The sequence below is a fragment of the Novosphingobium sp. GW821-FHT09E05 genome (genome assembly GCF_059416165.1).
Genome location: NZ_JBWKOQ010000004.1, coordinates 1 through 57,671 on the forward strand (window position 1 = coordinate 1; position 57,671 = coordinate 57,671).

General features: G+C 65.2%; 47 protein-coding genes and 4 pseudogenes (1 of these 51 running past the window's edge). 32 read left to right on the forward strand and 19 right to left on the reverse strand.

Annotated features, from left to right (window positions below; genetic code table 11):
• The 6 genes and pseudogenes from AC07M9_RS16165 to AC07M9_RS16190 all read left to right on the forward strand — a co-directional run.
• Window positions 1-249 (forward strand): annotated as a pseudogene (locus tag AC07M9_RS16165) (amidohydrolase); the annotation flags it as partial.
• A 103-nt stretch (window positions 250-352) separates the two neighbouring features.
• Window positions 353-1,228: a glyoxalase gene (locus AC07M9_RS16170; protein WP_494885066.1), complete on the forward strand. Its 876-nt coding sequence runs from the start codon at window positions 353-355 to the stop codon at window positions 1,226-1,228.
• A 21-nt stretch (window positions 1,229-1,249) separates the two neighbouring features.
• Window positions 1,250-1,672, forward strand: coding sequence for a DoxX family protein (locus AC07M9_RS16175; RefSeq protein WP_494885463.1), 423 nt, complete (start codon window positions 1,250-1,252; stop codon window positions 1,670-1,672).
• On the forward strand, window positions 1,665-3,026 hold the full coding sequence (locus AC07M9_RS16180) for an alginate export family protein (protein WP_494885068.1): 1,362 nt from the start codon (window positions 1,665-1,667) through the stop codon (window positions 3,024-3,026). Before AC07M9_RS16175 ends, AC07M9_RS16180 begins: the two co-directional genes overlap by 8 nt.
• Window positions 3,027-3,130: 104 nt before the next feature.
• Window positions 3,131-3,826 carry a YoaK family protein gene (locus AC07M9_RS16185; protein WP_494885069.1) on the forward strand — a complete coding sequence of 232 codons (696 nt, stop codon included), beginning with the start codon at window positions 3,131-3,133 and terminating at the stop codon, window positions 3,824-3,826.
• A gap of 74 nt (window positions 3,827-3,900) precedes the next feature.
• A complete protein-coding gene (locus AC07M9_RS16190) occupies window positions 3,901-6,843 on the forward strand; it encodes a sensor histidine kinase (RefSeq protein ID WP_494885070.1) in 2,943 nt (980 codons plus the stop codon).
• A 38-nt stretch (window positions 6,844-6,881) separates the two neighbouring features.
• On the opposite strand, the gene AC07M9_RS16195 is transcribed toward AC07M9_RS16190, so the two are convergent.
• The gene (locus AC07M9_RS16195) at window positions 6,882-7,514 is read right to left on the reverse strand and encodes a response regulator (RefSeq protein ID WP_494885071.1); all 633 of its coding nucleotides are present in this window, start codon (window positions 7,512-7,514) and stop codon (window positions 6,882-6,884) included.
• Window positions 7,515-7,625: 111 nt separating this feature from the next.
• Between AC07M9_RS16195 and AC07M9_RS16200 the strand changes: the two genes are divergently transcribed.
• The 10 genes and pseudogenes from AC07M9_RS16200 to AC07M9_RS16245 all read left to right on the forward strand — a co-directional run bounded on the left by AC07M9_RS16200 (window position 7,626) and on the right by AC07M9_RS16245 (window position 18,976).
• A complete protein-coding gene (locus AC07M9_RS16200; RefSeq protein WP_494885072.1) occupies window positions 7,626-8,102 on the forward strand; it encodes a response regulator transcription factor in 477 nt (158 codons plus the stop codon).
• Between the two features lie 23 nt (window positions 8,103-8,125).
• Window positions 8,126-8,281: a LuxR C-terminal-related transcriptional regulator gene (locus AC07M9_RS16205; RefSeq protein ID WP_494885073.1), complete on the forward strand. Its 156-nt coding sequence runs from the start codon at window positions 8,126-8,128 to the stop codon at window positions 8,279-8,281.
• Window positions 8,282-8,287: 6 nt separating this feature from the next.
• Window positions 8,288-8,479 (forward strand): LysR family transcriptional regulator, encoded by a 192-nt coding sequence (locus tag AC07M9_RS16210; protein WP_494885465.1) that lies wholly within the window; start codon window positions 8,288-8,290, stop codon window positions 8,477-8,479.
• A 198-nt stretch (window positions 8,480-8,677) separates the two neighbouring features.
• Window positions 8,678-9,757 carry a sensor histidine kinase gene (locus tag AC07M9_RS16215; RefSeq protein ID WP_494885074.1) on the forward strand — a complete coding sequence of 360 codons (1,080 nt, stop codon included), beginning with the start codon at window positions 8,678-8,680 and terminating at the stop codon, window positions 9,755-9,757.
• A 230-nt stretch (window positions 9,758-9,987) separates the two neighbouring features.
• Window positions 9,988-11,484, forward strand: coding sequence for an ATPase domain-containing protein (locus AC07M9_RS16220; RefSeq protein ID WP_494885075.1), 1,497 nt, complete (start codon window positions 9,988-9,990; stop codon window positions 11,482-11,484).
• Window positions 11,481-13,490, forward strand: a complete 2,010-nt coding sequence (locus AC07M9_RS16225) for a hybrid sensor histidine kinase/response regulator (RefSeq protein ID WP_494885076.1) — start codon at window positions 11,481-11,483, stop codon at window positions 13,488-13,490. Before AC07M9_RS16220 ends, AC07M9_RS16225 begins: the two co-directional genes overlap by 4 nt.
• A 335-nt stretch (window positions 13,491-13,825) precedes the next feature.
• Window positions 13,826-15,043 (forward strand): (R)-mandelonitrile lyase, encoded by a 1,218-nt coding sequence (locus AC07M9_RS16230; RefSeq protein ID WP_494885078.1) that lies wholly within the window; start codon window positions 13,826-13,828, stop codon window positions 15,041-15,043.
• 77 nt (window positions 15,044-15,120) lie between these two features.
• Window positions 15,121-15,762: pseudogene (gene paoA / locus AC07M9_RS16235) on the forward strand (aldehyde dehydrogenase iron-sulfur subunit PaoA).
• Entirely contained in the window at window positions 15,759-16,724 is a 966-nt protein-coding gene (locus AC07M9_RS16240) for an FAD binding domain-containing protein (protein WP_494885080.1), read from the forward strand. The pseudogene paoA and the gene AC07M9_RS16240 overlap by 4 nt, the downstream one beginning before the upstream one ends.
• Window positions 16,721-18,976 carry a molybdopterin cofactor-binding domain-containing protein gene (locus AC07M9_RS16245; protein WP_494885081.1) on the forward strand — a complete coding sequence of 752 codons (2,256 nt, stop codon included), beginning with the start codon at window positions 16,721-16,723 and terminating at the stop codon, window positions 18,974-18,976. The genes AC07M9_RS16240 and AC07M9_RS16245 overlap by 4 nt, the downstream gene beginning before the upstream one ends.
• A 63-nt stretch (window positions 18,977-19,039) precedes the next feature.
• Here the strand turns inward: AC07M9_RS16245 and AC07M9_RS16250 are convergent, their stop codons facing one another.
• The 5 genes from AC07M9_RS16250 to AC07M9_RS16270 form a co-directional block, all read right to left on the reverse strand.
• Entirely contained in the window at window positions 19,040-19,450 is a 411-nt protein-coding gene (locus AC07M9_RS16250) for a (R)-mandelonitrile lyase (RefSeq protein ID WP_494885083.1), read from the reverse strand.
• Between the two features lie 49 nt (window positions 19,451-19,499).
• Window positions 19,500-20,081 carry a flavodoxin gene (locus AC07M9_RS16255; protein ID WP_494885084.1) on the reverse strand — a complete coding sequence of 194 codons (582 nt, stop codon included), beginning with the start codon at window positions 20,079-20,081 and terminating at the stop codon, window positions 19,500-19,502.
• A 41-nt stretch (window positions 20,082-20,122) separates the two neighbouring features.
• The gene (locus tag AC07M9_RS16260; protein ID WP_494885086.1) at window positions 20,123-21,568 is read right to left on the reverse strand and encodes an MFS transporter; all 1,446 of its coding nucleotides are present in this window, start codon (window positions 21,566-21,568) and stop codon (window positions 20,123-20,125) included.
• Between the two features lie 67 nt (window positions 21,569-21,635).
• Entirely contained in the window at window positions 21,636-22,493 is an 858-nt protein-coding gene (locus tag AC07M9_RS16265) for an aldo/keto reductase (protein ID WP_494885088.1), read from the reverse strand.
• Window positions 22,494-22,516: 23 nt separating this feature from the next.
• Window positions 22,517-23,500 (reverse strand): aldo/keto reductase, encoded by a 984-nt coding sequence (locus AC07M9_RS16270; RefSeq protein WP_494885089.1) that lies wholly within the window; start codon window positions 23,498-23,500, stop codon window positions 22,517-22,519.
• Window positions 23,501-23,641: 141 nt separating this feature from the next.
• Between AC07M9_RS16270 and AC07M9_RS16275 the strand changes: the two genes are divergently transcribed.
• Window positions 23,642-24,532, forward strand: a complete 891-nt coding sequence (locus AC07M9_RS16275) for a LysR family transcriptional regulator (protein ID WP_494885091.1) — start codon at window positions 23,642-23,644, stop codon at window positions 24,530-24,532.
• A gap of 309 nt (window positions 24,533-24,841) precedes the next feature.
• On the opposite strand, the pseudogene AC07M9_RS16280 reads toward AC07M9_RS16275, so the two are convergent.
• The 9 genes and pseudogenes from AC07M9_RS16280 to AC07M9_RS16320 form a co-directional block, all read right to left on the reverse strand.
• Window positions 24,842-25,002 (reverse strand): annotated as a pseudogene (locus AC07M9_RS16280) (IS3 family transposase); the annotation flags it as partial.
• A gap of 3 nt (window positions 25,003-25,005) precedes the next feature.
• Window positions 25,006-25,321 (reverse strand): annotated as a pseudogene (locus AC07M9_RS16285) (IS3 family transposase); the annotation flags it as partial.
• A gap of 379 nt (window positions 25,322-25,700) precedes the next feature.
• The gene (locus tag AC07M9_RS16290) at window positions 25,701-26,927 is read right to left on the reverse strand and encodes a Rieske 2Fe-2S domain-containing protein (protein WP_494885093.1); all 1,227 of its coding nucleotides are present in this window, start codon (window positions 26,925-26,927) and stop codon (window positions 25,701-25,703) included.
• A 96-nt stretch (window positions 26,928-27,023) separates the two neighbouring features.
• The gene (locus tag AC07M9_RS16295; RefSeq protein ID WP_494885095.1) at window positions 27,024-27,773 is read right to left on the reverse strand and encodes an SDR family NAD(P)-dependent oxidoreductase; all 750 of its coding nucleotides are present in this window, start codon (window positions 27,771-27,773) and stop codon (window positions 27,024-27,026) included.
• 38 nt (window positions 27,774-27,811) lie between these two features.
• Window positions 27,812-28,852: an L-glyceraldehyde 3-phosphate reductase gene (gene mgrA, locus AC07M9_RS16300; protein WP_494885096.1), complete on the reverse strand. Its 1,041-nt coding sequence runs from the start codon at window positions 28,850-28,852 to the stop codon at window positions 27,812-27,814.
• A gap of 12 nt (window positions 28,853-28,864) precedes the next feature.
• Complete coding sequence (locus tag AC07M9_RS16305) at window positions 28,865-30,232, reverse strand: MFS transporter (protein WP_494885098.1); 1,368 nt, start codon at window positions 30,230-30,232, stop codon at window positions 28,865-28,867.
• Window positions 30,233-30,313: 81 nt separating this feature from the next.
• A complete protein-coding gene (locus AC07M9_RS16310) occupies window positions 30,314-30,937 on the reverse strand; it encodes a L,D-transpeptidase (protein ID WP_494885100.1) in 624 nt (207 codons plus the stop codon).
• 16 nt (window positions 30,938-30,953) lie between these two features.
• Window positions 30,954-33,434: a two-partner secretion domain-containing protein gene (locus tag AC07M9_RS16315; RefSeq protein ID WP_494885102.1), complete on the reverse strand. Its 2,481-nt coding sequence runs from the start codon at window positions 33,432-33,434 to the stop codon at window positions 30,954-30,956.
• Between the two features lie 50 nt (window positions 33,435-33,484).
• Window positions 33,485-35,026 carry a ShlB/FhaC/HecB family hemolysin secretion/activation protein gene (locus AC07M9_RS16320; protein WP_494885104.1) on the reverse strand — a complete coding sequence of 514 codons (1,542 nt, stop codon included), beginning with the start codon at window positions 35,024-35,026 and terminating at the stop codon, window positions 33,485-33,487.
• 706 nt (window positions 35,027-35,732) lie between these two features.
• Here AC07M9_RS16320 and AC07M9_RS16325 point away from each other — a divergent pair.
• From AC07M9_RS16325 to AC07M9_RS16350, 6 genes are all read left to right on the forward strand, one after another.
• On the forward strand, window positions 35,733-36,368 hold the full coding sequence (locus AC07M9_RS16325) for a twin-arginine translocation pathway signal protein (RefSeq protein WP_494885106.1): 636 nt from the start codon (window positions 35,733-35,735) through the stop codon (window positions 36,366-36,368).
• Window positions 36,369-36,560: 192 nt separating this feature from the next.
• Window positions 36,561-37,562: a helix-turn-helix domain-containing protein gene (locus AC07M9_RS16330; RefSeq protein ID WP_494885108.1), complete on the forward strand. Its 1,002-nt coding sequence runs from the start codon at window positions 36,561-36,563 to the stop codon at window positions 37,560-37,562.
• A 98-nt stretch (window positions 37,563-37,660) separates the two neighbouring features.
• Window positions 37,661-38,524, forward strand: coding sequence for a TauD/TfdA dioxygenase family protein (locus AC07M9_RS16335; protein ID WP_494885110.1), 864 nt, complete (start codon window positions 37,661-37,663; stop codon window positions 38,522-38,524).
• A gap of 69 nt (window positions 38,525-38,593) precedes the next feature.
• Window positions 38,594-39,856 (forward strand): MFS transporter, encoded by a 1,263-nt coding sequence (locus AC07M9_RS16340; protein WP_494885112.1) that lies wholly within the window; start codon window positions 38,594-38,596, stop codon window positions 39,854-39,856.
• Window positions 39,857-39,874: 18 nt separating this feature from the next.
• On the forward strand, window positions 39,875-40,705 hold the full coding sequence (locus AC07M9_RS16345; RefSeq protein ID WP_494885113.1) for an aldo/keto reductase: 831 nt from the start codon (window positions 39,875-39,877) through the stop codon (window positions 40,703-40,705).
• On the forward strand, window positions 40,702-41,955 hold the full coding sequence (locus AC07M9_RS16350) for a multidrug effflux MFS transporter (RefSeq protein WP_494885115.1): 1,254 nt from the start codon (window positions 40,702-40,704) through the stop codon (window positions 41,953-41,955). Before AC07M9_RS16345 ends, AC07M9_RS16350 begins: the two co-directional genes overlap by 4 nt.
• 168 nt (window positions 41,956-42,123) lie before the next feature.
• On the opposite strand, the gene AC07M9_RS16355 is transcribed toward AC07M9_RS16350, so the two are convergent.
• Window positions 42,124-42,480 carry a hypothetical protein gene (locus tag AC07M9_RS16355; protein WP_494885117.1) on the reverse strand — a complete coding sequence of 119 codons (357 nt, stop codon included), beginning with the start codon at window positions 42,478-42,480 and terminating at the stop codon, window positions 42,124-42,126.
• A 344-nt stretch (window positions 42,481-42,824) separates the two neighbouring features.
• On the opposite strand from AC07M9_RS16355, the gene AC07M9_RS16360 reads away from it, so the two are divergent.
• From AC07M9_RS16360 to AC07M9_RS16370, 3 genes are all read left to right on the forward strand, one after another.
• Window positions 42,825-43,661, forward strand: a complete 837-nt coding sequence (locus AC07M9_RS16360) for an SDR family oxidoreductase (protein WP_494885119.1) — start codon at window positions 42,825-42,827, stop codon at window positions 43,659-43,661.
• A gap of 14 nt (window positions 43,662-43,675) precedes the next feature.
• On the forward strand, window positions 43,676-44,137 hold the full coding sequence (locus tag AC07M9_RS16365; protein ID WP_494885121.1) for a nuclear transport factor 2 family protein: 462 nt from the start codon (window positions 43,676-43,678) through the stop codon (window positions 44,135-44,137).
• A gap of 517 nt (window positions 44,138-44,654) precedes the next feature.
• Window positions 44,655-47,150 carry a TonB-dependent receptor gene (locus tag AC07M9_RS16370; RefSeq protein ID WP_494885123.1) on the forward strand — a complete coding sequence of 832 codons (2,496 nt, stop codon included), beginning with the start codon at window positions 44,655-44,657 and terminating at the stop codon, window positions 47,148-47,150.
• A 78-nt stretch (window positions 47,151-47,228) separates the two neighbouring features.
• On the opposite strand, the gene AC07M9_RS16375 is transcribed toward AC07M9_RS16370, so the two are convergent.
• Window positions 47,229-48,422 (reverse strand): MFS transporter, encoded by a 1,194-nt coding sequence (locus AC07M9_RS16375; RefSeq protein WP_494885124.1) that lies wholly within the window; start codon window positions 48,420-48,422, stop codon window positions 47,229-47,231.
• A 108-nt stretch (window positions 48,423-48,530) separates the two neighbouring features.
• Window positions 48,531-49,238, reverse strand: a complete 708-nt coding sequence (locus AC07M9_RS16380; protein WP_494885126.1) for a TetR/AcrR family transcriptional regulator — start codon at window positions 49,236-49,238, stop codon at window positions 48,531-48,533.
• 214 nt (window positions 49,239-49,452) lie between these two features.
• On the opposite strand from AC07M9_RS16380, the gene AC07M9_RS16385 reads away from it, so the two are divergent.
• From AC07M9_RS16385 to AC07M9_RS16410, 6 genes are all read left to right on the forward strand, one after another.
• Window positions 49,453-50,667, forward strand: a complete 1,215-nt coding sequence (locus AC07M9_RS16385) for a CaiB/BaiF CoA transferase family protein (RefSeq protein WP_494885128.1) — start codon at window positions 49,453-49,455, stop codon at window positions 50,665-50,667.
• Window positions 50,667-51,896, forward strand: coding sequence for a thiolase family protein (locus AC07M9_RS16390; RefSeq protein ID WP_494885130.1), 1,230 nt, complete (start codon window positions 50,667-50,669; stop codon window positions 51,894-51,896). The genes AC07M9_RS16385 and AC07M9_RS16390 overlap by 1 nt, the downstream gene beginning before the upstream one ends.
• Window position 51,897: 1 nt before the next feature.
• Window positions 51,898-52,350, forward strand: a complete 453-nt coding sequence (locus tag AC07M9_RS16395) for a Zn-ribbon domain-containing OB-fold protein (protein ID WP_494885132.1) — start codon at window positions 51,898-51,900, stop codon at window positions 52,348-52,350.
• Window positions 52,351-52,354: 4 nt separating this feature from the next.
• Entirely contained in the window at window positions 52,355-53,542 is a 1,188-nt protein-coding gene (locus AC07M9_RS16400) for an amidohydrolase family protein (RefSeq protein ID WP_494885134.1), read from the forward strand.
• A 13-nt stretch (window positions 53,543-53,555) separates the two neighbouring features.
• Window positions 53,556-54,560 (forward strand): phytanoyl-CoA dioxygenase family protein, encoded by a 1,005-nt coding sequence (locus AC07M9_RS16405; protein WP_494885136.1) that lies wholly within the window; start codon window positions 53,556-53,558, stop codon window positions 54,558-54,560.
• 84 nt (window positions 54,561-54,644) lie between these two features.
• Window positions 54,645-55,955, forward strand: coding sequence for an LLM class flavin-dependent oxidoreductase (locus AC07M9_RS16410; protein ID WP_494885137.1), 1,311 nt, complete (start codon window positions 54,645-54,647; stop codon window positions 55,953-55,955).
• A 104-nt stretch (window positions 55,956-56,059) separates the two neighbouring features.
• On the opposite strand, the gene AC07M9_RS16415 is transcribed toward AC07M9_RS16410, so the two are convergent.
• A protein-coding gene (locus AC07M9_RS16415) for a TonB-dependent receptor (RefSeq protein WP_494885139.1) crosses the window boundary here: on the reverse strand, window positions 56,060-57,671 show its 3' portion. 1,256 nt of this gene lie beyond the right edge of the window; only the last 1,612 of its 2,868 coding nucleotides appear in the window; the start codon falls outside the window, past its right edge — the gene reads right to left on this strand; it ends in the stop codon at window positions 56,060-56,062.

Below are 57,671 nucleotides of genomic sequence, written 5' to 3' on the forward strand. Positions count from 1 at the left end.
GGTGACGGTGACTTCCGCCCGCTCGCCCCCGAGCTGCCGCGCCCGATGCCCGACTGGTCGCCGGTCGCCACTTTCGGCGGTTACTACCAGACACCCGAAGCCAAGCAGAAGCTCGCCTCGGCCTGCGGCTGCGCCAGTTCCTGCGGCGTCCACGGCCACGACCACGCCGCAGCGCTGGGCGCCAACGTCCCCGCCGCCGACGTCCAGACCTTCTGGGGCGCGCTCGGCTGCGGCTGCTGGGCAGTGTGAGCCGGACGGAGTGACGGAATTGCCGGACGAGAAGCCGCCCCCGTCCCGCCTGCGCGTGGGACGACAAAAATCTGCCTGAACCATTCCCGTTAGGAGACCTACCATGAAGCGCTTCGCCTTCCTTTTCGCTGCCGCCATCCTGGCAGGTCCTCCCGCTTTTGCAGCGGAGACCACCGACTACGCACAGGGCGCGCAGTACGATACCACGCACGTCTACGTCCCCCAGGACCAGTTCGACACGTTCGTCGCCAGCTTCGTCGCCACGTTCGGCGGCACCACCAGCAAGCAGGGCGAATTCCAGGTCACTCCGACCAAGAGTCTCACCAAGTCGCAGCTTGTGCTAACGCCTTCGGGGACGGTCTCGGTGTTCGGCTTCAAGACGCCGATCCCCTATCCGTTCGGCGACGAGCGCACCGGCTATCTGGTCACCGATCTCGACGGCGCTGTGGCATCGGCAGTGAAGCACGGCGCGGTGCGGCGCATCGCCACATTCCCCGATCCGATCGGCCGGGATTCGGTGGTGCAGTGGCCGGGTGGCGTGAACATGCAGATCTACTGGCACACCGCGAAGCCGAACTACGCCCCGCTGGTCTCGGTGCCCGAGAACCGCGTATACCTGACGCCCGACGCCGCCGACGCCTTCGTGAAAAGCTGGACCGGCTACGCGCATGGTAAGATCACTGCTGACGACAAGGCCGCTTCCGGCAGCGAGATCGGCGAGACGGGCAAGACTATCCGCCGCATCGCCATCGAAAGTGGGTACGGCAAGATGGTGGTCTTCGTCTCGGACGGCCAACTGCCCTGGCCCTATGGCCGCGACATCACCGGTTACGGTGTGAGCGACCTTGCCGCCACGCTCGCAAAGGCGTCGGCGGCCGGTGTGGAAACGCTGGTCGCGCCTTTCGAGGCGAACAAGCGGCAGAGCGCCATCGTGCGCTTCCCCGGCGGCTACGTCGCGGAAATCCACGAGGGAGCCTGAGTCATGGCCGGCCGCCTCCAGATGAATCGCATGCCTTCTTTCGTGGGGGCCGTGCTGAACTTCTCGCCGACCGGGTTCATCGCCCGCCTGCTGCTGGTGGGCGCCTATCTCGTGGGCGGCGTGACCAAGCTGGGTGACTGGCCCGCGGCACTAGCGGAACAGGCCCACTTCGGCCTGGCCCCCCCCGCCGTCTGGGCGGGGCTGACGATCGCGCTGGAACTGGTCGGCCCGCTGCTGATCCTGAGCGGCCGCCTGGTCTGGCTGGGTGCGGGCATGCTGGGCGTCTTCACGTTCGTTGCCGCGCTGTTGGCCAACGCGTTCTGGACGATGCCCCAGGGCCCGGAGCGCTTCGCCGCGACCAACGCCTTCTTCGAGCATATGGGCCTGGTAGGTGGGTTCATCCTTGCCGCGATCCTGGCGCGCAAGGGGGCAGCGCTTGCGTAGGATCGCCGCGCTTGGCTTGGTGGTGAGCGCCGCCGTACCCAGCCTCGCCTGCGCGGCGCCGAAGGAGGCTTGGGAGGCGCCCACGCTCAGCATCACGCGCTACGACGAGGACTGGTCGGACCTGGAGGACGCCGGCGAACGCGACGACCACTGGACCGGACCGTTCAAGTACATACCATTGGGCGATCACGCCTTTCTTTCGACCGGCATCGAACTGCGCGCCCGCAATGAAAACTACGACGACAACCTGTGGGGCGGTGCCGTGGTGCCGGACGACGGCTACGTCTGGCTGCGGGCCATGCCCTATGCCGACCTGCACGTCGGCAAGTTGCGGGCCTTCGTGCAGCCGATCGCCGCCACCTCGATCGGGGTCGCGCCGTCGGCAGGGCCGGTGGACGAGACGGGCGTGGACCTTCTGCAGGGCTTTATCGAGGCCGATCTCGGCCCCGTCTCGGTGCGGGGCGGCCGCCAGATGCTGTCGCTTGGCACCGAACGGCTGATCGGGACCCGCTACGGACCCAACGTACCGCTCGCATTCGACGGTATCCGCGCCGATGTCACGTTGGGCGCCGCTCGGATCAGCCTGGTCGCAGCGCATCCGGTACTACCGGGCACCGGTAGTTTCGACGACCGGAGCTCGCCCGACAAGGCCCTGTGGGGAGCCTATGCGCAGATGCCGGGGCTCGACGTCTATTATCTGGGCTACCGCAACGACATGGCGCAATGGGGCACACAAGTCGGGCAGGAGACCCGTCACAGTGTCGCTGCACGCTGGCACGGCACTCGCAGTGACTGGCACTGGAATGTCGAAGGCGTCTACCAGTTCGGCCATTTCGCCGGCGGGCCGATCTCCGCCTGGACGCTTGGCACGGAACTGGGCCATGCTTTCCCCGATGGCCCGCTGACGCCGGACCTGACGGTGCGAGTGAACGTCGTCAGCGGCGACGGCAACCGCGGCGACAACCGGCTCGGGACCTTCAATGCGCTGTTTCCCAAAGGAAAATACTTCGGCGAACTCTCGCCGGTGGGGCCCTACAACATCATCAACGTCAATCCCTTGCTGGGCGTGCAACTGGCTCCCGAAATATCCGCCAGTCTCGCGGCGGCCGCCTTCTGGCGCTATTCCCGCAGCGACGGGGTCTTGGACATACCGGGCAACCTGCTCCGCGAAGCGGGCGACAGCCGGGCGCGCTTCATCGGCAAGGAAGTGGAGGCCACCCTCGCCTGGCAGGCCACCCCCGAACTCGAACTGTCCGCCTCGCTATCGGCCTTCGCGCCAGGGGCGTTCGTGCGCCAGACGGGCGTTGCAAGGACGATCCATATGCTGGGTCTCGAGAGCAACTTCCGCTTCTGACATCGCCATCCTTTCTAATTCATCGAACATATCGGCGGACATTATTCGGATAACCCGGTGTTCCGCCCCGCGATAAACCCATCGCAGTCCACTAGGAGATCGCCATGAACGCCCCCGCCGCTCCCTCTTCCTCCCTTCCGCGGCTGCTGCTGCTGTTGTCGGCCACCACTGGCCTTGTGGACGCGGCGTCCGTGCTGGGGCTTGGCAAGGTCTTCACCGCCAACATGACCGGCAACGTCGTGTTTCTGGGGTTCGCGGCTGCTGGCATGCCCGGGTTCAAGGTGATCCCTTCGGTTCTGGCTCTGGTGGCCTTCATGGCAGGTGCGTGGGGAGCCGGGCGTCTGGGGAGGGCACATGTGGATCGGCCGCTAGGCCGCTGGCTGCTCTGGGCCGCCGTGGTCGAAGCCGCGCTGCTGTGGATAGCCGCTTTGATCGCGCTCGACATCGACGTCGCCGCGCAGGCGAGCAAGGCGGGCGTGATGAGCGTGATCGCGCTGACCGGCTTCGCGATGGGCCTGCGCAACGCGACCGTACGCCAACTCAAGGTGCCCGATCTCACGACCACGGTGCTGACGCTCACCATCACCGGCATCGCCGCCGACCAAGTCGGTGGCACCACGCCCAACTTCGCACGCCGCATTGGCGCGATCGTCTCGATCTTCGCGGGCGCGGCGGTGGGTGCGCTGCTGTTGATGCATGGCGGGCTGGCTCTGCCGCTGGCTCTGGCGGGCGCGATGGTGCTCGGGGCGACACTGGTGTTCCTGCGCGACCCGGCTTCCGCCGTCCCCCGCAAGGCCTGAAGCCTGCAGGGCGATGGGGCAGGACAAACCAAGGGTAGCTTGTCGGCGTCGCCTTGTCATGCGAAGCGCCGCCGATGCGCCTCGATCGAGCCGTTGCTCGCCCCATCTCCCGCACGCTTGCGCCGCTTCTTGCCCTTGTTGGCGCGATGTTGCACGCGCCTTCCGTCGTAGCCTCGCCGGCGACGGAAGTTCCCGGCTACGCCAGTCGCCACTGGTCGCTGGCCGATGGCGCCCCGCCCGACATCCGCGCGATCGCCCGTACCCGCGACGGGTTCCTGTGGCTCGGGTCCGGCGATGGGCTCTATCGCTTTGACGGGTTGAACTTCCTGCGCGTCGATCCCGAGGACTTCGACAACTTCCGCGCAAGACAGGTCACGGCGCTGGCCGCTGCGCCCGATGGCGGGCTGTGGGTCGGCTATGCGTTCGGCGGCATCGCGCACCTGCAAGGCGGCCGCCTGCGCGGTGCCAATCCGGAAAAGCCGCGAGGGCGTGTCACCGACATCGCTGCCGCGCCGGACGGAAGCGTCTGGGTGGCATCGTGGAGCGGCTATGGATCGCAATTGCGCCATCTGGTGAAGGGGCGGTGGGATGCGCTCGATGTCGATGGCCCGCTTGTGCGCATGTACCGGCAGCGCAACGGCACGATATGGATCGCCTCCAACCCAGAAATCCTGCGCCTTCGCCCGGGCAGCCGCACCTTTGAGGCGGTGCCCGCGCTCATGAACCTAGGCCCTGCGTTCCGCGAGGACTGGGCAGGGACCATGTGGTTCTATTCCAGCGACGGTCTGCAGCGCCTGACGCCGGGCGGCTTCGTCCAAACCGAAGTCGCCTTTGGCGAGCCGATAAACGGGGCGGACGGTTCACGCGAACTATTGTTCGATGCCGACAATCTGATGTGGATCGCAGGCGATGCCACCGGGCTCGAGACTGTGCCTGGCACTGCCCTGACGAAGGACCGCGCAGAGACCTATCCGGTGCGCGTGACCACCTTGATGCGTGATAAAGAGGGCACGATCTGGGCGGGCGCTCCCGATGGCCTGCACCGCTTCGTGCGGACGCCGGTGGTGCGCTACACGGGGATCGCTGGGGTGCGGACCGGCATCGCGACAGGGCCAGACGGCTCGCTCTACATCGGCGGCGATGAGGGATTGTACCGCATCGTCGCTGGCAAAGCGCGGTTGATCCTGCGTTCGGGGCTGGTCTCGGACATCTGCTCGGTGCCGGGCGTTGGCGCCTACGTCTTCACGGCGAGAAACGAATATCTCGTGCGCGGCTCTACCCTTACGCGGGTTATCGGCCCGCACGAACAGACGCACGAATTCGGCCAGGCCTGCGCCGCCGATCCGCAGGGGCACCTGTGGCAGTCGGTATCCGCGCACGGCATATACCGGCTGGAGGGAACCCGCTGGGTCAAGGAGGAGGGGCTTCCGCCGGCGACGACCTTCATCGCCAACGGGGCCGGCACCTTCATACTCAACCAGCCGCTGCGCCTGCTTGCGAGGGTGCACGATGGCAAGGCCACGCCGATCTGGCCGGAGGGTAGCGGGAGCGCTGGCGAGGCCGGCGTCGGATTCGTGCGCATGCTCAAGGAGATGGGCGGCGAGACCTGGATCGGCGGTGAAGGCGGTCTTGCCCGATACGACGGGCGCCGCATCCAGCAGTTGAGCGCGCGTACTTATCCCTGGCTTGCCGGAGTGATGGGCATCGTGCGAACCCCGGGCCATTTCTGGCTGATCTCATCAGGTGGCATCATCCGCGTCGCCAAAGTCGACCTCGAAACAGCCTTCTCGAAGCCGGGCTCGCCGATCCCGCTTGCCCGCTTCGGTCAGAACGGGTCGATCCGCGCGCGTACCGAGCCTTATTCCGCCAACGATGCCGCCATCGATGCGCAGGGACGCCTGTGGTTCGTGACGAGTACCGGAGTCGTGCAGGTCGATCCCTCGCGCGTCGCGGCGGAGCCCGGTGACATGCCGATCCACGTTACCGGGCTGGAGGTGGACGGGCGCGCCTACTCCTTGGAAGGGGCCCGGTTGCCCGCTGGCACGACCCGCGTCAGCCTGTCTTACGTGGGGTTGGGTCTCGCCGACGCGGAAAGCAACCGCTATCGGTACAAGCTGGATGGCGTCGATGAAGGCTGGGTGGATGCGAGCGGGCGCCGCCGCGTCGATTATGCGGGGCTGGGCCCCGGCACTTATCGCTTTCACGTCACCGCCGCTACTGGAGATGGCCCCTGGGCCAGGCACGAAACCGCGATCGCATTCGTCATTGCCCCGCATTTCTGGCAGACCTCGTGGTTCCGTCTTGCCGTGCTGGCTGGGCTCGTTTTGGGAATCTACGCGCTATTCCGCTGGCGCGTGCGGCTGGCCATCCAGGCGCTGCGTGACCGTATCGAGGAGCGTGTTGCCGAACGCGAACGCATCGCCCAGGATCTGCATGACACTTTGCTGCAGGGATTCCAGGGGCTGATGCTTCGCTTCCAGACGGTGCTTCACCTCACCACCCCTGGCACGCCCGCGCACAGCGCGATCGAGGAGGCGCTGGATCGCGCTGATGATGTCCTGCTTTATGGACGCGAGCGCGTGCGAGGCCTGCGCGAGGACGCCGAACCCAAATGCATCGCCGAGACCATTCGGAACTGCGGGGAAAGAGTGGTGAGCGATGCGCTGCAATGGGACGTGCGGGTGGACGGTCCCGAACGACTCGTCGGGGGCCCGGTGGCCGAGGAGGTCGAACTTACCGTGGGCGAGGCCCTGGCCAATGCCGTCAAGCACGCGCAGGCGACGATGGTATGGGTCGAAGTTCACCACGGTCGCGACAGTCTTTCGCTTCGCGTGGTGGATGATGGGGTCGGCCTGCCCGAAGATGTCCGTGCAGCGGGTGGACGGGAAGGGCACTTCGGCCTCACGGGTATGCGCGAAAGGATCGAGCGTCTGGGCGGAACATTCAGCATCGCCAAAGCGGCGGGCCGGGGCACCTCCATCCGTCTGACCCTGCCTGCCAGGATCGCCTATCGATAGACCGCGCCACCGCCTCTCACCTCGCTCTTTGAACGTGTCTACAGTTCGATCAGGCCGTTGCGCACCGCTATGGCGACTGCGTGCGTACGGTCCATCGCCCCCAGCCGTGCGAAGATGGCTTTCATGTAGCCCTTCACGGTGTCTTCGGAGAGCGACAACCGTGCCGCGATCTGCTTGTTCGAATTACCCGACGCTGCCAGTTCCAGCACATCGCTCTCGCGCGCGGTGAGGCGCTTGGCGTCGCGGTCGGCTGCAGCGAACACCTGCTTGTCGAAGTGCGTCCCGCCCCGGTGGATGGACCGGATCGCATCCAGCAACTCGGTCCGCAGACTATTCTTGAGCAGGTATCCGCAGGCCCCCGCCTTGATTGCCTGCGTGGCGCGGCCATCGGCGGAATAGGTCGTCAGCACCAAGATGCGCGCATCGGGAAATTCGTCGAGGATGTGCGTCATCGCCTCCAACCCATCAACATTGGGCATCTGCAGGTCAAGCAGCATCACATCCGGTCGCAGTTCGCGATAGACGCGCACCGCCGCTTCCCCGTCCGCGCCAGAGCCGACGAGTTCCAAATCCGGTTGAGTCGCGAACACCGCGCTGATGCCGTCGCGCAGCAACGGGTGGTCGTCGATCACGGCGATGCGGATCGGTGCCTGCAGGTCCCTGGTTTCCATGCCGCCTCTCTAGGCCCTCACCGGACGCCAAGGCAATTCCCCCCGAAAGAGGGGATTGCCGCTTTCGTGCACTTTGGACCATTCCCTCCCAGCACAAGCAGGAGTGATGCGATGCGACTTTCGACCAGCGAAACCAACCGGGGCAAGGTGCTGATTGTCGATGCTGACGACGAGGCGCGCTCGCAGCTTCGTGCCCTGCTTCGCGACGAAGGCTACGTTGCAGAAACGTTCAACTGGGCGGGTGCGCTGCTGGATGCTGCACTGCCCGAGGCGCCCTGTTGCATCGTCGCGGAAATACGGCTGCCCGCCATCGATGGTCTTGAACTGATCGAGCGCTTGAAGCTGCGCGGCGAGCCGATCCCCGTGATTTTCGTGACCGACCACGCCGACGTGCCGCTGACGGTGTGCGCGATCAAGGCAGGTGCCGTCGATTTCTTGCCTCGGCCGTTCGACGAAATGGACCTGCTTGGCGCGATCGAGCACGCGCTCGACATCGACACGCAGCGCCGCAGCGCCGCAGCGCCGCGCGCAGCAGCCATGCGATCGTCCAGCGCTTCGACACCCTCACCCCCCGCGAGCGGCAGGTGATGGATGGCGTCGTGCGAGGCCTGATGAACAAGCAAATTGCGTGGGAACTTGGGATCAGCGAGATCACCGTAAAAATTCATCGCTCCAGCATGATGCGCAAGCTAGAGTTGCGTTCGGTGCCCGATCTCGTGCGTGCATCGCAGATGCTGCCGGTGCAAAGCGACTCCGCTTACGCCTGATGCCCGATAGTCACGCCGCATGTCGCGGCCTCGAAGCTCGGGATGTCGCAGTCGGGGCTCAGCCATGCGATGCGGGGTTTGGAGGAGCGGCTGAAGGTCCTTTTTGCTGGGACGACGCGACAAAAGTCTGATTTCGCTAAAATTTGCCGTTCATCGCTGTCTACGGAAAGGCAGTTAAGTCCCGCTTCAAGGCGATGAACGAAGGGCCGGAATCGGCACCCGATTTTGGCGTGAGGATGACGGGATCAGGGCGGTGGTTGAGTTTAGTGTAATAGGGGGCGGGCGATCTCTACGGTCAATAAATATCACCCCTTCCGCCATTCGCATCTTGGCGAGCAATTGGCGTGCGCCTGGTCGCGTCCGCATATGCTATGCCTTGGCCGCCGGAGGTGGTGAATGAGCGAAAATAAAGAAAACGATCCGCTTGAGAAAATCCTCGAGGCACCGGATCTGGCAAATGCACTTGAAAGCGATCGGTTCAAGCAGTTTCTCGATCATGTGCCGATCGCCATCGCCGTTTCGGAAATCGAACCGAAGGAGTTCATCACCTACGTGAACCTCGAATTCGAACGGTTGACCGGGCAGACAGCTGGACAACTGGTGGGGCAGAGTTGGCGGGCATTGCCTGGTGAAGCTTTGCCGCGTGACGATATGCGCCGCCTTAGCGAGGCTGTCGAACTGGAGGAAGACTATGTAGGCACCTTCAGGATCGAACACGACAGTGAAGTGTTCGAGGTCGATGCCTGGTCGAATACCATCGAGGACGAGGAGGGGAGGCCACTTTTCCGTCTCGTCGCGATGGCCCGTGTGGGCGCGAAGACTCGGGATGAAGACGAAGCTCTGAAGCAGTCCCTACGCGACAAGGATGCCCTACTGCTCGAACTGCAGCACCGCGTGAAAAACAACCTTCAGATGATCACCGCGCTCATCCGGCTGGAGGCACGCAACGTCCCTGACCAGGAGACGGGAGAACGCTTCGACCGGCTGGCTGGCCGTATCAATTCGTTGGCTTTACTGTACCGTTCACTGGCGGCGGGGGAGCAGGGCGACGTTGTCGATCTGGGCATTTATCTCAGCCAGATCGCTTCTGCGGTGATCCAGGCTCATGCGCCTGAAGGGATCCGGCTCGACCTGAAGGTCGATACCTGGGCGGTGGGGATCGATGTCGCGATGCCGGCGGGACTGGTGGTCAACGAACTTCTGACCAACGCGCTCAAGCATGCGTTCCCCGACGAAAGTGGAGGCATGATCACTCTCCACAGTCTGGTCAACGACACCGGCTGCCATGTGATCGTGGCTGACGACGGCATCGGCCTCCCCGATGGCGTGACTTGGCCGAAGCCCGGAAAGTTGGGCGCGGTTATCGCCCAGTCGCTTCGGCAGAATGCAAAGGCAACCTTCACGGTGAACTCAGCGCCGGGCGAGGGGCTGCGGGTGGACATATTCTTCGCCAAGCAGAACGCATTGACCAGCTGAAATACGCGGCTGACGTAAGTGACCAGCATCATTCTCAACGGCCCGCTCCGCCGACAAGTTTGGCGATGTTGTGCATTAGCGGGGCGCAGATATGGCGCAAACGGTCGCCGCGGGGAACTGATCGTCGATCGAATCCATGCAGCCAATCGCGTCCTCAAGCGTATCGTCTTAAGACGAAATATCCGCAACCGTTGACGGCGGGATGCGATTGACCAGGTAAGATTATCAGAATGGTGAACGGCTCGATGGCCCCCGCTTTGACCGGGGTAGGTGGACTGGATGACATTCTGGCGGGCGGATTCTCGCGTGGGCGCGTGTTCTTGCTGGAAGGCAGTCCCGGAACTGGCAAGACGACCATAGCCACCCAGTTTTTGATGCAGGGGGCGGCGAACGGCGAACGCTGCCTTTATATCACCCTGTCGGAAACCGAGGAAGAAATGCGCGAGAGCGCGCATTCGCATAATTGGGACCTGACCGGTATCGACCTGTTTGAACTGGTTCCACCGGAAAGCCTTCTGGACGAAGACCAGCAGCAGAGCCTCCTGTACTCCTCGGACCTCGAACTGGGAGAGACGACGCGCCGCATCTTCGAGGCTTTCGATCGGACCAAACCCGACAGGGTCGTGCTGGACAGCCTCTCGGAAATCCGGCTGCTGGCGCAAAGTTCGCTGCGATACAGGCGCCAGATCCTCGCTCTGAAGCACTTTTTCTCGCGGCAAAGCACGACAGTGCTCATGCTCGACGATCTCACGGCGGACGTCGCTGACAAGACGGTTCACAGCGTTGCGCATGGTGTGGTGCGGCTCGAAGAATTGGCTCCGAATTACGGTCCCGAGCGTCGCCGCTTGCGCATCATCAAATATCGCGGCAGGCGCTTCAGGGGCGGCTTCCATGATTTTCGCATCGAAACCGGAGGCGTGGAAGTCTACCCTCGTCTGGTATCCGCCGAACACAAGACCAGCTTCAAACGAGAGGCGCTTTCGAGCACTTCCGCAGAACTTGACGCTCTCCTGGGGGGCGGCGTCGAACGGGGCTCCAGTATCCTCGTGCTCGGGCCTGCGGGAACCGGCAAATCGTTGCTTACGCTTATTTTTGCGACAGCCGCCATCGCGCGTGGTGAGCGGGTCGCGATGTTTGTCTTCGACGAGGAAATCGGGCTGCTGTTCAATCGTGCCCTCGGTCTCGGCATCGACATGCAGGGAATGGTCGATGCGGGCAATCTGTTCATCGAGCAGGTGGACGCGGCCGAACTCTCGCCGGGCGAATTCTCGCAGCGCGTACAGATGCGGGTCGAAAAGCATGGGGTCCAGTCGGTCATTGTCGATAGCCTGAACGGCTACCAAGCGGCGATGCCAGAGGAGAACGCGCTCATTCTTCACATGCACGAGCTGCTGCAATACCTCAACCGGCAGGGGGCGACCACCTACCTGACCGTGGCGCAGCACGGCCTTGTCGGCGATATGAAGTCGCCCGTCGACGTCACCTACCTTGCCGACACCGTGATCCTGCTACGCTATTTCGAGGCATCGGGCCGCGTGCGGCGCGCCATCTCGATCATCAAGAAGCGGACCGGGGCACATGAAGACACCATCCGCGAGTATCGGATCGGAAACTACGGGATCAAGGTCGGCGAACCTCTGGTCGGTTTTCAGGGAGTGTTACGTGGCGTCCCTGATTTCGTGGGCGGACAGGATGCGCCGGTACTTCTAGAAGACGAACACGGGTGATCCCGCATCTTTCTGAACGCGGCATCATCCTGGCTCCGCATGGCCGAGATGCGGCGATTGCGGCCAGTCTGTTCATGGATGCCGGCCTGCACTCTGCCACCGCTTCTTCAGTGCCTCAGCTCGTCGCGGAACTTGAGCGCGGCGGGGGCTTTGCGTTGCTCACGGAAGAGGCCCTGCGCACCGCCGACCTCAATCCGCTTGCCCGCTGGCTGGGCGAACAGGCCGAGTGGTCGGACTTCCCGTTCGTGCTTCTGACTGCAAAAGGGGGCGGACTGGAGCGTAACCCGGCGGCAAAGCGCCTTCTCGACGTGCTTGGAAACGTAACTTTTCTGGAGCGACCGTTCCATCCGACCACGCTGGTCAGCCTGGCACAATCGGCGCTACGCGGACGGCGCCGCCAATACGACGCGCGGAGCCGTCTGGAAGAACTAGACCGGGGGGCAGACAAGTACCGCTCCCTGTTCGAATCGATCGACGCCGGCTTCTGCATCATCGAGATGATCTTCGACGCGCAGGGCAACCCTTCGGACTATGTTTTTATCGAGGCCAACCCGGCATTCGAGCGGCAAACGGGACTGTTGAATGCAACCGGGAGGTCCGTGCGCGAGATGGTGCCCGGTCACGAGCAGCACTGGTTCGAAGTCTATGGCGGGGTCGCGCGCAGCGGCGAGCAGATCCGTTTCGAGCAGCATGCCGAAGCGCTCGGCGACATATGGTATGAGGTCTATGCGTTTCGGGTTGGCGATCCGGGAGCCGGCCGCGTCGCGGTGCTGTTCAACGACATTTCGGCACGGCGCGTGATGGAGGAAGCTCTACGCAAGAGTGAGGAGGGGCTCAGGCGTTTGAACGAAACGCTGGAGGACCGCGTGGACGAGCGCACACGGGCTCTTGAACAGGCGCAGGAAGCGCTGCGACAATCGCAAAAGCTCGAAGCCATGGGTCAGCTGACCGGCGGTGTAGCGCACGATTTCAACAACCTCCTCACGCCCATCGTCGGCAGCCTGGACCTGCTGCATCGGCGCGGTGTTGGCAGCGATCGTGAGCGCAAGCTGATTGAGGGGGCGATCAAATCGGCTGACCGTGCGCGTATGCTGGTGCAGCGTTTGCTGGCTTTCGCGAGGCGGCAGCCGCTTCAGGCCAAAGCGATCGACCTCGACGCTCTGGTTCGCGACATGCAGGGTCTGATCGTGAGCACCTGCGGACCGCGTGTAAAGGTTGTCCTTGAGATTGACTCGGATATTCCCAAGGCCAACGCAGATGCCAACCAGATGGAGATGGCGCTGTTGAACCTGGTCGTCAACGCCCGGGACGCGATGCCGGACGGAGGAACGCTGACGGTGAGCATTCAGCGCGACAGGCTTGACGCTGAGAGCGGCGGGGGCCTGCCAAGTCGCGATGTTGTCCGACTGACCGTCGCAGATACAGGCAGGGGAATGAATGAGGCGACGATGGCAAAGGCAATCGAGCCGTTCTTTACCACCAAGGGCGTCGGGCAGGGCACTGGTCTGGGCCTTTCGATGGTGCATGGGCTGGCCGCCCAGCTCGGCGGCGGGCTGCAAATCGAAAGCGCCGTTGGGCGCGGCACATCGATTCATTTGTGGCTGCCGGTCACCCAAGGTCCGCTGGAGGAGGAGCAGATCGTCGACGAGCGGATCGCCCTTCCCCAGGTTGGTACTGTCCTGGTCGTGGATGATGAGGACCTGGTCAGAGCCAGTACAGTGCACATGCTGACCGAATTGGGCTACTGTGTGGTAGAGGCAGCATCGGGAGAGGATGCCTTGCGAATCCTGGATCAAGAAGCAGACATAGATCTGCTTGTGACGGATCACCTTATGCCAGGTATCACGGGCACGGATTTGGCCAACAGGATAAAGAATATTCGCCCGCATATGCGGGTGCTAATCATCTCCGGTTATGCCGAGAACATGGGTGTTTCGCCTGGTATCGCGCGTCTGACGAAGCCTTTCAAACAAAGCGATCTTGCTTCAAGCCTAGCGCGCCTTTGAAGCCTCCGGGCGTCTAGGAAAGACCAGAAAGAATGGCGTGGTTCGAGCACGCGATTCAGTATCGCGAACGACCGATATGAGGGCGGGAAATTCCTGCGAGCAGGGCGGTAGTGTTAGGTCGCGATCAAGTTCAGCCATAGCCTTCTCGGCAACCAATGGCGGAACTTATCGAAAACCATCGCTCGTCCGCGACCGCAACGTCATTGAGCTCTCCGAGTTTCATGAAACGCTGTCATAGGTTCATGCACGTTTGGGCGCTAATCGATGCTGACGGTCTGAACTATCCTATCGAGAAGCAAGGCTACCGCGTTGCTCACCGGAATCAGGATAGAGTTATGGCAAAAATTTGGCGAAGCGTGATGGGCATCCTGTCGATCTGCTCCCCATCGATTGGTGAGGCAGCTTCAGGCGACCGTCCGTCGGTCGCTCCTGCGGATATGAATGCGGTGGCCCCTGCCCTCGCACGCTACACCGATGATGTCCTGTTCGGCGACAACTGGGAAAATCCCCGGCTGAGCAAGCGGGACCGCAGTCTCATCACGGTTTCCGCACTGATCGCAGGGGGAAAGTCTGCGCAGTTGTCGGGCCATCTGGGCAGGGCGCTCGACAACGGCATCAGGCCTTCCGAGATTTCCGGCCTCGTCACGCATCTGGCCTTCTACAGCGGATGGCCCAATGCGGTCTCCGCGACCACCGTCGTGCGCGAGGTATTCGATCAGCGCAAGATCGCCCCGACCGCGGTCGCGCCAGCGCTTATGCCTCCGCTGTCGGTGGCTGCCGCCCAGGAAAAGCTGCGTGCCGACGAAGTCGACGCGACAATCGCCTCCATGGCACCCGACCTCGCCCGGTTCACCAACGAGGTCGTGTTCGCCGACCTCTGGCGCCGTCCCGATCTGTCTCCTCGCGACCGCAGCCTGGTGACGATCGCAGCGCTGACGATGGCTGGAGATGTAGGCCAATTGCCGTTCCACATCGACCGCGCCCTCGACAACGGGGTGACCCAGGTCGAACTCGGCGAGGCGATGACGCATCTGGCCTTCTACGCCGGGTGGCCCAAGGCCATGTCCGGCGCCGCACTCGTGCGCGAAGCCGTCGAAAAGCGGGCTGCGGCAACTTCGATGGCATTGATTGTCGCCCGGCGCGGGAGGGGGCCGGTCAGCGATGGGCCGGTTACGCGGTTTACCGGCAAGGTCACCGTCTCGGCGCCTTTCGAGGCGAGCGTTCCCTCTCGCCTCAGCGGCGCCACCGTCACATTCGCGCCGGGTGCCCGCACGGCATGGCATAGCCATCCGCTCGGACAGACCCTGATCGTCACCGAGGGCCTGGGTTGGACCCAGGTCGAAGGTGGGCCGATCGTGGAAATGCGTGTCGGGGACGTGGTCGTCTGCCCGCCAGGCGTGCGCCACTGGCACGGCGCCGCTCCCACCGGTCCCATGAGCCATGTCGCCGTGGCCGAAACCCTCGACGGCAAGGCGGTCGAGTGGGGTGAGCAGGTGTCAGAGGCGGATTATCGCAAGGGCCCTCAGGCAGAGGCACGGGCCAAGCACCCATGAGGCGCAGGTCTAAAAGGATGAACCGGTTCCGGGAGGCAAGCCCGGGAACGGTTATAGCGGCACAGGAGTACGAGCCCATGACGAACAGGAACGATCTCGAACTGTCGAGGCGCGGGGTGCTCGTGGCCGGCGGCGCGTCGGCAGCGCTCACGGCTCTCCCGGTGGGACAGGCCGCGGCGCAGACGGCCGCACCGCAGCGCCTGCCGGTAGACATGCGCGTGGCCTTCGAAGTCAACGGCAAGCGCCGCCAACTGGAAGTCGATACCCGCACCACGCTGCTCGACGCCCTGCGCGAGCACTTTCAACTCACCGGCACCAAGAAGGGGTGCGACCACGGGCAGTGCGGGGCGTGCACGGTCCTCGTCAACGGCACACGCATCAACAGCTGCCTCAGCCTCGCGGTGATGCACGAGAGCGACAAGGTCACCACGATCGAGGGCCTGGGAACGCCAGACAAGCTGCACCCGATGTAGGCGGCCTTCATCAAGCATGACGGCTACCAATGCGGCTACTGCACGCCGGGCCAGATCTGCTCGGCGGTCGCGGTGCTGGAGGAAATCCGCGCCGGAATGCCCAGCCACGTCACCGATGACATCGAGGCCTCGGCCCTCGTCTCCAATGCGGAGATGCGGGAGCGCATGAGCGGCAACATCTGCCGCTGCGGCGCGTACTCCAACATCATGGAAGCCATGGCCGAAATTGCAGGAGCCAAGGGATGAAGCCCTTTTCCTACGAGCGCGCGACCTCGCCGCGTGACGCCGCCGCCAAGGCCGCGAGCGTGGCCGGCGCCCGGTTCATCGCCGGCGGCACCAACCTGCTCGACCTGATGAAGCTGGAGATCGAGACGCCCACGCACCTGATCGACGTCAATGGTCTCGATCTCGACACGATCGAGGAAACTGCCGAGGGCGGCCTGCGCATCGGCGCTCTGGTGACGAACAGCAAGATGGCGACCGACAAGCGCATCCGGCGCGACTATGCCCTTCTCTCGCGAGCGACCGTCGCTGGCGCTTCGGGGCAGCTGCGCAACAAAGCGACGACGGCGGGCAACCTGCTGCAGCGTACGCGCTGCGCCTATTTCTACGACACCAACCTGCCGTGCAACAAGCGCCAACCCGGCTCGGGCTGCGCTGCGCTCGGCGGGGTGAGCCGGCAACTCGGCATCATCGGCACCAGCGACGCGTGCATCGCCACGCATCCCAGCGACATGGCGATCGCCATGCGGGTGCTCGATGCCAGCGTAGAGACGGTGAAGCCCGATGGCTCGGAGCGCGCAATTCCCATCGCCGACTTCCACCGCCTGCCCGGCACCACTCCGCACGTCGAGAACGCGCTGGAAGAAGGCGAACTGATCACCGCCGTGACCCTGCCCAAGCCGGTCGGAGGCATCCAGATCTACCACAAGGTCCGCGACCGGGCGTCCTATGCCTTCGCGTTGGTCTCGGTAGGTGCGATCATCCAGCCCGATGGAAGCGGGCGGTTCGCGGTAGGCGGTGTCGCTCCCAAACCCTGGCGAAGTTCGGTGGCCGACGAGGCGCTTCCGCAGGGCGCCAAGGCCGCGGCGGCAGCCTTGCTGTCGGATGCCCGGCCGACCGAGGATAACCGCTTCAAGGTCACGCTGGTCGAGCGTACGCTTGCGGCCGTGATCGCCGATGCACGCGGCAAGGGAGAGACGACATGAAGTTTGACACGCCCGCAGGCATCAATCCGATCGACCGGGGAAAAGTCGTCGGTCGGCCCCACCCGCGTATCGAAGGCCCGCTCAAGACGACCGGCACGGCGCGCTATTCGTATGAGCTGCACGATGTGACGCCTGACGCAGCTTATGGCTACGTGCTGGGCGCGGCCATCGCCAAGGGTCGGATCGCGTCGCTCGACGTGACCGATGCGAAGGCGGCTGCCGGTGTGCTGGCGATCGTCACGGCGGCGAACGCGGGACCGCTGCGCAGCGAAGGGTTCTATGTCGCCAGGCCGCTCGCCGGTCCGGAAGTCCAGCACTACCATCAGGCGGTCGCTTTGGTGGTTGCCGAGACCTTCGAACAGGCCCGCGCTGCGGCCGGCCTGATCCGCGTGCAATACGAGCGCGCGGACGGGGCTTATGACCTGATGGCCGCACGGTCGGGCGCGAAGGCTCACCAGCGCCAGCCCGACGTCGGGATCGGCGATTTCGATGGGGCCTTCGCGTCTGCCGCCGTGACGGTCGACCAGACTTACACGACGCCCGACCAGAGCCACTCGATGATGGAGCCGCATGCCACCATCGCCAGGTGGGAAGGCGACAGCCTGACGATCTGGTCCGCGCAGCAGATCGTCGGCTGGGCGCAGCGCGACCTGGCGAACAAGCTGGGTATCGCGCGGGACAAGGTCCGCATCGTCGCGACGTACATCGGTGGCGGTTTCGGCGGCAAGGGCAGCGTGGCTTCCGACGCGGTCCTGGCTTCGCTTGGAGCGCGGGCTACGGGACGAGCCGTCAAGGTGACCTTGCCGCGTCCGCTCATGCCCAACAACACCACCCATCGGCCCGCCACGGTCCAGCGGTTGCGGATCGGTGCGGATCGCCAGGGGAAGATCGTCGCGATCGGGCATGAGACGTGGTCGGGCAACCTGCCGGGCGGCGGGCCCGAGATTGCTGCGGCGCAGACGCAGCTGCTCTATGCCGGGGCCAACCGGCTGAGCCTGACGCGGCTGGCGCTGCTGGACTTGCCCGAAGGCAACGCCATGCGCGCGCCGGGCGAAGCGCCCGGAATGATGGCGCTCGAAGTGGCGATGGACGAGCTTGCGGAGAAGCTGGGAATGGATCCGGTCGAGCTGCGGGTCCTGAACGATACGCAGGTCGTACCGGGGCACGCCGACCGCGGTTCCGCGTCAGGCGGCGGGCAGGCAGACGATGCAGCAAAGCCTCGGCCGGGGGAGATCCCGTTCTCCAAGCGCGAGCTGGTGCAATGCCTGAAGACCGGCGCCGAACGCTTTGGTTGGAACAAGCGAAGTGCGGCGCCAGCCTCCCGCCGCGAAGGCCGCTGGCTGATCGGCATGGGCATGGCCTCGGCGATCCGCGGCGCCCCGATCCAGCCGGCCGGTGCGCGCGTAAGCCTCGACGCGCAAGGCATCGTCACCGTCGAGAGCAACATGACCGACATGGGCACCGGCAGTTATACGATCATCGGCCAGACCGCCGCCGAGATGATGGGGCTACCGCTCGAGCGAGTGATCGTGAAGTTGGCGGATTCCCGCTTCCCCGATGCGTTCGGGGGCGGCGGCCAGGCGGGCGCCGCCTCGGCCACGGCGGGTGTCTACGCGGCCTGCGTGAAGCTGCGAGAGGCCGTTGCCGCGAGCCTCGGCGTCAATGCCGTGGATGCGGTCTTCGAAGACGGACAGGTCCGGTCCGATGGCCGTGCCATGCCTCTCGCCAAAGCCGCACAGGCCGGCACGATCACCGCCGAAGACAGGATGGAGTACGGCGATCTGTCGAAGCGGTTTTCGCAGCAGACGTTCGGCGCGCATTTCTGCGAAGTCGCGGTCGATGCTTATACGGGCGAAATCCGCATCAGGCGCATGCTCGCGGTCTGCGCGGCCGGGCGCATCCTGAACCCGATCACAGCGCGCAGCCAGATCATCGGCGGCATGACGATGGGCGCCGGGGCTGCGCTGATGGAGGAACTGGCGGTCGACAAGCGCTTCGGCTTCTTCGTGAACCACGACCTCGCCGGCTACGAAGTGCCCGTCCACGCGGACATTCCGCATCAGGAGGTCATCTTCCTTGAGGAAGTCGATCCGACGATGTCTCCGCTCAAGGCCAAGGGCGTCGGCGAACTCGGCATCTCGGGGGTGGCGCCGGCGATCGCCAATGCGGTCTACAATGCGACGGGGGTGCGCGTGCGCGACTATCCGATCACGCTGGACAAATATCTCGACAGATTGCCGCCCTTGGCCTGATCCTTCCGCCGCCACCGGGAAGCGCCACGGCCCGCCGGCACTGCGGGCGGACCGTGGTTGTCTTCAGTCCTGCGGCGGGCCGGCGAGATACTCCGCGTCGGTCACCTTCTCCATCCAGGTCACCGCGCTGCCGTCGAGCGCTTCCTGCACCGCGATATGGGTCATCGCCGTCGTCGGCGTCGCACCGTGCCAGTGCTTGTGACCGGGCGGGCACCAGATCACGTCGCCGGCGCGGATCTCGACGATTGGCTCTCCCTCGCACTGGGTCCAACCACAGCCTGCGGTGACGATGAGGGTCTGCCCCAGCGGATGGGTATGCCAGGCCGAGCGGGCACCGGGCTCGAATGTGACGGCAGCGCAGGAATGGCGCGCCGGCGCGGGCGGCGCGCTGAGCGGATCAAGGCGGACCGTGCCGGTGAAGTATTCGCTGGGAGCGACCTGCGACGGCTGCGAGCCTGCACGCTTGAGTATCATGACGTGTTCCTTTTCCTTGGATGATGAATTGGGAAAGACAGGGAGGCCATCACTTTCCAAGCCATACCTTGACCTGGTTGAGTGTACGCCGCTCCTGATCGGCTTCGCGGACGAATGGTTCCTCGATTCTGGCGCCTGGCGCATGGCTCCGGAGGATTGCCATGCTGTTGCCGGGGCCATATCCGCCATGGGTGATGAAGGGCTGCAGGGTCTTCCCGCTCCAGTCGTGTGCTGTCAGGAACGAGCGGATCACCGGCGGCGTGGTCTCGCCCCAGATGGGAAAACCAAGGTAGACCGTTTCGAACGCCGCGAAGCCCGGAACGCGGGCCTCCAACGGCGGCTCGTAGCCGCGATCGCGTTCCTGCCGGGCCTGTTCGACCGTTTTCTCGTAGTCTTCCGGATAGGGACGGACGGGGCGGATCTGGAATAGTTCCGTCCCCAGCAGGCGGTGCATGGTGCCGGCGATGACTTGCGTGTTTCCTGAGCGGGTGAAGAACGCCACGAGCGTCTTCGATCCCGAGCCGGACGTGTCGGCCTTCTCCTTGGCGCAGGCAGACGTGCTCCCGAGGAGGGACAGTGCGACAGGGGTGGCCAGAACGGTACGCCGGGAAAGGTCGGAATGGCTGTCCATTGCGGAGTCCTTCGGTTCGAGGCAGGAAACGGCGGTTTATCTCAAGCGGAGGCTGCCACCGGCCTTGGCGAGGCGGCCCGGCGAACGGGCAGGACGATCGTCAGTGTCGCCACCAGAAGCGCGAGCATCAGCATCAGCGTGCCGGCATCGAATGCCGTGGTGATTCGATGGGCGGTCAGGGCGCTGCCCGTCAGGCTGCCCGCGCCGATCGATGCGACGGCGACGAGAATGCTGAGGCCTACCGAACTGCCGAGTTGATGGGCCACGTTGACCGCCCCCGAAGCCGCGCCGGCGTCCCTGTCGGTGACGCCCACCACGCCGGCGGATGTCAGCGGGCTGAGCGTCAGGCCCTGGCTGACGCCGATCAGCAGCATTGGCAATGCGACCGAGACCCAGTAGCCCGAATGGACCGATGCCCGGCTCAGCCAGGCCATGCCCACTATACCGGCGATCATGCCCACAACAAGCAGGAGTTTGGGGCTGTAGCGCTTGACCAGGCGCGGCACGGCGATGGCCGAAGGAACGTGCAGGATGGTGGCGGGCACGAACGCAAGCCCGGTCCAGGCCGGGCTGTAGCCCACGACCTCCTGCAGATAGAGCGTGGTGAAGAAGAAAAAGCCCACCATCGCGCCAAGATAGAGAACGCGCGCCGCATAGGCTCCGGACCGGACCCGGTTGGCGAACAGATGCAGGGGCAGGATGGGCTGGCGCACCCACGCTTCGATCGCGACGAATGCCGCGAGCAGGACAATGGCCGTACCCAGCGTAGCCAGGGTCAGCGGGTCTGCCCAACCGGTGTGCGCGGATCGGATGAAGCCGTAGACGATGCCTCCCATGCCCAGCGTCGAGGTGATCGCGCCGGGAATGTCGAATGTCCCGGCATGGCGAGGGGTCTCGGCAATGAAGCGGCGCGTCGCCCAGATCAGGCCGATGCCGACAGGGAGGTTGATGTAGAAACCGGCCCGCCACGAGACCCATTCCGCCAGCACGCCGCCGAGCACCAGGCCCACCGTGGCGGACGCCCCGGCCGCAGCAGCATAGTACGATACCGCCCGCGTCCGGGCATGGCCTTCGGCAAAATTGGTTTGGAGCAGGGAGAGGCTGGAGGGGGCGAGGATCGCGGCGCCTACGCCTTGTATGCCGCGCCAGACCAGCATCCATGTTGCCGTAGGCGAAGCGCCGATGGCCAGCGAAGCAAGCGTGAAGACCGTGATCCCGGCGATGAACATCCGGCGACGACCGAGAATATCCCCCGCACGCGCGCCGAGCAGCAGGAATCCTCCGAATGTCAGCGTATAGGCGCTCTGGACCCAGGCGAGATTGGTTTCGGAAAACCCGAGTTGCTGGTGGATCCGGGGGAGGCCCGTCAGCACGACGGAGATGTCGAGCACGATCATGACGTAGCTGACGAGAATGATCGCCAGGATCGCGTTGGAATGGGCGCCGGGCCGGTCGGCCACATCGGGCGATCTGCTATTCGAAACCATCGTATTTGCCTTGGTATTGCCGGTAGGGGGTAGGTCGGTGCTGTTCGGCCGACTTACCCCGGCCAGCTTAGAGCTTGCGGGTGCCCAGCCACTTCACGATCGCCGGGTCGCGGTGGTCGAAGAAGGCGCTGGCCTTTTCGTCGAGCGACGCGATTTTCGTGACGTCGTCGAGGTCCAGCTCGAAATCGAAGACCGCGAAATTCTCCGCCATGCGTTCCTTGCGGACCGATTTGGGAATGGCGACGATGCCGCGCTGATTCAGCCAGCGCAGCACGACTTGCGCCGTGCTCTTGCCGTGCTTCCCACCGATCGACTGGAGCACTTCGTTGGTGAACAACCCGTTCTTGCCCTCGGCAAACGGGCCCCATGCTTCGGGCTGGACGTTGTATTCCTCAAGGATTTCCTGCGCATCGCCCTGCTGGTGGAAGGGATGGATCTCGATCTGGTTGACGGCGGGCGTGACCTCGTTGTGAAGCACGAAGTCCACGAGGCGGTCGGGATAGAAGTTGCTGACCCCGATCGCGCGGATGCGGCCTTCGCGGTGCAGATCCTCCATGGCGCGCCAGGCGCCATAGACGTCTCCGTAAGGCTGGTGAATCAGCCAGAGGTCGAGATAGTCGAGCTGCAGCTTGTTGAGCGAGCGTTCGAAGGCGGCCTTGGCGCCTTCATAGCTCGCGTCCTCGATCCACAGCTTGGTCGTGACGAACAGGTCGCTGCGTTCGATCCCGTGGTTCCGGATCGCGGCGCCCACCGCCTCCTCGTTGCCATAGGAAGTCGCTGTGTCGAGCAGGCGATAGCCCACGTCGATCGCATCGCGCACGCTGCGCTCGCATTCCGCAGGGTCGGGGACCTGGAACACCCCGAAGCCGAGGCTGGGCATCTCGACGCCATTGTTCAGCGTGACGGCGGGTTTGGTGGAGGTCATGTTGGGTTGTCCTTTCGAAACGCTCAACGGTTGACGAACTGCTGGTGCGACGTGGCATAGCGATCGCCCTGCACATCGACGGTGGCGAGGGCCTGCTCGATGCGGGTCATGTCGTCCGGGGTGAGCTCGACGTCGGCACCGCCGAGGTTTTCCTCGAGCCGGTGCAGCTTGGTGGTGCCCGGGATCGGCGCGATCCAGGGTTTGCGCGCCAGCAGCCATCCCAGCGCGATCTGCGCCGGGGACACGCCCTTTTCGGCAGCGAGGTCGCGGACGAGCAGCACCAGCGCCTGATTGGCCTTGAGCGCTTCGGGCGAGAAGCGGGGTACGGTACTGCGGAAGTCGCCTTCACCGAAGGTCGCATCCGCATCGAAACGGCCGGTCAGGAAGCCCTTGCCGAGTGGACTGAAGGGTACGAAGCCGATGCCCAGTTCTTCGAGGACCGGAAGAATCTCCGCTTCCGGTTCGCGCCACCACATCGAATATTCGCTCTGCAGCGCCGCGACCGGCTGCACCGCGTGTGCCAGCCGGATCGGCTCGGCACCAGCCTCGGACAGGCCGAAATGCTTCACCTTGCCCGCCTGGATCAGGTCTTTCACGGTGCCGGCAACCTCTTCGATCGGCACGTTCGGATCGACGCGGTGCTGGTAGAACAGGTCGATGCGATCGGTCCGCAGGCGCTTCAGTGCCTCGTCGGCGACCTGACGGATGCGTTCCGGCCTGCTGTCCAGGCCCTGAGCCGGCACCCCATTCACGAAGCCGAACTTCGTCGCAATCACGACCTCGCCGCGCACGGGTTCGAGCGCCTCGCCGACCACCTCCTCGTTGATGCCGGGGCCATAGGCTTCCGCCGTATCGAAGAAGGTGACGCCGCGCTCGTGCGCCGCACGGATGAGCCTGACTGCGTCCGCACGGTCGGTCGCCGGGCCGTAGCCGAAGCTCAGGCCCATGCACCCCAAACCCAGCGCCGATACTTCGAGGCCACTGCGGCCGAGCATACGTGTCTGCATGGTAAGTCCTCACGTTGGGCGCGGCGGCAAGCCACGCCTTTTCAGGAAGTCTATCTAGGCATCTGCTTCGGTCGTGATTAGACGGACAATGTGACTAGACCTTATGACACTGCGTCATGAAACCGTTGGAGAAGTGATCCCATGCAGCGCACGGACATGGGCGGCCTAGCGATGTTCATCGCGGTTGCCGAGGAGCGCAGCTTCACAAAGGCAGCCGCCAGGCTGGGTGTCTCTCAGTCGGCGCTCAGTCACTCGATCCGGCGGCTCGAACAACGGCTCGATCTGCGCCTGCTCACCCGTACCACGCGCAGCGTCGGTCTTACCGAGGCTGGGGAGCGGCTGATGGAAACGGTCGCGCCCGCCTTCGAGGAAATCGACGCCAAGATCGTCACTTTGACCGAACTCAGAAGCAGACCTGCGGGGACCGTACGGATTTCGACATCGGAGCATGCGGCCCGGACGCTTCTGTGGCCGGCAGTCGACATCATCACGAGAGAGCACCCGGATGTGAAGGTCGAACTTAACATACAATCCGGCCTCACCGACATTGTTGCGGAGCGCTATGACGCCGGGGTGCGCCTTGGCGAGCGGCTCGATCAAGACATGGTAGCGGTGCGGATCGGCCCCCGGCTGCGGATGGCAACGGTGGGATCGCCCACATATTTCGAACAGCATGGCGTTCCGGCTGCGCCCGCTGACCTAACGGATCACGCCTGTATCAACCTACGCATGGCCGGCGGCAGCATCTACCAGTGGGAATATGAAAAGGACGGCCGGGAACTGAAATTGAAAGCCGATGGGCAGCTCATTCTCAATGACGTCGATCTGATTCTTCAGGCGGTGCTCTCCGGGCATGGCATCGCCCACCTTGTTGAGGATCGCGTCACGCCGCTGCTGGAGGATGGCTCACTCGTTCGGATTCTGGAAGACTGGTGCGACCCCTTCGATGGCTATTATCTCTATTACCCAAGCCGCCGCCAGCCTTCCGCAGCTTTCAGCCTGCTCCTCGGCGCCCTTCGGTATCGTGAGTGATGGCTGATGATATTGGGATCGCGAAGGATAGAGCAACACAAAGCAACGACATCGGAGGCATCTAACCTCTCAAGTCGTCGGGCCGAGCCCGAATGTCAGTGTCGCAGGAACCTGTCGCTTACGGCATCTCACTGTACGACGGGCTTGTCCCACGCCATGTAGCCGGCTCCTCGCTGAAGACGAGGAGCCGGTGGTTTAGATTATCGTGTTCTCAGCGCGCGCGAGCGCATCTTACACGTCGATTCCAAGATAGCGTACCGTATGATGGTCCCCCGTTTTCGTGGACACCGGTTTAGGCCATTTGTCGTAGGCCTGTTCCGGGGCCCGGTATCCGAGAGCGGAATAAATCCGTCGCCGGTTATAGCAGCCTTCGATGTAGGCGAACCGGTCTCGCCGTGCTTCGTCACGCGTCGCCCATCTCCGCTGGTGGACGAGTTCGACCTTGAGGGTGTGGAAGAAGCTTTCCATGGTCTCAGCCAGACGCGGTTGGGTGCCTCCGCAACAAAATCCTGTTGTAGCAGGTTCGGCGCGATCGGCAGATAATGGCGGCTGTCGGTCGTGTACGGCTTGAACCTGCGACCGGCAAGAGTGCGGATACCATGTAGCCGCACCAGACGTTCGACACGGCCACGACTTGCCGTTCTGCCTTCCGCGCGCAGCGCTGCATGTATCCTTGGCCTGCCATAGCGGCCGCGATGCTCGGCATGGAGACGACGGACATCGTCAAGCAAGGTGCGGTCGGCGCGCACGGGCGCTTTCCGCGTGGTTACGCAAAGCATAACAGTCGCTGCTCTCCAGCAAGGCAACCGTCTCTTATTTGAACTCGGGAGAAAACTTCCTCCTCGTCTTTGCCATTGCACACCTCGATGCCCGTTAGCGCTTAGCAAAGGTGTCCACCGAATCGAGGGACCATCATTCAGATCCTACACCACTTCGACTGACACGATCGGCGAGACGGCTCAGTTCGTCCGAGCTGCAGCTGGGGCACGCCCTCGGGATCCGAGATCACGACCTTTCCGCGATGCAGGCCGGCCGGAAAGCGCTTGCGGGTGAAGCAGCGACCGTTGTAGTCACTGCTGCCCTGATCTGCACTGGCCGCTGCCGACAGCATCACCATCCGCAGTCGCCCCATTGGCGTCGGGGGACTTCATTTTTTCGCCATCTGGCTTTACCTCCTGGACTGGCGATAGGCGCCTTCCAGGGGGATGATCGGGCACAGCGACCAGGGTTTGGTGGGGTTACCTTCAGCCAACGCCTGCAGTTCGCGGGTCATGATCCGGCGCAGCATGACGACGCCGGCGTCGGTGCGGCCGAGGTGTTCGGCATGGCGATTGGCGATCGTGCCCTGACCGCCCTGCGCCAGCGAGTCCTCGATCTCGACCAGCATGGGATGGTCGATCACATCGTCGATAGTGGTGATGCCGTGCTGGAGTATAGGCCCTGCGATATCGGCGGGCTTGGGCAGGGTGCGATAAAACGCTTCCTGAATCCGGTACTCCTCGGCGTAACGCTCGGCGTCTTCGCCGGTCACCGGGACAAGCTGTGAAATGTAGGCCCAGTGGCTGTGGTCGTCGATCGGCACATGGCTGAGGTACGTGCGGCGGAAGGAAGGTCCGGCGCCTTGTTTGTTGTAGCCATTGAAGGTGGGGATTAGCAGCTGCACCGTCGCCGGGAACATCAGGATCGCGGTGTTGATTGCGCCGTCACCGATTTCCATGGTGCGCCGCACGCCGTAGTCGAACTCCTCGTTTTTTTCGGTATCGAGGGCGAGGTCGTAGTCGATCTCGTGCAGTTCGCCGGCTTTGTGGGTCCAGCGGGCGTGATAGGGATCCCAGTCGTTCTCCCAGCCCTGGAAGAAATTGATCGGCAGGACCGTCGCGTAGGTCTCGACAATGCCTTCGCCGCCGAAATCGGGAAAGGGCGGGAACGCCGGCGCCTCGCCCTCGCCGAGGAAGGCGTAGATCAGGCCGAAGAATTCCTGGGTCGGATAGGCGCCGATGCGGATGCCGGCACCGGACTTGCCGCGTTCGCCAGGCCGTTCGACACAGGCGCCGTCGCCCGCGAATTTCCAGCCGTGGTAGAAGCAGCGGATCTGGTCACCCTGTACCCAACCGACCGAAAGCTGGGTGCCGCGATGGGGGCAGTGATGGTCGACCACATAGGGCGCGCCGGACTCACCGCGATAGAGCGTGAACTTCTCATTCATGATGGTGATCGGCTTCGCCTTGCCGACCGGCAGGTCGACCGAGCGCGCCACCGGCTGCCAGAACTGCCGCATGTAGCGGCCCATCAACGTGCCCGGCCCGGTGTAGGGGAAGATGTCCAGGTAATCTTTGTCCCTCGCCGAGTTCCTGCGCGGGAGGTCGGTGGCGGCGTTGAGCTGGCTTGCGGTCATGGATCACCTTTTTCGTCCAACGTTGTGGACAGAAACACGCCGGAGCTGGCACGTCTTGTGAGGCACCGTCTTAATTATTGACGGGTCGGGTTCCGGTCAGATCTGGGCCGCGCCCCCATCGACGAACAGTTCGCTGCCGGCGAGGTAGCTGCTGGCGTCCGACGCGAGGAATACGGCGGCCTGAGCGACCTCCTCGACGCCGCCGTTGCGCGACAGGGTCGCATTGCCGGCGGTGAGCAGAAAGAAGTCATCGAGCTGCGGTTCGGTCATCCCCATAGCCAGGTAGCCTGGGGTGGGTATCACGCCCGGACTGATCGCGTTGACGCGGATGCCATGGCCCTTGAGATCGGACGACCAGGTGCGTGCCAGGGAACGCACGGCCGCCTTGGTGGCGCTGTAGGTGCTCCAGCCGGCATAGCCCTTGGAGCCGATGATGCCGGCATTGAGGATGATCGAACTGCCCGCGCGCAGGAGGGGACGGGCGCCCTGAACGGTGAGGATGGTGCCCTTTACGTTGGTATCGAACAGGTCGTCGATCTGCTCGAGCGGTATGGCGCCCAGATAGGCTTTGGCGCCGATCCCGGCGTTCGCGAAGACGATGTCCAGGTGGCCATGACGCTCGGCGATGGCTGCGAAGACGCGCTCGTGGTCGAGCGGCCGCCTGACGTCGCCCTCGAGCGCGAGCACCGTCTCGCCCAGCTTTTCGCGGGCGCTCGCCAGCCGGCCGGCGTCGCGGCCGGTGATGCACACGCTAGCCCCTTGCGAGAGAAATGCTTGTGCCGTGGCGAGGCCGATGCCCGATGTGCCGCCGGTGACCAGCGCGACTTTTCCTGCGAGGCTTCTCATCCGTATCCGTTCCTGCAGCTGATCGTGAAGTGAAACGGCTAGGCGGCCTCGGTGATCGTCGAGGACTGGCGCCACAGGTCGATCGCGCCGTCTGTGGCGTGAAGGTCGATCTCGGCCAGTTCCTCAGGCGAAAAATCGAGCCGGTCCAGGGCGTTCAGAGAATCGTCGAGCTGTTCGACGCTGCGCGCTCCGATCAGCGCCGAGGTGACCGCCGGACTGCGCAGGACCCAGGCTATTGCCATCTGCGCAAGGCTCTGGCCACGCGATTTCGCGAGTGTGTCAAGCGCGCGGATGCGGGCCAGGTTGTCGGCGCTCAGCATCGAGGCCTGCAACGAACCGGCCTCGGCCGCGCGGGAGTCGGCCGGTACGCCGCCCAGGTATTTGGAAGTCAGCATGCCCTGCGCCAGCGGCGAGAAGGCGATGCAGCCGACGCCGAGTTCGGTCAGGGTATCGAGCAGGCCGTGCTCGATGGTCCGGTTGAGCATCGAATAGTTGGGCTGGTGGATGAACAGTGGCACCCGCTCGGCCGCCAGGATTTCCGCCGCGCGGCAGGTGAGCTCGGGCGAATAGCTCGAGATGCCGACATAAAGCGCCTTGCCCTGCCGGTGCAGGTGCGCCAGCGCGCCCATCGTCTCTTCGAGCGGGGTGCGCGGATCGACGCGGTGCGAATAGAAGACATCGACGTAGTCGAGTCCCATGCGCTGGAGCGACTGGTCGAGGCTGGCGACGAGATACTTGCGGCTGCCGCCGATGTCGCCGTAGGGCCCGGGCCACATGTCCCAGCCGGCCTTGGTCGAGATGAACAGCTCGTCGCGGTGACTGCGGAAATCGCTGGCGAGGATGCGGCCGAAGTTCTCCTCGGCCGAACCGTTGGGAGTGCCGTAGTTGTTGGCGAGGTCGAAGTGGACGACTCCCCGGTCGAACGCGCGGCGCAGCATGGCCCGCACGGTGCCGAGCGTCGCCTCCTCGCCGAAGTTCTGCCAGAGGCCGAGTGAGATCGCGGGAAGATCGACGCCGCTGCGGCCGCACCGGCGGTACGGCATGGAGTCGTAGCGCGCGGGGTCTGCGGTATAGGACACGGGGATATCTCCTTAGTGGGTGATCGGTGCGGCAGGGCGCATCGCAAAGGGCACGGAGTCGACCTCGGCGCCATCGTCTTGGCGCGGTTGCCAGCGTCGATAGGAGGGCATTAGCAGCAGGATAGCGCTGGCGCTCGCGAGGGCGACGGACAGGACGGCGAGCGCCTGGTCGTAGCTGCCGCGCAGGTCGAAGCTGTGGTCGAGCAGGATCGGCACGGTTCCCTGCAGCACGATCGTGGCGGCGTAGATCACGCCCAGGATCGTCCCGAAGTGACGGGTCCCGAAATAGCGCGCGACCAGGAAGGGCAGAGCGCCGAACTGCGAACCGAGGCCGATGCCGAGCAGCGCTCCCCCGCCCAGCAGCCCCACCATGCCGGCGCCGTGCTCTAGCAGATAGATGCCGGCGACCGAGGACAGGGTCGCGGGCACGAGGATATGCGGGGTCGGGAGCCGGTCCAGCAGCACGCCGCAACCGATCTGCCAGAGCGCGCAGACTGCGGCGAACACGCTGAGTACGGCGGTCGCCATGCCGAGATCGATACCCCGTTCGGCGAGGATCGGCACGACATGGCCAAAAATGGCGGTGTTGCAGCCCGCGCCGGTGCTGATGCACAGCACCATCAGCCAGAACGGACGGGTGGCGAGCGCGGCTTTCAGCGAGATGCCCGTCCCGCTCTCGTCCGGCGCCGCGGCGGGAAAGGCGATCCTGCGGTCCCGACGATCGTGGACGTAAAGGTACATGATCGGGAAACCCAGTCCCACCACGATCGCACCGAGGCCGAGATAGGCGCCCCGCCATCTGAATTGATGCAGCAGAAGGGCGACGAGGATCGGCATCACGGTCGCTCCCACGCCGTTGCCCAAACCCGCGCTGACGCCGAGCATCGTGCCGCGATTGTCGCTGAAGTGGTCCGACACCGTCTTCGAGATGATCGGCGTGCTCGGCAGCGCCGAGGCGAAGGCGATCAGCGCGAACGTCGCGTAGAACAGCGCCAGACTGCCGTTCGAAAACGCCAGCAGCGCCATGCCCAGCCCGAGCAGCAGGTTGCCGCCCAAGATGATCCGCCGGGTGCCATGGCGGTCCGCCATCCACCCCACGACCGGAATGGCCAGCGCAGTGATCGCCGAGAGAAGCGCGAGAACGCCCGAGATGCTCGCGCGCGACCAGCCGAAGGTCTCCGTCAGGGGAAGCAGAAACGTTCCGAAGGTCGCATGCACGACCGGCGTCATGCTCACCATGTTGCCGACCGTGCAGGCGATGACGAGTTTGAGCGCCGAGCGCCGCCGATCCGTCATGTCTGCGACGCATCCGGGCAAGTCGACGGGATCTTGATGTTTTCGTTCTCGATCATGGCCCAAGTGTCCATCATCGTCCGTCACCGTTCTTGATCGGCCGCGCCTGATAAGTTGGGTGCTTCGCGCCGCCGTGCTTGGCAGGCTAGGCCGGTCGCCGCTCGTCGCTCAGAGCGCGGCTGGTGACGGCGGGTGCATCGCGAAGACGGCAGCGAGCGGCTTGGTCTCGGGCAGGATATAGACGATCCCCACCGTCCCCTTGAAAGTGGGGGCGACGACCCCGTCGTAGAAGGCGGCCGGCACGTTGATGCAGCCGAACGAGATGCGGTTGTCCAGCGCGGTGGGGGAGGTCAGGCGCGCCTTGCGATGGTCGGATGGCTTGCCGACGATAACCCGGTGGAGCGACAGCGCTGCTTCGTAGTCGATCCAAAGGATGTCCTGCTCGAAGTCCTCGCCCAGCGATGCCTGGAAGCGGCCGGCCGGGGTGGTGCGTTCGGCCGGCGCGATCGCCGCCAGCTTGCGCTGGCCGATACCGGGTGCCGAATCGTCGCCGATGGCGATGCCGAGCAGAGCGGGAGCCGTGCCGCGGCTCGCCCCGTGTGGATCGAACACGAACACCCGGGCCGCCACCTTGTCGACGATCACGAACGGCAAGCCGCGGTTGTCCTGCGATGCGACGATCCAGTCGGCAACCTCGTGGGCGGGTGCCGAAGCAACCTCGCCCTTGAAGTCGGCCCGCTCGGATGCCGAGGCGAAGGAGGGGATGGCGGCGGCCAGCAGGGCCCCCAGCATCGCGGGGCGCAACCGCTTAATGGCGCGCCTGCTTTCGCGGATAGTCGGGCACCACGGGCGCTGTGGGCGCCTCCGGCAGCAGGGTGTCGCTCGCCGGCACCGTCGGCCGCTCCGGCCCGATCCGCTCCGGTTGATCCAGCGAGGCGAGCTGGGTCGTTGGCATCCGCACCCCACCGCCCGCGACATCCAGGCCTTCTACTACTGGCGAGGCGACCACCGTGGGCGCGAAGCCCGTGATCGGTCGCTGCGCGGCGGGCAACACGGTCGCCGTATCGGGGGCGGGCATTGGAGTCGGAGCAGGTGTCGGCGCCGGCGCGGGAGCTGGAGTGGGAGTGGGAGTGGGAGTGGGAGTGGGAGTGGGAGTGGGCATTGGAGTAGGCGTTGGCGTGGGAATAGGCGTCGGCGTGGGAGCCGGTGTCGGTGTCGGTGTTGGCGTTGGCGTAGGGGCGGGAGTAGGCGTTGGGGTGGGAGACGGCGCCGGCGTTGGTGTCGGCGTCGGAGCTGGCGTCGGACTAGGAGTTGGCGTAGGCGTAGGCGTAGGCGTAGGTGTCGGTGCCGCCGTGATCGTGCCGGTGGTCCGGGCGCCTACGGTGCAGCAGGCATCAGCAAGCGCATATTGATTGGCATTGGCGCCCGCCAGACTATAGCCGGTGTAAGTGACGCCGATCCCGGTGCCCGCCGCGCTGTCATCGAAGGTCGCGCTGGCGCCGGGGCCGGCGACAAGCGTGACGCCGGCCGGAAGGCCCGACGTGGCGGTTGTGTTGAAGCCGCTCAGCACTGCGTTGGTGGTGCCGTCGAACGCTTTGACGGCGCGTGGGAACAGCAGCATCTTCTGGGTCAGCGTCGCGCCCTGGGTCAGCACGAAGTTCGGCAGGAAATCGGTCGGCGCGGCGTAGGAAACCGGGTTGTAGAAGATGTTGGTCGGCGCGACCGTCACTGTCGTCGGCGGGGCGAGCGCGGCGAATATGATCGTGCCGCCCGCGATGCCGGGGCCGGTGCCGTCCGCCCCCCCGATCAATGTCAGTCCCACCGGCAGGCCGAGGCTCTGCGCCGGGATGGTGGAGCCGCGCGTCAGCGTGATGGCGGCGTCGATATGGACGTCGTGCCCTGCGCACAGGCGGATGTTGCCGTCGGTGGTGGTGATCGCGTGATGGACCAGCACGTTGCGCCCGGCGCTGAGCGAGATGCTGCCGTTGACCGTGGTCAGCGGTGCATCGACCACTACGTCGCGGCCGCAGCAGGCGACGATGTTGCCTCTGGTCGCGCTGATCGCGGCGTTGAGGATGACGTCGCCGAAAGCGTTCATCGTCAGCGTCGTGGGCGCTCCCGCGGCGGTCCAGGCGATCGCGTCGTTGACGATGATGTCGCCGTTGCCGGTGCTCGTATCGCCGGCCGGCGGGATCGTGCTGATCGTGACGCTGTTGTTGACCAGCTGCGCCGAGAGCGTCGTGCCGAGGATATTGCCGCCCGCGCCGACGATGAAGTCGGCCGGGTCGATCAGCCAGGTGCCGGTCACCCCCGCCGGTGCGAGGGTGGTAATCTGCGCCGCGCTGCCGACGTTGACGGTCGCGGCCGAGGTCTCGATGAAGCCGCCATTGCCGCCGTTCGGCGCACTGGCGTCGAGCGTGCCGGCGACGTTCACGGTACCGCTCGCCATGTCGCCGAGCAGGACGATGCGGCCCTCGCGACTGGCGAAGCCGTGCGCCTCGATGATGCCGGTGTTGTTCACGACGGTGCGCAGCAGCGCGCCGGCCGCTTGCGCGGTCAGCATGACCTGCCCGCCGTTGGCCTGGATCAGCCCCCCGTTCTCGACCAGCGCGCCGACCGCGCCCTTGTCGATCGCGACGTTGAGCAGGCCGTCGCCGGCCACGTCGAGGGTGATCGCATTGCCTGCGGCAAGCGCCACGGTGCCCAGCGTTGCGCGGATGACGCCCTGGTTGTCGACATGCCCGCCGAGCAGCGCGACATAGCCGCCGTCGGCATGGATCTCGCCCTCGTTGCGCACGGTCCCGCCACTGCCGGCGAAAGCGTAGCGTCCGTTCATGAAATCGGCGTCGGAGAGGTCGAGCGTCGAGGCGACGAGCCCGCCGACCGAAACGCTGGCGCCCTTGCCGAAGACGATGCCGTTGGGATTGACCAGGAAGACACTGCCGTTCGACGACAGCGAGCCGAGGATCGACGACGGGTCCGCGCCGGTCACGCGGTTGAGCGCCACGGCCTGGGCGTTGGGCTGGGCGAACACCACCGCATCGCCCTTGCCGATCGAGAAGCTCTGCCAGTTGAGCACGACGTTCTGGCTGGCCTGGTTGACGGTCAGCGTGTTGCCACCGGTGGTTACCGTGGCGGCGCCGGCAGCGACCGTGCCGCCGGTGGGCAGCGTCTGCGCCTGAGCGGAAACGGCGGCAAGCGGCGCGGCGATGCCGAGGGCGATGCCGGCATAGCGCACCATGGCGCTGGTGCCGAAGAGGCGGATCTTGCGAAGATTGATCTTGGTCATGGGTAATCCTTCACGCGTACAGGCACGACGCCCAGGAATGCTCGGTGGGGTCAGAACAGCTTTACGAGCTGGACCCAGATGCGGCCGCTGCGATCGGGCGCCGAAGTGGCGGGACCGGTGCCGAGCTTGCGCGCGTAGCTGGCCTTGAGGATGACGTTTTCAGGCGCGTACCAGTTGACGCCGCCGCCGTAGCCGCTGCGAACCGCATGGTTCGAGCCCGCGAACCAGGGGTCCTGCGCGTAGCGGACTTCGCCGGTTTCGACGAAGCCGATCAGCTCGAACTGCCCGAGCTTGCCCTCGGCCTGGTCGAGCCGCAGCCGCGCTTCGGCGGTTGCGATATAGCCGGTGTCGCCGAACGCCTCGCCTTCGGGATAGGCGCGCACGCCGTAGGCGCCGCCCAGTTCGATCTTCTCGGAACTGTCGAGGTTGTCGAAGGCGACCTGCCCACGCACCGCGCCATAGAGCGAGAGCGGACCGGCGACAGACTGCAGCCGCGCGAGGCTGCCCTGCAGTTTGTTGTAGCTGCCATTGCTGTGGGCGGTGACGGCATCGGCAAGGCGCTCGGGCGCGCTGCGGATGTCGAGATGGCCGGTCGTCCAGCCTGCCGAGAAGACGGTCGACCCGCCGCCGGCGAGCCCGTCGCGGAAATCGCCGGCAAGGCCGAGCGTGCCCGCCTGGACGCGCTTGTTGGAGTCGCTCGCCACCACGCCGAGTTCGTCCTTGAGCAGTTTGTAGTCGAAGCTCGCCAGCGCATAGAGATTGGCGCGGCGCGAGCGGACCAGCGGGTAGCTTGCGTAAGCGCTGAAGATGTCGGCAGTGCCCGACCCGTCGAGCGCGTTGAACTCACGGCCCAGGTCGTAGCGCAAGTGGGCGTAAGCGACGCCCAGCGTCAGGTTGCCGATCGGGGCCTGGTAGGAGACGCGCCCGTATCCCAACCCGCTGTCCGAAGCGAGCAGGCGCAGGCTCAACTGGTCGCCGATCCCCGCCGGGTTGTTCAGGTTGACGGTGCCGCCGAAGCGGTAGGCGCCCGTATAGCGGCTGCCGGCATTGTCGGCCTCGAGACTGCCGCTGAGGCGCGGCCCGGGAACGATATCGACGATCAGGTCGGAGGTGCCGACCGAAGCGCCGGGCGCCAGCGTCGCCTTGCTGCGGATGCCGGGCACGTCGGAAAGCAGCAGCAGGCGGCGTTCGAGAGGGGCGTTGGCGACGATGTCACCCGGCTCCAGACCGCGCAGAATCCGCGCCGGGACGACGTCCGAGATCTGGGCGGTGTTGCGGACCTGGACGTCGCCATAGCGTCCCTCGACCACGGCGATGGTGATGGCCCCGCCCTGCACGTCCTGCTCGGGCAGGTAGGCCTGGGCGAGGAAATAGCCGCGCTCATGGTAGTATTCGGCGATGCGCGAAGCGAGCGTGCGCAACTGGGTGAAGGTCATGGTCCCGGGGGCGAACCCGCTGGCGGCGCGCAGGTCCTGCTCGGAGAACAGGGTCTGCCCGGTGATCTCCAGGGCATTCACCGGGATCACCGCGCCGCTGTCCGCCACTGCCGCCGGCTCGGGCCTGTCGATCAGGAGGTCGGGTTGCGGCTTCACTGGCACGGGCTGTTGCGGCAACTGCTGGAGCTGGGTACCCGCGCTGGGCAACTGCTGCGCGTGTGCAGCAGGTATCGTCGCGACTAGCGCGAACGCAATTGAACTGGTTTTGAGCATTGTTGTTCCGGGTGCTGGCGCGTCATCGGAGCGGGGGCGCCTCACGCGCAGCGAGGAACACACGTAGAAACAGGCAGGCGGCCGGTATATCGGCATCCGCGGTCCATTCCGGACCATTTCGCAATGCCATCTATTCTATAAATGTGTTGACGATACGTTAATTAACTCAATTTCCATGCCAACAATCCGTAATTTTTCTCGAATATGTACTTAACAAAATAAAAATTTATTTAGAATGGACCTTTATAGGGGCGTAACCGTTTTTCCGGTTTTAGAGGTGCTACGTCCCACGCAGCCACTTGTATTCTTGGGCAGCATATGTCGGATGGCCATGCGCTGTGGTTCGGGCCTCGCTCCGTTGTGCATGCCAGCGCGATCTGTCCGGATTTGACGGCCTGCGCCCCTCAACGAACCGCGGGCATAGGCGATATCTATGCGCCACATAGGACTTTTGCCGCTGGCCCGGCGATCGCTGCTTTGGAATTCGGAGTGTCCGACCCTTGGCCACGTTTTCCCGTCAGGACCGGGCGACACAGGGCCAACGTCGGCAGTTCCTTTTGCAGTGATCTTGAGTTTGGGAGTAGACGCATTGAAACGTAGCATCACAGGCGCGGCGCTGGCGTTTCTGATCCTGGCGATCATAGAATTCCCGGCGTCGGCCGCGGCGCCACCTGTGACGGTGGCATCGGCGCCACGAGGCACATTGGTTCCGAAAGACTTCGACGTCCCCGTGTCGGCTCAAGCGGCCGGTTTTAAAATAGTGCCGCTGGGTCCAGACCTGGCGAACATTGATTTTGAAGCCTACATGTCTTCCATCCAGCACCTGCAAAAGACGTTTTCCCGAAGCACCAACTGGCCCCGGCAAGATATCACCGGTGCCGATGCCATGCGGGATATGGAAAACGAGCAGGCCAGATTTAAGAGCCGCAAATCCTTTGCCTACGCGGTGTTGACCCCGGATGGCAGCCGCGAGCGGGGTTGCGTGTATGTCTATCCCAGCGCCGTCGCCGGTTACGATGCCGTAGTGAGAATATGGGTGACGAAGGCTGATTACGATGCAGGCTTCGACGCCCAGCTCTACAAATGGGTGGCGGACTGGATCCGGACGGATTGGCCGTTTGAAAAAGTTGCTTATCCCGGGCGCTCGATAGAATGGGCGACGTGGGATTCCATGATCGCTGCGAATAAGGCGGCAGCGGCGGCGTCAAAAGGACAGAACCACTGAAGGCGCGCCGAACGCCACTTGATCGTCGGTGGCGAAGTTGACTGTGCGCGGTGTTTTCTCGGCCATTGCGTAGAACCGCTTGCCAAGCATCACGCTGTTCCTACTCTGGCTCCTCGCCATTTCGAATGGCGGCTAGGCAACGAAATCCGGTCAATGGGGAGAGGCAGGCGCCATCGTGAGCGAGGAGCGTACATGCCGCATATTGCCTTCAACACGGAGGAACTCGCGCCCAGCACGCGGATGAGCGCGTGGTGCGATATCCTCGACAAGTTCGCGCTGCATCCCCAGTTCGCGGAAACGCCGGGCCGGCTCTGCGGGCGGATCGACCACATCTATTCCGCGCGCGGCATCGGCTTCTCGATGATGGAGGCGCAGCCCCATCGCTTGGCGTCCGCCACCGAGCGCGCGGGTGAGGACATCTTCTTCCTCTCGATCGTGCCCGAGGGGCGTGCGGCGGTCGAGATCGACGGGCGTTCGGTCGAGCTTTCGCGCGGCGACATCCTTTACGGCAAGCGCGGAGCGGTCGGCGCGATCGAGATGCACACGCCGTTCAAGTTCCTCAACGTCAACATGTCCGCTGCCGTGCTGGAGCGTGCCGCGCTGGTCGACCTGCCCACCAGCCTCGTCCACCTGCGCGGCGACACGGCGACCACGCGGGTGCTGGCGGCGATGCTGTTCGAAGTGGCGCGCTCGCTCGACCGGCTGGACGAGGCGGGCATGTCCGCGATCGAATCCGCGATCATCCGCCTGCTGGTGAACAGCGTCTTCGAGGGGACCGGCGCAAACCCGCTCGGCGGGCTCGCCTCCGTCCGCGCCAACGTGCTGCGGCGCATCTGGCAGACCATCGAGGCCAACCTGCACGACGACCGGCTCTCGCTCGCGACCGTTGCCGAGCAGCACGGACTGACGCCGCGCTATGTGCAGAAGCTGTTCGAGGAGAACGGACGGTCGTTCCGAACATTCGTGCGCGAGCGGCGGCTCGACAAGTGCCGGACCGACCTTGCGAACCCGGTGAACGCCAACCTCTCGATCGCCGCGATCTGCCTGCACTGGGGATTCTACGACGGTGCGGCGTTCAGCCGGGCCTTCCGCGACGCCTACGGCTGCACGCCTACTGCGTTCCGCCGCGATGCGCTGGAAGGGCGGGTGGCCCCGCGCGGCCGCCTGCACGGCATGGCCATCGGAACGGCATAGCGGGCGGTCCGACAAATTTGCGCGCGCGTTCACACAACGCGAACGCGGCCTCCCCGGTTAGCCTGCTTTCCAAGGACGCAGTTTGAAAGGGACGATCCATGGAGCTTTCGCAGAGCATTTCCGCCGCGCTGGGCTGGCGCAAGCTGGCCCCGTTCGGCGCCGAGGTCGAGAACGTCGATCTGGCGAGTGCCGACGACGATACGCTTGACTGGATCGTCGACCTGTTCGGCAAGAACGGCGCGCTGGTGGTCCGCGGTCAGAACCTGACGCCTGACGACCTCGTGCGCTTCGTCGCCCGCTTCGGCGAGCCGCAGCGCAACGAAGGGCCGCACAAGCTGGCGGGCAACGAGGTCATCTCGATCCTCTCCAACCGCGTGGTCGACGGCAAGCCGCTGGGCGCCCACAACGACGGCGTCGGATGGCACACCGACCTCTCGTTCAAGGAGAGGCCGGCGCTCTGCACGCTGCTCTATGCGCTGGAAGTGCCGGATGAAGGTTCCGACACGCTGCTGGCCGACGGCTGCGCCTCCTACGACGAACTGCCCGAGGAGCGGAAGGCGGAGCTGGGCCGGATCGGCGTGCTTAACAGCCACGTCCATTTCATCGAGACGCGCGAGCACAACCGACGCACAGCCACCGACGAGGACCGGGCTCGCTTCCCCGACGTAGTGCATCCGCTGGTGCGCACGCATCCGGTCAACGGACGCAAGGCGCTCTGGCCCACCACCGGCACGACGAAGGACGTGCTGGGTGCGCCCGAAGGGCAGGACGGCTTCGCGATACTGGACGAAGTGGTCGAGCACATGACCCAGGACCGCTTCGTGTACCGCCACAAGTGGCAGGTCGGCGACGTGCTGCTGTGGGACAACCGCTGCTCGCTCCACACCGGCACGCTGTTCGACGACACCAAATACTTCCGCACCATGTACCGGCTGTGGGTCGAGGGCGACCGTCCGGTCTGACGGCGGGCGCGAACACGGATCGAGCAAGAAGGCATATCGCATCGAGGCAATTTGAAGGGGACGACGCACATGCGCGCGAACCGATTGGACCACACCAGGATGGGCGTGCTGGGGGCGAGCGTCGCCGGCAACTGCGTCAACGGACTGGTCGCCGGGACTTTGCTCAGCATCGTTCTGGTACCGCTGTCGAGGGACTTCGGCTGGTCGCGCGCATCGATAACCGGGGTCGGGGCACTCGTCGCGCCGGTGAACATCTTCCTGCCCATCCTAGTCGGCTGGCTGGGAGACCGCATCGGTGCGCGGCGGATCCTGCTGATGGGCAACCTCGGTTTCGCGCTCTCGCTCGCCGCCGCGAGCATTGTGCCGCCCAATCTATGGGTGTTCTACCTGAACTTCATCGCCATCAGCATTCTCGGCCACGTCACCGGGCCGCTGCTGTTCGGCAAGATCATCGCGGGCTGGTTCGACGCCAAACGAGGGACCGCGATGGGCCTCGTCGCGGGGTTGGGCAATGGCCTGAGCACCATCGTCTTCCCGATCGTGGCGGCCGTACTGTTCACCAAATTCGGCTGGCGGGGCGCGTATCTCGGCACCTCGATCCTCGTCGTGCTGGTCGGGTTCCCGCCGATGTTCCTGTTCCTGCGCGATCCGCCGAAGGGCAGGGCGGTACAGCGCCAGGTCGCCGCAGGGGAGGCCGACGTCAGCATGCGGGACGCACTGCGCACCCGCAGCTACTGGATGCTGGCGCTCGCGATGGCGCTGGGATCGGGATGCATGATGTCAGTGCTTTCCCATACCGTGCCGGCGCTCACCGACCGCGGGTTCTCGCTGGCGCAGGCGGTGCCGGTGGTGACCTGCATCTCGCTGACGGGCATGCTCGCGCAGATGGGGGTGGGCACGCTGATGGACCGGGTGTGCTCGCCCTGGCTGGCCGCGCCCCTCTACGGCATGTCGGTGATCGGCATCCAGCTCATCATGCACGGGACCGCGCTGCCGGTCGTACTGCTGGGCGGCGCGCTGCTCGGCGTCGGGGTCGGCACCGAGTTCGCCATCCTGCCGCTGCTGCTTTCGAGCTATTACGGCGTCGCCCACTACGGCAAGATTGCGGGAGCGACCTATTCGGGTATCCTGCTCGTCGGCGGCGTGCTGCCGTTCCTGCTCGACTGGTCGTTCGACGTCACCGGCTCCTACGTTTCCGGCTTCACGGGCATGCAGGTCGCGCTTGTCGCGGGCGTGGTTCTCATCAGTTGCCTGCCGCCGATCTGTCGCCGTCCGGTGGTAAAGACCGCCCCGGCTTTCGAACCCACCGTCATGTCCGGGCAACCCGGCTGACCATTCACAGGACCGATCATGGAATACATCGAAGTGGGCGGGGTCGCCATTCCCCGCCTTGGTTTCGGCACCTGGCAGGTGACCGGCAATGAGGCGCGCGCGATGGTGGAGGGCGCGCTCGAAGCGGGCTACCGCCACATCGACACCGCGCAGATATACGAGAACGAAAGCGAAGTCGGCGCCGCCATCGCGGCCTCCGGCATCCCCCGCGACGAGCTGTTCATCACCACCAAGGTCTGGACCAAGCGTTTCCATGAGGGCGATCTCCAGCAGTCGGTGGACGAGAGCCTTGAACGGCTCGGGCTCGACCACGTCGACCTGCTGCTGCTCCACTGGCCGATGCCCGAGCCGCCGCTGGAAGAGACGATCGCCGCGCTGAACGACGTGCACGCACGCGGCCTGACGCGCTCGATCGGCGTCTCCAACTTCCCCGTCGTCGAACTGCGCCGGGCGGTGGAACTGTCGGCCGCGCCGATCGTCACCAACCAGATCGAATACCACCCCTTCCTCACCCAACGCGCGCAGATCGCCGAGATGGAGCGGCTCGGCTCGACCATTACCGCCTGGTCGCCGCTGGCCCGGGGCCGCATCGCCGACGATCCCGAAATCCTCGCCATCGCGCAGGCGCACGGGCGCACGGCAGGGCAGGTGACCCTGCGCTGGCTGCTCCAGCAGCCGGGCACGATCATCATCCCGCAGACCAGCAAGCCAAGCCGCATGGCCGAGAACCTCGACATCTTCGACTTCGAACTGACGGACGAGGAAATGACCCGGCTTCACGCCCTCGGCGGCCCCGAAGGCCGCACCGGGGACTGGATCAACCCCGCCTTCACCTGGGACGCGGAATGACCAGCCCCGCGACGGCGCTGCATCGCCCGAGTACCCTGCGCCTCACGCTGATCCTGGGGAGCCTTTGTGCCGCCTCGCCGCTCGCCGTGGACATGTATCTGCCCGCATTCGATGCAATCGGACGCGACCTCGATGCCGATATCGGGCAGGTCCAGCTGACCTTCTCGGCCTTCGCCTTCGCCACGGCCTTTTCGCCGTTGGCCTACGGCCCGCTGTCCGACCGGTTCGGGCGCAGGGTGCCCATCCTGCTGGGCATGGCGGGCTATGTCGTCACCTCGATCCTGTGCTCCTGCGCGACCAGCTTCGCCATGCTCCTCTTCCTGCGCGTGCTGCAGGGTGCGGCGTCGGGGATCGGGGTATTGGCGCAGGCGGTCGTTCGAGACACGATGCGCGGGCACGAGGCATTGCAGTTGATGACGCTCATCATGCTGATGCACAGCGTCTCGCCGTTGCTGGCACCGGCGATCGGCTCTGCCGTTGTCGGGGTCGCATCGTGGCGCTGGATTTTCGTGCTGCTGGCGCTGCCGGGGCTGCTGACGGTGGTCCTGGTGGCCTTCGGGCTTCCCGAGACCCTGCCGCCAGAACGTCGCCGCGCCGGACCCTGGCGCGACACGCTCGAGACTTACGGCGTCATCCTGCGCACGCGCGATTTCCTCGTCCCCGCGCTGATCGGCTCGGCGGCGCTGGCCATGCTGCTGGTCTACGTGGCCTCCTCGTCGTTCATCCTGCTCGACATCTACGGGCTTGGCGGCGTGGGCTACAGCGTGATCTTCGGGATCGGCGCCGCCATGATGATCGGCGCGGCGCAGACCGGGGCGCCTCTCGCCCGCCGGTTCGGAACGGTGCGACTGGTCAAGGGGGCAAGCGCGCTGATGATGGTTGCCGGCCTCGTCGCTGGAGCGCTGGCATTGATCGTTCCTCCGCTGCCGGTGCTGCTGGCGGTGATCTGGACGATGATGGTCTGCACCGGTCTGCTGATGCCGGCATCGACCGTGCTCGCGCTCGAGAAGTTCGAGCATGACGCAGGCGCGGCGGCGTCGCTCTCCAATGCTTTCCGCAATGGCCTCGGCGCTCTTGCCACGGTGTTCGCCGGTCTCGCCTTCGACGGGACGGTGCGCCCGGCCCTGCTGATGATAGCGCTGTGTGGCGTGGGCGCCTTCGTCTGCGCGCGGCTGCTCGGCCCCGAAACCCCGCACCGCGTCACCGTGCCGGAATGGGAGCACGCGAGGGAGGATATGCCGCTGGTCTGAACGCGGCAACGGTCTGGTCGGAACATAGCCCGCGCGCGAACCGAAGATGCGAGGTTGCGGCGGGCCGTCGCCCGTCCGCGAGCGGCTTTTCTCGGTCCGCCGAGATGCAGTCGTCGCCGGTCTTGCGTGAACGGGGGGCATCAGGCTGTGGCCCGCGACGGGCTCAACTTACCGGCACGGCATGCCGCGCGAGCGGCTTTTCTCGGCCTCCAACCAGTCCAGGGCCGCTTCGGTGGAGGCGGTCCGGGTGTCGAACGTGAATGCCGGCTCGAAGACGTCGGCGTCGTAGAGCAACGTACACAGGTCGCCGTCCACCATGCGCACCTGAGTCACCTTGCCGTCCGAGCGGATGGAGAAGTCGCCCGGTACGAGCGGTTCGTCAACGCGCCATGGCTGCGTGCTGTAAGTTACCGTGCTGCTGGCGATGGCTACCGATACTTCGTAACTTTCGATCTCCGCTTCGCTCACGGCGCCCGCTGCCAGGGCCTCCTCAAGGCTGGAGAATCCGCGGAGCGCCTCGTCCACCGCAGGAAGTCGGGACTTTGCGAAAGCCGCATGTTCGCCGGCGATTATCAGGCCGCCGTCGAGGGGCGATGTCTGGCCGCGTGATCTCCACGACCTGACCCTTCTCGGCAACCGCATGCATGGATTCGCACGCGATAAATTTACCAAACGCTTGTTAGATATATTGACTTCCGCTGTCGGTCCACTCACCCTGCGGCTGCGACGTGGGTCGTCCGCATGCCACCCGGCCTGATCGGTGATGCGAGGAAGAGGGGCCTGTGACAGTCGACCATCGACACGATGGCGAACAGGCAAATGCGAAAAAACGTGACATCGGCTTTGCGCATAAATGAAAAGGAAGAGGCATGCATATCATAGGCAGCAGTGACAGGCCCGACCTGCCCTTGGCGGTAGTGATCGGGTCCGGTGGCCTCGGGGTCGCCGTGGCTCGGCGGCTCGCTCTCAGTTATAGGATACTCCTGGCCGACGTGGACGGTGACCGGGCGGAAACAGAAGCTGCCCGCCTGCGCGGCGAAGGATGCGACGTCAAGGCGACCACCTGCGACGTGACCTCGCCCGATTCCGTGGCGCTGCTGGCCCGGACCGTCACCGACCATGGCGGATTCCATGCCGTGGTGCAGGTAGCGGGGCTCTCTCCCTCGACGGGCGGTTTCCGCGACATCATCCGCGTAAACCTGATGGGTGCGGCGCTCGTTGTCCGGGCGCTGTTGCCGCTGGCACGCCCCGGTAGCGCCGCCATTCTCGTTTCGTCTTTGTCGGCGCACCGTTACACGCCGTCGGCCGCCATGGTGGAAATCCTGCGCGACCCTGCTGCGCCGGACGTCGCGGAACGGCTCGAAACCCTGATCGGTGCGGATGCGGCAAAGACCGGGGTCGGCTATCCCATCTCCAAATGGGGAATGAATTTTCATGTCCGTCGCCAGGCGTCATCCTGGGGTGAATATGGTGCGCGCATCGTCTCCCTGTCACCGGGCATGATTGCCACCCCGATGGGCGCACGCGAATTCGAGCGTAGCGAGGTCAAGCGCAGCAACTATGCAAAAACCCCGCTAAAGCGCGAATGCACCATGCTCGAGATCGCCGATGCCGTGGAATTTCTCGCCTCGCCGCGCGCGTCCTTCATTTCCGGCACCGACCTGCTGGTCGATGGCGGCGTGACGGCGGCGCTGCTCGACAACTGAGTTTGGACCGGACCTTGACCCAAGACGCATCTGAAATCGCCCGCCGTATCAAGCAACTGGAGGACCGGTCGGAAATCGCGGACTTGATCCATCGCTATGCCCTCTACGTCCGGTCGGGCAGATCGGAGGAAATCCATAGCCTGTTCACGCAGAACGGCGAGTTCAGGGTCCGGCAGACCGATCCGGCCAAGGGCCCTGACGTTACGGAACGCGCCGCCTATCTGGGCCGGGAGGCGATATCCCGGTATTTCGCGAAATCGAGCCGGCCAGGCTCCCGCACCGCGCCGATGATCCGCAACATCATGATAGAGGTGACCGGGGATACCGCCAGGAGCACCTGCCTGATGGATAGCCGCACCTGGCCCGCCGGTACGGAGGCGATGGGCGAGTATCACGACGAATTCCACTGGTCTGGAGAGTGGCGTTTCAGCAGCCGCATCTTCACGATTTTCGCAAGGCCATTAGCGCCCACTTAGCGCCCACTTAGCGTGCGGCTTCCGGTTTTTCCGCAGGCGAGGGCATCGGAAGCTCGATGGCAGGGATTCTGGGCGTAAGCCGCTCGCCGCCGTCATTCTGCGGGCCCGTGATGCGCGAAAGGGCGGAATCGCCCTGGCGATGCGCCGTCCCGGCCTTCGTGCTCAATCGGATTCAGGCCGGGCGTCGGCCGGCGAGACATGCCCTAAACCCCGAAATTTGCTCCATCGAGGGATCTCTTGAGCGCTTCCCGGCGATCGCGCCGGCAAAACCGCGCGACGGCGCGCCATCTCTAATTTCCAAACATTAGTTTGAATTTCTTGACTCCCGCTCCGCTCTCTCTCAGTTTGGAGGGAAGAAGGTACGCCGGGACATCTGCTCGGACTTGCCAGAACACAGGAGAGGGATGCCGGCGTGAACAACGCAGTCCAGGAACACCGAAGCGATAGCGTGCACGACAGGCGGCCCTCGCGGCGAGCACAATCCAGACACTCGACAAGAACAAAATGGGGGAGATCTATGAACATCAACAGGTGGTGCTGCGGCACCGCGCTTGTCGCTCTGACCGTGACGAGCCATTCGGCATATGCGCAGTCGGATACTTCGCAGGCCGTCGCCGAAGACAATGCCGCCGACATCATCGTCACGGCACGGCGCGTCGAAGAGCGGCTTCAGGACGTGCCGATCTCGATCACCGCGTTCAGCCAGCAGCAGCTCGCCAACCGCAACATCGTTTCGGCCGGCGACATCGCGCTCTACACCCCGTCGCTATCGACCAACAGCCGGTTCGGCGCGGAGAAGACCTCGTTCGCGATCCGCGGTTTCAACCAGGATACCGGCGCCGCGCCTTCGGTGGGCGTGTACTTCGCCGACGCACCGGCGCCGCGCGTGGTTTCCAGCACGGCTGCGGGCAACGGCGCGGGTCCGGGCTCGTTCTTCGACCTGCAGAACCTGCAGGTGCTCAAGGGCCCCCAGGGCACGCTGTTCGGCCGCAACACCAGCGGCGGCGCCGTCATCATCGTGCCGCAGCGGCCCACCGACACGCTGGAGGGCTACGTCGAGGGCTCGCTCGGCAACTACGAACTGCGCCGCATCCAGGCGGTCGTCAACGTGCCGGTCGCCGACACCCTTCGCATTCGCCTGGGTCTGGATCGCCAGACGCGCGAGGGCTTCATGAAGAACGTCTCCGGCATCGGCCCCGGCGACTTCAACGACATCGACTACTGGGCAGGGCGCGTCAGCATCGTCGCGGACATCACCCCCAACCTCGAGAACTATACGGTTGGCACCTATAGCAAGTCGGACACCAACGGCTCGCTGCCGCGCATCTTTGCCTGCAACCGCGGCCAGGCGGCGACCTCGGCGCTGGTCGCGCTGCAATGCGCGCAGCTGGATCGTGCCGCCGGTCGCGGCTTCTACACCGGGGAGGCGGGCCTCCTGTCGCCCTACCAGAAGGTCGAGCAATGGCAGGTGGTCAACACTACCACCTGGACGGCGAGCGATACCCTGACGGTCAAGAACATCTTCGCCTATTCCGAGTTCCGCGAAGCGACGCGCGGCACCGTCTATGGCGAGAACCTGCAGATCGTCACCGGGCCCAACGCCGGCCGCAATGCCGTGCGCGTGTTCTCCAATCCGTTCCCTGGCCTCAACACCGCGTCCGGCGCCACCCTGACCGAGGAACTGCAGTTCCAGGGCAGTGCGCTGGGCGATCGACTGACCTGGCAGGCGGGCGCCTACATGGAGCGCAACACGCCGCTCGGCTTTGCCGGGATCGTCTCGACGAACACCGCAATGTGCAGCAGCACCGATCCGTTCCTGGGCTGCGGCCCGTTCACGCCTGCGGCCGGTGCCGCCACCGCGACCACCACGCTGACGGCACGGACCAACAAGTACTACCTGCAGGACTACGCGCTCTATTCGCAGGCGACGTTCAAGCTCACCGATACCCTGAGCGTCACGGGCGGCATCCGCTACACCTGGGACCGGTATCAGTTGACGAGCCGCCAGGTGAACTACGCCCCGGTGCCGCCGACCGCCAATCCGCCGGTCGGCTATTGCGTCGACGGTTTCCGCTTCGGCTCGCGCAACAGCGCGACCAACCCCGGTAACCGGACCGTCGAGCAGTGCCAGACGCACCTGACCGGCCACTCGCAGGCCCCGACATGGCTGATCGACCTGGACTACAAGCCGGTCGAGGACGTGCTGGTCTACGCCAAATATGCCAGGGGTTACCGGCAGGGGCAGCTCAAGGCGGAAGGCTACGGGCAGGAAGCGTTCGAGCCCGAGAAGATCGACAACTACGAAGTCGGCCTGAAGACGAGCTGGCGCGGTCCGGTCCGGGGGACCCTGAACATCGCGGGCTTCTACAACGATTTCAGCAACCAGCAGATCACTGCCGCCGGCATCCTGCGCACGCCCGGGACGACGCCCGCCCAGCTGATCGTCAATGCCGGCAAGTCGACCATCAAGGGCATCGAGGTCGATGCCTCGTTCACGCCGTTCCACGGATTCACGCTCGATGCGGCCTATGCCTACCTCGATACCGAAGTGAAGTCGCTGACGGTGCCGCCGCCCGACATCGTCTTTTCCGCGATCACGCTGAGCGGCGCGCGGGTGGGCTATCCGCTGACCTACTCGCCCAAGAACAAGCTGACGATCACGGGCACCTACACGCTGCCGCTGCCCGAGAGCTACGGGAAGCTGTCCGTGGGCATGACCTACTCGCATATCGACAAGCAGTATGCGAACTACCAGGACACGCCCGCCTTCCTCGCCGGCGCGATACCATACGACTACGGCAAGCTGCCGGCGCTCGACCTGGTGAACCTGAACGTGAACTGGGCATCGGTGGCGGACATGCCGGTGGACCTGGCGCTGTTCGTGACCAACCTCACCAAGCAGAAGTACTACAACGCGACCTTCGGCGGCTACCCCAGCTTCGGCCTCGAGGGCGGCGCCGTAGGGGAGCCGCGCATGATCGGCGTTCGTCTGAAGTACCGCTTCGGCGGCTGACGAGGGCAGCCTGCATCACGGGAAAAGCAAAAGGGCTCCGCCATCGCGGAGCCCTTTTTTTGTCGTGACGATCCGGGGTCAGCGTCGCTGTTGCAGGTAGCGCCAGCCGGTGACGATCAGGCAACCGAATGCAAGCCCGGACGCCGCGTACAGCGTTCCGGCAGCGCCGTACCTGCGCGCCAGCGGCTCCACGAGCGCGACGGCGATCGGCGCCGACAGGAAGTGGGCCGCCTTGACGATGCCGGCGGCGCGGCCCTGGTGGACGGGGGCCACGTGCGACGACAGCGCGGTCATCAGGTTGGGGACGAACCAGCCGATGCCCAGGCCGTAGATCAGCAGGCCGGCGATGACCGCCGCCACGCTTTCGGCGAAGGCCGCGACGAACAGCCCGGCGGCGGCGGTCGCAAAGCTGAAGGCGAAGGCCGCATGCGCGGACACATGGGCGCGGGCGCGGCCATAGAGCATCGCCATCATGGCGCCGGCCAGCGAATCGGCGGTCAGGACCAGCGCGATCGTCGAAGGACGGATCAGGCCCTTTTCGCGAAGCAGGAAAGGCACCTGCACGCTGGGCATGAGGGCCAGGGTGCCGATCGCGAATGCCAGCAGGAGATAGCGGAACGGGAACCATTTCGGCAGGACGCCGCGCGCCTTGTCGGTGGCGTCGCCGCCGGTCGCGGCCGGCACGGTGTGGCGCAGTCGCAGGGCCGCGGGGATCAGCACCAGCCCGAGCGCGTAGAGCGCGAAGGGAAGCCGCCAGCTGACCTCGCCGAGCGCGCCCGCGATCGGGTGCGCGAAGATCGCCGTCAGCATGGCGACGGAGATATGCAGCCCCATCCACCGGGCGCGTGCGACGCCTTCCAGCCGCGTGTTGATGAGCGTGATGCAGGCCACCTGGATCGCCGCCGCGCTCACCCCGACGAACAGCCGCGAGACCAGCAGCGAATGCAGATCGGCAAGATAGAGGCCGGCGGTGCCTGCCAGCGCGTAAAGGATCGCCGCCGTGATCAGGACCCGCCGGATGCCGAAGCGGTCGATCACGAAGCCGACAGTCGACGCGCCTACGACCATTGCCAGCGCCACGGCGCCGACCAGCTGCTTGACCAGCATGTGGTCCCCGGGCGCGCGGGCCAGCGCCTGGTCGATCTGCGGGAGGACCGACGCGATCGCCATGAGCGCCAGCGACGCGATCAGGCCGCCGACCAGGATCACGATCTTCGTGCCGGTGTCGAGCGCCTCCGACGTATTCAACAATCCATCGTCCGACGCTGCCATTGTCATCCTCCGTGGCCATCTTGAATGACGATGGCTCATGGAGGGGAGCCTAACAGCGGCGGATTAACTGAACAAGCGTTTGGTATGTTTTACCGTCACGCGCCCCGGTCACGCGCCGGTCGGCCCCGCATAACTGTCCGGCCAGGGGACGGGCGCGGTGATGCGGGCCGGCAGGCGCACCACGCGCAGGACGTAGTTCACGTAGAAGGCGCTCAGTTCGCTGAGCGAGAGGATGCCCGCGGCATCGATCGTGGCCGGATCGTCGTGCAGATACCAGTCGGCGCCGGTATTGAGCATGCGGATCATCGTCGAAAGCGTCAGGAAGACGTTGATGTCCTTGCTGAAATAGCCCTCCGCCATGCCCTGCTCGAGCAGGTTCCGCCAGACCAGGTAGTGTTCCCGGCGGCCCTTGACGACGTAGGCGAGGTCGGGATTGCCCCTGAAATAGGCGCGCTCCTGGTGCAGGATGGCGTGGACCTCCTGGTTTTCAGTGAGTTCCTCCACGTCGAAGAAGATCAGCGCGACGAGCTTCGTTTCCGGGTCGGCATCGCGGCGCTGGATTTCCTCCGCGCCGTCGCGAAGCCGCTGCACCGCGTCGCGCACCGCCTCGTGGAGCATCTCCTCCTTGTTCGCGAAGTGATAGTACAGGCTCCCCGCGAGGAGGCCGACATCGTCGGCGATCTGGCGCACCGTGGTCGATTCGAAACCGGAGGCCGCGAAGCGGCGCCGCGCGGCGTCGAGAATGCGCTGCCGCCGCGCGCCGCCCTTGTCGGTCGGCGGACTGGACGATGCGTCTTTCCGGATCTTGGCGCTCATGAACCGCCTCCGCGATGGCACGCGGGAGCGCAGCGGTGGGGGGAGGGGTAAGCCGGGAACATCATCATGAGGCTGCTTCTATAGGACGCGCGCCGTCCGGGCCAAGCGTTCTGTTCGCAGCGAGGCCCGGGCCAAGAAATCGCTTGCTTCAAAAATCAAACAAGCGTTAGAATGCCTCGCATAACAATCATGGTCGTGGGCCAAGAGGAGCGGGATGAACGAGGTATTTTCCGGGGTTCGGGTGATCGAACTGGCGCAGTTCGTATTCGTGCCCGCCGCCGGCGCATTGCTGGCCGATCACGGTGCCGAGGTCATCCACGTCGAGACGGTGGAAAGCGGGGATCCCTATCGCTCGCTCAAGATCGGCGACGGCCGCGAGACGGGCTCGGCCAATCTCTCGCTGGAGCAGAACAACCGCGGCAAGAAATCGATCGCGATCGACCTCAAGACCGAAGCAGGCCGCGACGTCCTGCTGCGCCTGATCGATACCGCTGATGTATTCCTGACCAGCCTTCGCCCCAAGGCGATCAAGGCGCTGCGCCTGACGCCGGAGGATCTTCAGGCGCGCAATCCCAGGCTGATCTACGTGCGCGGCAACGGGTTCGGCTTCAAGGGCGCCGAAGTCGACAAGGCCGGCTACGACGCCACCGCCTTCTGGGCGCGGGGCGGTTTCGCGCATGCGCTGCGCCCCCAGGGCATGATCGAGCCGCTCAAGCCGCGCCCGGCGCTCGGCGATCACCTGGGCGGGGTATCGGTGGCCTACGGGATCGCCGGAGCCCTGTTCAAGCGCGCGATGACCGGAGAGGCGGCGGTCGTCGACGTGTCGCTGCTGTCGACGGCGGTGTGGGCGTTGTCCGCCGATATCGTGGTGAGCCAGACCCAGTCGCCCGAACAGCACGCCCATGTCGGCAATCCGATGCGGGCGCCGCTGCGCTATCCATACAGGACCGCCGACGACCGCTTCATCCAGCTGATGTTTCTCGATCCCGAGCGCTACTGGCCGGCGCTGTGCCATAACATCGGCCGCGCCGACCTGCTGCAGGACACCCGCTTCGCCACCAACCGGGCGCGGGCGGAAAACGGTCCGATACTGATCGAGGAGCTTCAGGCGACGATCGGCTCGCGCGACTGGGCCGAGTGGAAGCCCGTGTTCGATGCCTGGGACGCGCCGTGGGAACTGGTGCGCACCATCCACGACGTCGCGGTCGACCCGCAGGTGGAGGCCAACGGCCTGCTGTTCGAGATCGCCGTGCAGGACGGTACCCGGGTGAAGCTTGCGGCCGGACCCGTCGGCTTCGATGGCCGCTATTCGCCCGCATCGCCGACGCGCGCCCCGTTGCTGGGCGAACATACCGAGGAACTGCTCGGCGAAGTCGGCTTCTCGCGCGATGAAATCGGCGCCATGTCGCAGCGCTCCGTGGTGCGCTGATGTCCGAGTTCAACTCCGGTCCGATGCCCAAGGCCGACGCGGTATTCGCCCGCAAGGCGGCGATCGTCGGCATCGGGGAAACCGATCATCTCGCGCTCTATCGGGCGTCGCGCGAGAAGGCGCCCGGTTTCGAGCCGGCGACGGCCGAGGGCCTCGCATTGACGGCGTTTGAACGGGCGCTTGGCGATGCCGGGCTGGAGCGGGCGGACATCGACGGGCTTTCGGTCTCGCTGATCTACGGCGGGCCGACCCCGGACGAGCTTGCCACGCAGCTGGGCATCGACCCGAAGTACCGCGTCACCGCATCCGGCCTGATGGCGGGCCCGCTGCCGATGGCCTGCGCGGCGATCGCGGAAGGCAGGGCGGATACCGTCGCGATGGTCTACGCGGCCGCCTCGCGTTCCATCGGGCGTCAATACGGGGGCAAGACCTATTCGGGCGACCAGGCGGCCTCGGGCACGCCGACGTCGTACTACTATTACCATCCGTGGGGGTGGAGCAGCCAGGCGGCGCACTGGGCACTGGTTGCCCAGCGCTACCTGGGCCTGCACGGCTACGACGAGGCGGACCTGGGCGCGGTGGCGATCCAGCTGCGCGCGAATGCGGCCGCCAATCCGCAGGCGATCATGACCGCGCCGATGGCGACCGCGGACTATCTCGCCTCGCGGTACATTGTGCGGCCCTTGCGCCTGTTCGACATGTGCCTCGTCAATGACGGCGCGGTGTGCCTGATCGTCCAGCGCGCCGACAAGGCGCGGGACCGCGCCAGGCCCGCCGTCGAAGTTGCGGGCTGGGGGGAATCGAGGGCGCGGGGCAGCAAGCTCGAGGCGCTGGTGCGCGACCGGCTCGCCCCGCAGCTGAAGGACGCGGGTGCGCAGGCGCTCGGGATGGCCGGGCTGGACCGCTCCGCCATCGGCCATTTCGAAGGTTACGACCCGGCCTCGATCCACCTCGTCAACCAGGTCGAGGGTTATGGCTTCCTCGCGCCGGGCGAAGGCCTGCGCGCCTTTCGTGTCGGCGAGATGGCGGTGGGTGGCCGGCTGCCGGTCAACGCCGCGGGCGGGATGATGTCGGGCACCTACATGCACGGCTGGAACCTCGTCACCGAGGCGGTGCGCCAGCTGCGCCACGAGGCGGGCGACCGGCAGATCGCCGGGCTGGAGGCGTCGATGGTCTCGGTTGCGCAGACCGACATGGCCCATCCGCTGATCCTGACGCGGGCCGCCTGACATGACGCAAAAACGACCCGACCGTACGCTCGGCCACGGCAACGACACCTTCTGGGAATGGTGCGACCGGCAGGAACTCCACCTGCCGCGCTGCACCGATTGCCGGACGCTGGCCTGGCCGATCGAGGCCACCTGCACGACCTGCGGCGGCGAGGGCTTCGAATGGGAGCGGCTTTCCGGACGCGGCACCGTCGCGAGCTGGTGCACGTTCGAGCGCGATTACTACCAGGGGCAATTCCCGATGCCGTGGGACTGCATCCTCGTCGAGCTCGAGGAAGGTCCGCTGTTCATCGCCAATCCCGCCGGGATGACCGGGCGCGACATGCGCCTGGGACTGCCGGTACGCGCCGCCTTCCTCGATTGCGAGGACGGCAACGGACCTTTCAAGCTGCCGGTCTTCACGGCCGACGAGACCGCCCCCGGCCAGCCCGAACCCGTCAATCCAAGGAGTTGATGCCATGACCATCCTGGAAAAGATCGATGCCAACCGCGAGATCGAGGCGGCACCGCGCGTCGCCGACTACGTCGTCGATGCCGACGTCCACGTCACCCCGCCGCCGCAGATGTGGAAGGAGTACCTCTCGCCGCAGTTCCGCGACCTGGCCCCTACCGTCGAGACCGTGGACGACATCGACTACATCGTCTTCGAAGGCCAGCGCCGGCAGGTTCACCTGATGCAGAGCCAGGCCGGCCGCAAGACCGATGAATACAAGAACGTCGGCAAATTCTCCGACATGCGGCTGGGCGGCTGGCAGGCCGAAAAGCGCATCGAGGACATGGACCGCGACGGCATGGACAAGGCGGTGCTGTTCGGCGGCGGCCCGCTGCAGACCGGCAACCTCGACCTCTTCTTCGACAGCTTCGATGCGTTCAACCGCTGGCAGTCGGACTTCTGCGCTCACGATCCCAAGCGTCTGTTCTCGGCCGCGTTCCTGCCCACCGTCGACGTGCCGACCACGGTGCGCATGATGCACGAGGCCAAGGCGCGGGGCGACGTGGCGGTGAATATCCCGGCTTTCCCGCAGTCGATCAAGAACTTCACCAAGATGAGTTCGATCTGGCAGGCGATGACCGGCGATGTGGCAGGCGAGCGGCAGTATCGCGATCCCGAGTTCGATCCGATCTGGGCGACGGCGCAGGATCTGGACCTGGCGATCACCTTCCACCTCGGCGCGCGCATTTCGCGCTACAAGGACAAGACCAACTTCCTGCCCGATATCCCGATGGGCAAGACGGCGATGCTCGAAGTGGTCTCGATCATGCTCTACGGCGGCGTCTTCGACCGCTTTCCGAAGCTGCGGATCGGCCTGATCGAGAGCGGCGTGGGCTGGATCCCGTGGGCCTGCGAATACATGGACCGCACCTGGGAGATGCAGCGCCACTGGACCGAATGCGACATCAAGCATCCGCCCAGCCATTACTTCGACCAGAACGTCTATGCGTCGTTCATCTCGGACCGCATCGGCATCGAGCTGCGCGACAAGCCCGGTTGCCGCAACATCATGTGGTCGTCGGACTATCCCCACTCGGAAACGACCTTCCCGCACAGCCATGCCGTGATCGCGGACAACTTCCGCGACGTGCCCAAGGCCGAGCGCGACTGGATCATCGCCGGCTGCGCGGAGAAGTTCTTTGGACTTGGATGAGGCGAAGGCGCCGATGACGATAGACCAGCTTCCCGATTCCGTCCCGCTTCTCGCGGACCCCGAGGCATTGCGGCAGAGATGGCGCGAGGACGGCGTCCTGTTCTTCAGGGACGTCATCGATCGGTCCGCCATCGCGAAAGTCCGTGAGGAATATCTCGCGCGCCTGAAGGATCTCAACGTCGTGGACCGCGCGGCGGGCGGGTCGCAATGGAATGGCAACGACCGGGTGGACGGCACTCTCGCTCGGCCGATCGCGGACGACGTGTGGCGCACCCTCGTGGCCGAGCCTTCGTTCGACGCGCTGGTCCGCATCTTCCTGGGCGAGCCGCCGACGTGGGTGCCGATCGTCGTCCACCGCACGGCGCCCCCGCTGGCGCCGGGAGCAAGCGCGGAGACGTTCGGAGCGCGCCACCAGGACGGCATCTACAACTACGGGATCGATTTCGTCACCTGCTGGGTGCCGCTTATGGACATCGACGACGAGGTCGGCGGGCTCGCGGTGGTGCCGGGCTCGCACAAGGCCAGCCTCTATCCGCCCGACGTGTTCAAGGACCCGAACAAGCGGGTCGGCATTCCGGCAGGCGCGATCCCCGACTCCGCCTGGCGCCGCCCGGACTACAAGGCGGGCGACGTGCTCATGTTCCACAGCATGACGGCGCATGCCGGGCTGCCCAACCGGTCGGACCGGCTGCGCCTGTCGATGGACATCCGCTTCCTTCCCGCGTCGGCGGCGCCGTTCGTCGGGCGGGTAGTGACGGCGGACGACGCAAAGGTGTCGCTGCGGACCGAAGCGGGCGAGGAGATGGCTTTCGTGATCGACGAGAAGACGATCGTGCGCGGGCCGAAGGGGCATCCCGTAACCGGGGAGGACCGCGCGGGCATACTGTTCGCGGGCGCCGAGGTCATCGTCATGCCGGACGATCGCGGCCATGCGATCCTCATTCGCTCGTCGTCCCGGAAATACGTCGACCTGCCGGCCACCTGGTATGAAACCCTGCCGGCCAACTGGGTGCGGTGACCGCGCCGCCTGCCGGCCCCCGCCCGCAGGCCACATTGAAGACATGGAGGATGTTCAAAGCGTATGGCTCACGATCAAAGACAAATGAAGCTCGGGGCCTTTTGCGGCGGCAGCTACCATCAGGCCGGCTGGCGGCACCCGAAGGCCGACACCGGATTCAGCCCCAGCATCGCAAGCTGGGTGGAACTGGCGCGCAAGCTGGAGGCGGCGAAGTTCGACATGATCTTCGTCGCCGATACCGCATCGCCCAGCAATGCGGAAAATCCAGACGTCTTCCGCTACCTCAGCGGCGGTGACAATCTGGAGCCGATGACCCTGCTGTCGGCGATTTCGCAGCACACCACGCATCTGGGTCTGGCAGGCACGATCGCGACCTCGTATCGCCCACCTTACGACGTAGCGCGCGAAGTGCTCTCGCTCGACGTGATCAGCGGCGGCCGGGTCGGCTGGAACATCGTGACCGGCCTCTCGCCCGACGACGCGGCGCAATATGCCGACCAGACCTTCGTGCCCCAGCAGGAGCGATACGCGCGGGGCGAGGAGTTCGTCGACGTGGTTCTCAAGCTGTGGGCCGGGCTGGAACCGGGCGCCTACCCGCGCGACAAGGAAGGCGGCATCTACAAGGACATCGACAAGGTCCGCATGATCGACCACGTCGGCAAGTATTACCGCGTGCGCGGGCCGCTCAAGGGGGTCGCCTCGGTGCAGGAGCGGCCGCTGCTGATCCAGGCGGGCCAGTCTCCCGAAGGGCGCGCCATGGCCTCGCGCGTGGCCGAGGCCATCTTCACCGCGCAATCGACCTTCGAGCAGGCCAAGGCGTTCCGGGACGACATCCGCGCGCGCGCGGTTGCCTGGGGCCGCGACCCCGATCACGTCAAGATCATGCCGGGCGCGCTGGTCGTCCTCGGTGAAAGCCGGCAGGAGGCCGAAGACAAATGGGCCGAACTCGAAGGCCTGATCGATCTTCGCGCCGCGATGGCGTCGCTGCAGCTCGCCTTGAAATCCTATGACCTGAGCGGCCACGATCTCGACGCGCCGTTCCCCGATGTCCCGCCCGAATCGGTGGTCAGCCGCGGGCGCCACCATGTCGAAGCGGCCAAGAAGGAAGGGCTGACGCTCCGCCAGGTGCTGATCCGGTCGTCCGCGTCCAATGCGCACTCGCTGCTGCTTGGAACGGTGAAGGACGTGGCGGACCACCTCCAGCACTGGTTCGAGGAAGGCGCATGCGATGGTTTCAATTTCATGCCCGCGATCAACACGGTGTCCTTCGACGAACTGATCCAGAAGGTCGTGCCCGAACTGCAGCGTCGCGGCCTGTTCCGGACCGAGTATGAAGGCCGGACGCTCCGCGAGAACCTCGGAATCCCGGCGGCACCGCTTCCGTTTTCGAATTGAGGGCGGCCGCAAAGGGGGCAGTCACGGTGCAGGGCGGTCTGTGCCTGGCTCCCCGCCTCTGGTCATGAGAACCGGCAGACCCCCTGCCGCCGCCTTCCGCAAGCTCAGAGGCGGCCGCGCACGCCCAGGAAGTACGAGCGGCCGGAGTATTCGTAGAAGTTCGGCACGTTGCGCAGATTGTTGAAGCGCTTGACCGCCGAGCCGAGCAGGTTCGAGCCTTGCACGTAGACAGAGATGTTGTCGGTCACGTCGTAGGACAGGCTGGCGGACATCTCGTGATAGCCGTCCTCCTTCACCTCGAGGTAGCTGAGGTTGCCCGACTGCGCGTAGGTATAGCGCGACTGGTAGCTGTATGAGACCTGCGCGCCGATGCCGTGGTTCTCGTAGAACAGCTTGGCGTTGGCGGAGAAGGGGATGGCGCCGGGCAGGTCGGTGGTCACCTCGCCCGACTTCGCGCGCGAGTGGTTGTAGGTCAGGTTCGCCTGGATGCCGAACCCGTTGTCGAGGAAGTACTGCCCGCCCACTTCGAGGCCGTAGACCTTGGCGCTGTCGCCGTTGACGACCTGATACTCGACGAAGGGGAAGGCCTGCTGCTGGTTGGCGGGCTGGTTGGTCGGCGTGACGAGCACGTCCACCGGCACGTTCGAGACGAAGTTGGTGATGCGCTTGTAGAACGCCGCCGCCGTCAGGGCGAGGCGGTTGGTCGGGTAATATTCGAGGCTGACGTCGAACTGGTCCGCCTCGGTCGGCTTCAGGTTCGGGTTGCCCGCGTCGTAGATGATGTAGGTGCCCGACTGGGCCGAAGTCGCGTCCTTGGCCGGCGACAGTTCGCCGAAGGTCGGGCGCGAGATCGCCTGCGACGCGGCGAGGCGGACGCGCAGTCCGTCGGTGATGTCGTAGGAGAAGTTGGCGGCGGGCAGCAGCCGCAGATAGTCGCCGCCGCCATTGATCGGCTCGACCGCGTTGAAGTCCACGTCGTTGTCCTGAGTGCCCGCGCGCGGAATGATGCGCGCGATGCTGGCGCCGTAGCCCACGGACGAGACCTTGGTGGCGACGAGGCGCGCCCCGATGTCCGCGCGCCACCTGTCACCCTCGAGGTTGAACATGACGTAGCCCGCCCAGGTCCGCTCCTTGATGCGGTAGGAGGCGATGAGGTCGTCCTCGATGACCTGCGTCGAATAGCCCGCCGGGTAAGGCGACAGAGCGCATCCCGGGATCTGCGCGCCGGTATCGTCGGCGCAGCTGTTGGGATCGAGGATGGCGGGATTGTTGTCCGCGCGCGACAGGGCGGCGAGGTAGGTGTCGATGTCGAAGGAGGGGAAGCGGCGCGGGAAGTTCCCGTTCAGCTTGCCCAGGATGCTCTCCTTGCCGGGTTGCACCACGTCCGCGCCCAGTTCTCCGAAGGTGAAGGGATAGCCGCAGTAGTTGCACGAGGAGGTGTACTGGTTGTCGATCGTGGCAACGGTCTTCTTGCGGTCGGTCCAGGCGACGCCGAAGGTGATCGACTTGAACATGTCGGAGCCGACTTCGTACTCGCCGTCGAACTTCAGGCCCTGCGTGCGGTCCTCGATGTTCTGGCCCTGGATGCCGATGTAGTGGGCGCGGAAATCGTCGTTGGTCGCGTCCGCCAGGCTGCGCCCGCCGGGGATGGTGATGGCGAGGTCGGGCAGGCCGCCATCGCGCGTCGCGAACTCTGCCGAGGCGCCCGTGATGCCG

Coding starts and splice junctions, on each gene's coding strand:
- AC07M9_RS16220 (WP_494885075.1), top strand. CDS start 9,988: ATGGTGAACGGCTCGATGGCCCCCGCTTTGACCGGGGTAGGTGGACTG.
- AC07M9_RS16400 (WP_494885134.1), top strand. CDS start 52,355: ATGACCATCCTGGAAAAGATCGATGCCAACCGCGAGATCGAGGCGGCA.
- AC07M9_RS16250 (WP_494885083.1), bottom strand. CDS start 19,450: ATGATACTCAAGCGTGCAGGCTCGCAGCCGTCGCAGGTCGCTCCCAGC.
- AC07M9_RS16240 (WP_494885080.1), top strand. CDS start 15,759: ATGAAGCCCTTTTCCTACGAGCGCGCGACCTCGCCGCGTGACGCCGCC.
- AC07M9_RS16265 (WP_494885088.1), bottom strand. CDS start 22,493: ATGACCTCCACCAAACCCGCCGTCACGCTGAACAATGGCGTCGAGATG.
- AC07M9_RS16330 (WP_494885108.1), top strand. CDS start 36,561: ATGCCGCATATTGCCTTCAACACGGAGGAACTCGCGCCCAGCACGCGG.
- AC07M9_RS16360 (WP_494885119.1), top strand. CDS start 42,825: ATGCATATCATAGGCAGCAGTGACAGGCCCGACCTGCCCTTGGCGGTA.
- AC07M9_RS16260 (WP_494885086.1), bottom strand. CDS start 21,568: ATGGTTTCGAATAGCAGATCGCCCGATGTGGCCGACCGGCCCGGCGCC.
- AC07M9_RS16170 (WP_494885066.1), top strand. CDS start 353: ATGAAGCGCTTCGCCTTCCTTTTCGCTGCCGCCATCCTGGCAGGTCCT.
- AC07M9_RS16195 (WP_494885071.1), bottom strand. CDS start 7,514: ATGGAAACCAGGGACCTGCAGGCACCGATCCGCATCGCCGTGATCGAC.
- AC07M9_RS16290 (WP_494885093.1), bottom strand. CDS start 26,927: ATGACCGCAAGCCAGCTCAACGCCGCCACCGACCTCCCGCGCAGGAAC.
- AC07M9_RS16205 (WP_494885073.1), top strand. CDS start 8,126: ATGAACAAGCAAATTGCGTGGGAACTTGGGATCAGCGAGATCACCGTA.
- AC07M9_RS16190 (WP_494885070.1), top strand. CDS start 3,901: ATGCGCCTCGATCGAGCCGTTGCTCGCCCCATCTCCCGCACGCTTGCG.
- AC07M9_RS16255 (WP_494885084.1), bottom strand. CDS start 20,081: ATGGACAGCCATTCCGACCTTTCCCGGCGTACCGTTCTGGCCACCCCT.
- AC07M9_RS16175 (WP_494885463.1), top strand. CDS start 1,250: ATGAATCGCATGCCTTCTTTCGTGGGGGCCGTGCTGAACTTCTCGCCG.
- AC07M9_RS16335 (WP_494885110.1), top strand. CDS start 37,661: ATGGAGCTTTCGCAGAGCATTTCCGCCGCGCTGGGCTGGCGCAAGCTG.
- AC07M9_RS16370 (WP_494885123.1), top strand. CDS start 44,655: ATGAACATCAACAGGTGGTGCTGCGGCACCGCGCTTGTCGCTCTGACC.
- AC07M9_RS16380 (WP_494885126.1), bottom strand. CDS start 49,238: ATGAGCGCCAAGATCCGGAAAGACGCATCGTCCAGTCCGCCGACCGAC.
- AC07M9_RS16310 (WP_494885100.1), bottom strand. CDS start 30,937: ATGCTGGGGGCCCTGCTGGCCGCCGCCATCCCCTCCTTCGCCTCGGCA.
- AC07M9_RS16295 (WP_494885095.1), bottom strand. CDS start 27,773: ATGAGAAGCCTCGCAGGAAAAGTCGCGCTGGTCACCGGCGGCACATCG.
- AC07M9_RS16185 (WP_494885069.1), top strand. CDS start 3,131: ATGAACGCCCCCGCCGCTCCCTCTTCCTCCCTTCCGCGGCTGCTGCTG.
- AC07M9_RS16390 (WP_494885130.1), top strand. CDS start 50,667: ATGTCCGAGTTCAACTCCGGTCCGATGCCCAAGGCCGACGCGGTATTC.
- AC07M9_RS16395 (WP_494885132.1), top strand. CDS start 51,898: ATGACGCAAAAACGACCCGACCGTACGCTCGGCCACGGCAACGACACC.
- AC07M9_RS16230 (WP_494885078.1), top strand. CDS start 13,826: ATGGCAAAAATTTGGCGAAGCGTGATGGGCATCCTGTCGATCTGCTCC.
- AC07M9_RS16200 (WP_494885072.1), top strand. CDS start 7,626: ATGCGACTTTCGACCAGCGAAACCAACCGGGGCAAGGTGCTGATTGTC.
- AC07M9_RS16315 (WP_494885102.1), bottom strand. CDS start 33,434: ATGACCAAGATCAATCTTCGCAAGATCCGCCTCTTCGGCACCAGCGCC.
- AC07M9_RS16275 (WP_494885091.1), top strand. CDS start 23,642: ATGCAGCGCACGGACATGGGCGGCCTAGCGATGTTCATCGCGGTTGCC.
- AC07M9_RS16405 (WP_494885136.1), top strand. CDS start 53,556: ATGACGATAGACCAGCTTCCCGATTCCGTCCCGCTTCTCGCGGACCCC.
- AC07M9_RS16215 (WP_494885074.1), top strand. CDS start 8,678: ATGAGCGAAAATAAAGAAAACGATCCGCTTGAGAAAATCCTCGAGGCA.
- AC07M9_RS16375 (WP_494885124.1), bottom strand. CDS start 48,422: ATGGCAGCGTCGGACGATGGATTGTTGAATACGTCGGAGGCGCTCGAC.
- AC07M9_RS16350 (WP_494885115.1), top strand. CDS start 40,702: ATGACCAGCCCCGCGACGGCGCTGCATCGCCCGAGTACCCTGCGCCTC.
- AC07M9_RS16340 (WP_494885112.1), top strand. CDS start 38,594: ATGCGCGCGAACCGATTGGACCACACCAGGATGGGCGTGCTGGGGGCG.
- AC07M9_RS16245 (WP_494885081.1), top strand. CDS start 16,721: ATGAAGTTTGACACGCCCGCAGGCATCAATCCGATCGACCGGGGAAAA.
- AC07M9_RS16345 (WP_494885113.1), top strand. CDS start 39,875: ATGGAATACATCGAAGTGGGCGGGGTCGCCATTCCCCGCCTTGGTTTC.
- AC07M9_RS16410 (WP_494885137.1), top strand. CDS start 54,645: ATGAAGCTCGGGGCCTTTTGCGGCGGCAGCTACCATCAGGCCGGCTGG.
- AC07M9_RS16270 (WP_494885089.1), bottom strand. CDS start 23,500: ATGCAGACACGTATGCTCGGCCGCAGTGGCCTCGAAGTATCGGCGCTG.
- AC07M9_RS16385 (WP_494885128.1), top strand. CDS start 49,453: ATGAACGAGGTATTTTCCGGGGTTCGGGTGATCGAACTGGCGCAGTTC.